The organism is Vibrio sp. 1CM23M (assembly GCF_023161755.1).
Classification (GTDB): Bacteria; Pseudomonadota; Gammaproteobacteria; order Enterobacterales; family Vibrionaceae; genus Vibrio; species Vibrio coralliirubri.
Map to the genome: position 1 here is coordinate 515432 of NZ_JALNTR010000002.1, position 57671 is coordinate 573102.

Consider the following 57671-nt stretch of genomic DNA (forward strand, 5'->3'; position numbering starts at 1 on the left):
GCGTTAGGCTATTACTCGGGTTAACGCTAGACGGGATAATGAACGGGAACATTGAGAAACCAGCCGTTAAGATGATGCAAGCGTTAGTCAGGCTTGAACTAATAAAAGCTATTACATCCCATTTCAACCTTGCGCCAATCAAAGCCAGTAATGGAATGGTCACGCTGCCGATTGGTGCAAACCACATCCAAGGGTACGTAACGAAGTTGGTTAACCAAGCGCCTACTTGTGTAACGACTTCTTTGTTCAAAGGATTCGAAGCCGAGCTATGATCCATCGCACTGACTATCAGATACCCGTCAATATGGTTTATCGCCATACAGCCAATCACCATAAGGAAAGCGACAAATACAGCACTCGCCTGCGTCACCGTTCTTGCCTTTTTGTACACTACGTCTGTGGTTTTCATCATCAACCACGCACCACCTTGTAACAGCGCCATCAATAACCCGACTAGACCACACAAAAGCGCGAATGGGTTGATCAAATCGATAAACGAACCATGGTACTCAACCATCAAGAAGCTATTGAGCGTAAAAGGTAAGCCTTGCATCAAATTGCCAAACGCCACCCCAAACAAGATTGGAGGGAAGAAGCCTGAGAACGAGATTGCCAAGTCACATACTTGTCGCCACTGATCGCTGTCGATCTTTGCTCGATACTCAAGCGCCAAAGGACGCAACCACAATGAAATAAGCACCAAATACATCGCCACATAAAGGCTTGAAAACGATGTCGCATAAACCAAAGGCCAAGCTGCAAACAACGCACCACCTGCGGTAATTAACCATACTTGGTTGCCGTCCCAATGAGGCGCGATGGAGTTGATCATGACTCGTCTCTCAGCGTTCGTTTTACCAATAAACGGTAACAACGCCCCCACTCCCATATCAAAACCATCGGTGATCATAAAACCAATCAGCAGTACACCAATCAGAACCCACCAAATTAAACGCAATGTGTCATATTCGAACATAAGTCAATCACCTTATTGTTGAACTTGTTGTGCCAATTTGGCTTCAAGTGAAGTTGTATTTTGTTCATAGTAATAGCGACCCGTTTTTAAACTGCTTGGGCCTTTTTTAGCAACGGTAATCATCAAGTAACTTTCAACAATGATGAATACGGTATACAGGCTGATAATGAGAGCAAGAGACGTAAGCAGGTTTTCAACGGTTTGAGAAGAAGCCGCGACCGTCACAGGAAGGATTTCACCTACTGCCCAAGGCTGACGGCCATATTCCGCAACAAACCAGCCAGCTTCAATGGCAATCCAAGGTAATGGAATTGACCATAGTGCCGCTTTCAGTAGCCAAGGCTTTTGAGTAATGTTTTTACGGTAGGTTTGCAGGAAGGCCGCACCAAAGACAAACAACATAATGAAGCCACAGCCCACCATGATTCGGAATGACCAGAAAAGTGGCCAGACAGTTGGGATTGAATCATCAGCCGCTTGTTGGATTTGCTGTTCAGTCGCATCGGTTACGGTATGGGTATAACGCTTGAGCAATAAGCCATAGCCGAGATCGTGCTTGGTTTGATCAAACGCTTGTTCCGTCTCATAAGAGGTATCACCTGCTCGTAAACGCTCCAGCAATTCATAAGCGATGATTCCGTTCCGAATGCGGACGAGGTGTTGGTCGCGTAGGTCATGAAGGCCCGTTACTTGCTCATCCAAAGATCGCGTCGCAATAATTCCCATCACATAAGGGATTTTTACCGCGAAGTCGGTTTTGCCTTCCTCTTGGTTTGGTAATCCGAACAAGGTAAATGCCGCAGGTGCGGGTTCTGTGTGCCATTCCGCTTCAATCGCCGCGAGTTTCACTTTTTGAACGTCACCCAGTTCATAGCCCGACTCATCACCTAATACGATCACCGAGATAATAGAAGCAATGCCGAACGAAGCTGCGACAGCAAAAGAACGTTTTGCAAAAGCAACGTCACGACCTTTAAGCAAATAGTAAGAACTCACGCCAAGGATAAACATCGAGCCACAGGTATACGCCGAGGCCACTGTATGCAGAAATTTAACTTGTGCGACAGGGTTAAGCACCACTTCTGCAAAACTGGTCATCTCCATACGCATGGTTTGGTAATTGAACTCTGAGCCGATTGGGTTTTGCATCCAACCATTGGCAACCAAAATCCACAGTGCAGAGAAGCTCGAACCCAGAGCCACCAGCCAAGTCACCACAAGGTGTTGGCGTTTCGATAGCCTTTCCCAACCAAAGAAGAACAATCCGACAAAAGTAGATTCTAGGAAGAACGCGACAAGCGCTTCGATGGCTAAAGGTGCACCGAAAATATCGCCGACATAGTGAGAATAATAAGACCAGTTGGTGCCAAACTGGAATTCCATGGTTAAACCGGTCGTGACACCCAAGGCAAAGTTAATGCCGAACAGTTTGCCCCAGAAGCGGGTCATGTCCTGATAGATTTTTTTACCGGTGAGTACATAGATCGACTCCATGATCGCCAGCAAGCACGACATACCGATAGTCAGAGGGACGAAAAGAAAGTGGAACATAGCGGTTAGCGCAAACTGTAAACGCGACAATTCAACTACATCAAACATTTAAGCTCCAAACATCATAATGATGGCTTTCATATTAAGAATTGGAGCGTATTTCAGCACAGTTTTTACGAACTAAACTAGAACAGATTGATTATTAAAAAACAGAACAGATTTACTTATTAGACGAACGACTGGTCAGAGTTTAACTGCAACTATTGGCTTGCAATTCCATTGTCTGAATCAAGCCGCCTAATGTTTGAATGGCTTCTGCTATTTTGTCGTCACAAGCGTACGAACAGTTAAGACGAATGTGATGAGAGAACTTTTTGTCACTGCTGAATATGATTCCCGGCGCGACAGAGATGTTTTGTTCAAGGGCTAGTTCATACAACTTCTCAACACAAACAGAGTGAGGCAGTTCAATCCAAATGAAGTAGCCACCTTGGCTTTTATGCACCATCGCACTTGAAGGTAAGCTAGATTCTAACAATGCAATATGTGCCTTCTTCCTTTCATTCAAAAGTTTACGAAGCTTTTTAAGATGGTTGTCATAGCTATAAAACGTAAGGTAGTGAGACAAACCGAGCTGAATAGGAATACTGCTGGAAAGTGTTGATAAGTGCTGTAACCGCTGAATCTTTAACGCTTGTTTACGTGCCACTACCCAACCGATTCGAAAGCCCGGTGACAATGATTTGGAAAACGAACCACAAAGCATGATCTGCTCGTCAGTGTCATACGCTTTAGCAGGCAATGAGCTTTGATTACCGAAGTGAAGCTCTCGATACACATCGTCTTCAATCATCGAGATCTTATGTTGGTTCACCAACTCGGCCAATCGCTGCTTGTTTCCATCACTCATCGAATAGCCTACTGGGTTTTGCGACTCTGTCATAAACCAGCACGCTTTGATGTCCATTGAAGCGAACACCGACTCCAACACATCTAAATCAATCCCTCTTCTCGGGTCTGTTGGAATCTCAACAGCAGTGAGGTTTAGCCTTTCTATGGTCTGTAACACACCGTAAAACGCTGGGTACTCTATCGCGACTAAGTCACCCGGTTCGGTACAGGATTGCAGGCATAAGTTAAGTGCCTCCATCGCCCCAGAAGTAATCACAATGTCGTCTGGCAGTACGTTTAAACCTTGAACTTGATAGCGTTGGGCAATTTGCCTGCGAAGTGTTTCACTGCCTGGAGGTAAATTGGTGAGCATGCTGTTGTCGGGCATTTGGCGGCTGGCATTAGCTAAGCTGCGTGACAGTGCTTGATGGGGAAACAAGGCGGGATCAGGGAATGCCGAGCTAAGTGGAATGATGCTAGGGTCTTTGGCTCGTTGAAGTACATCGTATAGCAGGTCACTGATTTTAACAGGATACGGCTTGATGGCTTTTTGTTGCGTGTGTTCTGAGGTGAATACATTTCTACGCGGTAACACGAAATAGCCAGACTTAGGCTTTGAGCGCACATAGCCTTGGTCTTCAAGTTGCTGATAGGCTTGTAATACCGTCTCGATACTGAGTTTATAGCGCTTACACGCATCTCTAATTGATGGGATCTTCTCACCACTCAACCAGATGTTTTGCTCTATCTGATTCTTGATTGTATTGGCGAGTATCTGTGATTTTTTCATCAAAAAGTCTTTTCTATCTAATGCGCAAAATATTACTAAACCGTGAATATTCGAAGTTCTCGGACATTCAGGTATAACAAAGCTCTACCCTAAACCCAATTACCTTCACGGTCGACTTGTTTATCTTTCCCATAAGAAAAGACACCACACTCGTCAAAAAGTGTGGTGCCTTGGTTATTCCTTTAAAGCTATTGAACTAACGATAGTTAAGATTAGTTGGCTGGACGCCAAACGCCCCATTTGTCATTTTCGTAGGTCGCTTTAGGGTTTGTACCACCTTGAACCCACCATTGTGCTTTCCATGACTGGTTCGAGTAAGTCACGACTTCGCCACCAAGGTAAGTCGCTGATGAGTCCCACGTGCCAATGTCTGGGTCAGGAGTCGGATCAGGATCCGGCGTTGGATCTGGGTCTGGTGTTACACCACCGTCATCGGCAATTACTTCGAACGTGAAGGTTTCAACACTGTCGCTTTCAATCGAGCTAGCCATAAACGATAGAGTTTCGTTTGCAGTGATGCCAGTGGTATCCACTACGATAGAAGCCGTGCCGTTATTTTGAATGCTTACAGAAGAACCTTGAGTTTGAGTTAGATTTGCCGCTTCGCTTGTTGCAATCACAACCTTATCGCCAGCATTCACTACATTGTCACTCTTCACTAGCTCGTAGATGTCACCTTTCAGTGGTTCGACACCACCGTCACCACCATCAATCAGCGTTAACTGACCAGAAGCACGGCTATCTTTTGAGTTGAAGAAGTTACGTGAAGGATCGTTTTGGAAGTACATGTAGTGCTGCATTTCAACGTGCCAGTCACCAATGAAGATCGCGCCATCTTTAAACTCTTCGTGCCAACCATTAATTTCTGAAGCCAACAAACGAGCCCAATCGTTAACGTTTGAAGCATCGATAACGATGTCGAAGCTGCGCGCTACTTCACCATACTTGTTGATGATGTCGTACTTAACTGTATCACCAATTTCTGGCGTTCCAAATTGGTCTGAAACAAACAGATCACCACGCACTAGATCGGGTTCTGGACCCGGCTCTGGTGGAGGAGTTGTGCCACCCGCAATAGTGATGTCTGAACAGTTGTAGAAGCCTTCGCCCGCAGCATCATCACGTTGCCAGCGAACGAATAGAATCGCATCGCCAGAACGGTCTGAAGGAATAGTGACATTAATGCGGTACTTGCCGCCATTAACCGGAACGTTACCCTCTTCTTGGATAAGATCTAAGTCTCCCCACGCTAGGCCTTTGCTTAGGTCCGCGTTTGGTTTCGTTAGGTAGAACTCCCAGAAAGAAGGGTTGTGTGGTGCTGTCGCATTGAATACATATTCAAACGTACCAGTATTTAGCTCGGTACGAGTCCAACCAGTATGAGGCGCACCCATACCGCGTTTTTGCGAATCGTTGGCATAACATAACGTGCCGTCAGGAATCGCCGCTTTTACAGCATTGATATTATTGAAATCTTGGACATTTTTAGCGTATTCGTTACGTTGAACAAATGGGTATGAACCCGAAATGTCTTTTGCTTGAGCACACGCAGCATTAGGTGGTGTACCCGACCAAATCCCGCCTTGCTCGTAACACGTGTTCTGACGCGCACTTGGAAATTCAGACCAACCATGAGCATTTGCCACCGAAGGCACACTCGATAGCATAGCCATACCTACTGCTAATTTTAGAATATTATTATTTATTGTTGTCACTTTCCCACTCTCTATTATTTTACCCTACACACAACATTAACTGGTCACTTACCAATCAAAATTGCACTTCGAGGGTTTATAGTTTTTGTTTGAAGAACAACGAAAAATATATACGTCAATTTTATCAATGACAGCGGGTTTTATATTGATAGGAATCAGAGTCACACAACTCAAAGAAATGCGTTGTCGATAGATGATGTTGCTTCGAATTATTGGATCTCAGTATTCCGTCTTGATTGACGTAACATTATTCAAAGTGAATAAAAAAGCGGCTCGATGATTAAGCCGCCTTTGCATCTGGAGATTTAATATACAGCTAAGTGAGTTCGATTAACTCGTAATTAATCTAACTTTTTCCATTGTTGCTCAACCCAATTTGGATCTGCTGCCACACCTGGAAGATACGCTTCATTGTTACATTCTGCTGCCCATGGGCCGTAACATTGATAAACACCTTCGCCTTCAAATAAAACGACGTCGCCATCAACATAGTTACCAAAGCCTTCTGGGTAGACATAATCATGTACAGGTGGTGGCGCATCGGCATCAACTAAATGGAAATCCATCATTTGTTGGCCTACCAATTTTCCTTCGCTGTTTTTGACACTCACTACCAACATATGATGACCAACCTCTGATTTAGACAAAGGTAATGCTACCGATTCTGACGAGTTATCTTCAACCTCCCCACTCCAGTATGCCAAAGATTCTCGAGCATGGTTATACACGGTGAGTTCAGCTTGGGCATCGCCCTCAGCTACCAATGATAGATCGAGTACGGTTGGCTCTTCTCCGATCACGTATTCTGGATCCAGACCTTCAACTGTAAGTGACGTATCGGGTTCTGGCACTTCAACATCGTAACCTATTTCCACACGCTGGATACCGCTGTCAGAATTCACATATATTGGGTTCACACCGTAAATAGGTGCAAAACCATTTTCACTCAACACGCCAGACTTAATGTTATTGCGATCTTCATTAACTTTGGTTGCTAATACCTTAGACCAGTTCTTTGGTTGGCCATCCTCACTATTCGCAATTTTGATACGAGTACTGAGCGCTGAGTTTTCACCAGATCCATCAAACACGCGTGTATATACCGCGTCGCCTTCTTTCAAATTGATCGTAGGAATTATCTGGCCTGCTTTTTCCCAACCCGGAAGTTGAGAATCATCGCCATCAAACACCACATCAATCGCGTTATAGAAAGCCTTGTCGGTGTCGCCCACATCCCACACAGCCAGAATCACGTGATAGCCTTCTCTCTCTGGCACGTTACAGGTGTGAGTCGCCGTGTTCTGTGTCATCTCTCCATGGGCATCAACTTCACAAAAGGGATTTAAGTCAAACTCTGAGCGAGCTAATGGTGAATTTTGGTCCCAACCTTCTTTCGTAATGTAATATTTAAAACCAGCTGCAATATGGTTGGCTCTAAATGTCCATTCAAACTCTTGAGAGCCCGCTTCGATTGGGCGTTTCTGCCAGCGCTCTGAAGTTTGTTCATCTAGGTTTCTTGCCATTAATATTTCAGCACTGGCAATGTAACCATCAGCAGGGCCATCTTCAGGGAAGCCGTCAAAGCCTTCCACACTTTGTGGCTCATACTGTATGTCGCCACAGTCCATGTTCTTCGCCTGACCTTCAGAATCTTCTAAGTGACACAAAGCGACACGACTTATGATGTTGCCATCATCGTTCAGCGATATAAATCCATGTGCCATAGCGCCACCACAAGCCGCAGACAAAGCGATGGCTAAAGCCGTTTTCTCTATTCCGATTCTCATAACATTTCCACTTAAAGACGTCATATTTCCCATTAACAAGACAAAATGATCTTCGCTTGTTTACCTATCCACTTGTTTGATTGAGTAAGCACCTCAATTTGCTATTAACCGTTACTTGGCTCGAACATTAATAAAGCAAATGCATATCAATCAATTTGAGCATGGTCGAGGAAGGTAGGATTATTTAGTCAATAAGGCTGATTGATATTCATCAAAGGTAATACGAAGGGGAAATTATCTTATACATCTGAAGACTATGAAGTTTATTCAATAAATAGAGCAAGGGAATAGGCTAAGAACCTGAGAGACTAGAGGTGAGAAACGTATGAACGGGCTGTTCAGGATATCGCATTGACGCGAAAGTAGAGGGTTTGTTGTCAAAATAACGGTTTTGACGAGTCACATTAGATAAAGGTGCTTTGATGCAAAGTTGATTTAAATAGAGGGAGCTTGGTAGAGCTTTAATAACGGCTATGCATGCCCATGCGATGTGACATGTCGTCGTCCATACGACCGCCCTTCCAACCGCCGCCACCCAATAGATTAAGTACATCTCGCGCTGTGTAGTCTTCTCCGCCGAAGAAGTCATTAGACACATCATTACGCAGCAACTGAATAGTTGGAGCTAATTCAACAGCAAGGTCTTGTGGATCCGCAAACAAGGCTAAAGCAATCTGTTGTTGGCGGTTACTCAACTCACGAGAACTTGTTTCAACCTGTCCAATCGAGAAGAAATCACGGCTTCCGTAGCTCTTCACCATCTTTGCAGACAATGACTTAATCACCTTTTTGATTCTTCTTCTTTGGATGTATCTAAACATATTTGCTTCCTTTACTAACTCGCCTTAAACCCAATGTTCAGCTTAACCAATTAGTCTTTTAACCAAACAAAAGATAGGATTGATTATCGACTGAGATACTTTTGACTTCAGTGTTGAACACGGACTCTAGCTGCTCAGGGGTAAGCACTTGATCAGCTGTGCCTGATGCTTGAAGTACACCTTTATCAAGCAGCAACACTTGGTCTGCATGTCTTAGGGTTCTGTTCAAATCATGGTTTGCCATGATCACGGCAATCCCCTTTTCTGCTACTCGTTCGATGAGCTTGTACAACAAGGCTTCTTGAGCAATATCCAGTGGAGCTGCAGGTTCGTCGAGGATCAGCAGCTTCGCGTATGGGTTAAGTGTCGGCCAAATTTGCAGACACATTCCCGCCAAACGAACACGTTGCCATTCACCACCAGAGAGTGTCTGAATGGAACGATGAAGTTTGTCTGCAATGTCTAGCATCTGGCTGATTTCTTCCAAAGCTGCGTTGATTTCAGCATCAAGGCCGTGTGAGGAGCTTGGCAATGACAACGCAAGGTACTGGAACACTTCCAAGTTGAAAGCCGGTCTCGCGCTTTGGCACAAGTAAGCACGATGCAATGATAAATCTTGTAAAGACAGTTCAGACAAATCCTGCCCGTCGATCTTTATATCGCCTTTGTAACCATCACCAATACCAGATATCGCTTCGAGTAAGGTACTTTTTCCGCTGCCATTAGGGCCGATAACGTGAGTCACCTGCCCTTGGTTGAGCTCGAATGAGAGTGGTAATAAACGAGCGCCGACGCTCAGGCTCTTAATTTGAATCATGATTTTTAATTAACATCCAAATGAAGATAGGCGCACCGATACTGGTGGTCATCACACCCAAAGGTAATTCTGCAGAATCGAGTAATGTACGCGCGCAAATATCAGCAAACACCAACAACGCAGCGCCAGCAACGGCAGACAAAGGAAGAAGGTATTTGTTATCAGTACCAATCGCTAAACGCAATAAGTGTGGCACAACCAAGCCAACAAAGCTGATCACGCCACCTAAAGCTACCGCGCAGCCGACTAAAATAGACACAGCGAAAATTAGACGCCAACGTAATCTAGGAACGTTCACACCCAGTTGCGCGGCATGCGTTTCGCCAATCATCAGTTTGTCTAGCTTGCTACCTTGTAGACACAGCCAAATAATCACGGGGATCATCACTAACGTAAGCGAGTGTTGATACCAAGTTACGCCACCTAAGCTGCCCATCAGCCAATACATCAATAAGCGTAGGCTCAGGTCATCACTAAAATAGAACGCCCATGTCACCATCGCACCAGAAAGAATACCTAACGCGACACCCACCAGCAGTAATTTAGCCGTGGTGAGTCGCATCGTTTTTACCATGCTCACTAGAATCACGGTAAAACAGAGTGAGCCTAAAACGGCGGCAATCATGAACAGTTCTGGTGTAGGAGCAAACGGTAAGAAGAACAGTACGATAACCATCGCCAAACTTGCGCCACCAGAAATGCCGAGCACACCTGGCTCTGCTAATACGTTACCCAATAAGACTTGTAAGCTTGCGCCAGATACGGCTAACCCTGCCCCGATCGCAATCGCTGCTAATAATCGAGGTAAGCGTAAATCAATCAGTAGTTTTTGTTCTAGCGTGGACAATGTGCCCAGAGGGGAAATGAAAAGATCGCCAACCATTAGGTAAATCGCACTCAGCGCGACAAGCAGTGCTGCCATCAGATAAATGGCTCGGGTCCATTTGCGCTGTTTTTGGTGAAGAAGTTGTTGGAAATCCATATCAAGCTACTTTGAAATTGTTCGCGTAACCTTACCTGTATCCCTAAATAAACTCAAGGCTCACACCGTAATGTGAACCTTGATATTTCAACCAGTTGAGCGGTTGTTTTGGTCGTTCTAGTTCGACTAGGTATTAATCGTACACAAGCTGACCGTGGTCGAATCGTGTTTCAACTTCGCACACCATTAAGGCCGCTCGTTGACCGATAGCCACGTTACGATTTGGGAATACCACCGCTTCGTTTTCATTCTTCGCCATCAATGGCTTATCACCATCATGACCAAACACTTCACCGTGCTTGAATGCCGTAAAGTTCTCAACGTCATCAGAGAACATGAAATCAAAGTCATCGTGCAAACGAACAATGGTTCGGCTTACGCGATACGTAATGGTTTTCTTCGGCAAATGCTCTGGTTCTATTTCAGCAATCAGATTACGTATTGCCAAATCGAAAGCCGTTAGCTTATCAAGTTGGTTCTCACCAATTCTTGCAACCTGCCCTAGCTCCATTGTCAGTGCTTGCGCTTCAAAGTTTTCAGCGCTGTACCAACTGAAGGTGCTGGTTGGTGCATTAGACAGCAACACAGCTTCAACGTGAGCACTGTTGATGAAATCGAAAAGCTCCTTATTGCGTACTTCGTGGCGAACCTTAGGGCTCACAGCGAACGAGTAATGCTTAGACAAACGGATCGCACAGTGCAGATCTAAGTGCCAACGAGTAGCAGGTACCGTTTCCTTGTAAAACTCAGTAACCAAGTACTTAAGGTTCTTCGCGATATCCACTTCTCGATTACTTTCGTGCTGTTTTTCATCAAACAGACGGTTCATATTCACATCAAGAAAACGAGTATGCGCGTTGGTTGCTTCCGGGTGAGCAATGATGAATAAACATCTTGCTGTCACTACTTGGAAGCCTGTTTCAATATCCTCAATGAGCTTATCAATCAGCTCCATTGGTGAAGTTTCATCGCCATGAACACCTGTTGAAAAGATGATGTTCTTGGTTTCAGAATTGTACTCTGCGGGAACCACTTCCAATACACCGCGTTGATGAAGCTTAATTTGAACACCGTTACTCAGTACGGTCTGTCCTGCAACCACTTCTTGCTCAAGATCTAGGCTGTCAAAAAGAAATGATTGGCGAAAGAGGGTCTTCGTCATGCGCTACTCCTTAATTGCACGGCCGTATGTTAATAAATTGTACATAGAAATTGTGTTGCTAGGATCGCACTTATCAATAGAAACTCCGTTATCACTCACAAATACTACCCATATATTTTTGTATTACCTGCTGATTTTACTAACCGACATCTGTTCCAAATAACTTTCTCTATTTAGAGCAGTTTTTGGTTGCCTCAGGTTATCTCAGCAAGATAAGAGCCACGTAAGCTAACACAGCTCTTACCTGCCATGAACAGATTGAGATCAATTAATCTTCCTGATCGAGCAATCTTTCAAATTCATCGATTTGAACTTTGACCATGTCGATGCTTTGTTGCCAAAAATCCGCTTGAGTAAGGTCCATTCCTAAGTGCTTTTGAACGACTTCTTCCGCCATCATGCTGCCCGTATCACGAAGCAACGAAACGTAATCGCCGTAGAATTGCTCACCTTTCGCATCGCGCTGAGCGTAAACACCTTTACTGAACAGGTAACCGAACAAGTATGGGTAGTTGTAGAAGCTTACTTGAGAGATGCTGAAGTGCAGTTTGCTCGCCCAGAAGTAAGGGTCGGCTTCTGTCATTGCATCGCCGTACCACTCTTTCCAAGTCGTTTCCATCAAGTCACACAGCTGCTGAGCCGTTAGCTCACCTTGTTCACGCTGCTCGTAGAAGGCTTTCTCAAACTCAAAACGGACAGGAATGTTCACCATTAATGCCAAAGAAGAAGAAAGCTCTTCCCACAGCATTTCAAGTTTCTCATTACGTGTTTGTGCTTGCTTCAATAGATGGTCACGAACGATGTTTTCAGCAAAGATCGAAGCGGTTTCTGCTAGCGTCATTGGGTAGCGTGTTTGACACAACGGCATGTCTTTCATCACCCAATTGTGGAACGCGTGGCCTAGCTCGTGCGCCAATGTCATTAAATCTGAGCGGCTACCACTCCATGTCATGAACACAAGCGGTGTGCGTGTCGCAGCAAATTTAGTGCAGTACGCACCTAGACGTTTATTGGCTGCTGGAGCGGCATCAATCCAACCGTTCTCAACCATTAATGCGACGAAATCAGCCATCTCTGGATTTACTTCAGCGAAGGCGGTTTTAATCACTTCGATCGCTTCATCAAATGGGTAAACCTTAGATTCGCTGTCACCCAACGGTGGCATTGCTGCTAAATGATTCCAAGGCTTCATTTCATCGAGACCGTGAACTCTTGCCATCAACAAACCCGCTTTCTGACCAACAGCTCGATTTGCTTTTGCTACCGACATCATGGTGTCTAGCGTTTCTGGCACAATGCGGCTGCCGTGTAGGCTTGGATCTAAGAAATGTACATCGCTAATCTTCGAGCGCTTTTTGTTTTCAGTCAGTCGCCAACCCGCCAATGCATTTAGGATCGAAGCAAAAGACTCTTGATGCGTTTCCATCGCACCTTGAACCGCGCGCCATGCCGGTTCTTGTTTGTCGAATTCGCTGCCGTACAACAGGCTCGCGGCTTGTGAAAAACCTAGAGCTTCATCTTCACCGTCCAGCTTTAGCGATAGTTTTAAAGAACCGGTTAGGTTGTCGTATAAACGACCCCATCCGTCACGGCCATCAACCTTCATCGCAGCTAACAACTGCTCTTCAGCAACACTGAGTCGGCTGCTTGATAACTTACGTGAGCTTTCAATCGCAAAGCGTTGCCCTGCTACATCTGCGCTCTCATGCTCTAATACTGCATCGATAAATTCTGGTTCTGCGTGAATTAGCGTGTCTTCATATGGGCTAAACGCTTGAGACATTTCAGAGTTCAGCTTCGCTACACGACCAAGCAGAGCTTTGGCTTCTGTGTGCGTCGCGTCTACCGATGCGTGGCAATTAGCGAAGGTGTTGATCGTGCTCAGTAACGTGCCTGCCGCTTCAGAAGTTTGAATGGCGTTTTGCATCGCTAGAATGATATGACGCTTTTCAACGTGTAGGTACAACAGCTCAATACATTGTTGAATGAGTTCAATGTCTTGTTCGATTTTCGCATCATTAAGATCGCGATAAGCAATGCTTAGATCCCAACTCGGTGTTGTCATGACTAAATTCCTTTCACGTAGGTAGTAATACCAATCTGGTATAGCGACTGTTCACGCCGCTTTATACTTCTAATTACTTTTAATACTTCTAATATTTTTAGTAGATTGTTAATTCTTAAACTGTGTTTTTTGAACATTCAGAGAACAGGTAGCCCTATCGATTTAACGCTGATAAAGCTCTGCGCAAACTGAGTGATTTGAATATGAGTTATCGACGCGTTTTCTATCGATAGCTTCGAGTACAAACTCGGATTTTTCCAATCAATATCAAGACAATGCGCTAACAGAATGCGAATCACACCACCATGGGTAACCAACAATATATTGTCACTTGGATCATTCAAAAGTTGCGACCAAGCTTGAGTTACTCTGTCGTGGAAGCTCTGTAAACTTTCTGCACCAGTTAATTGATGATTAGCAGGATCTTGCCAAAAGGTTTCTAACATTCCCCACTTGTCTTCAAGTTCATCAAATGGGACACCATCTACTTCACCGAAGTTCATTTCCTGAAAGTCTGGTGCAACTGATAAAGGCACTGACATACGCTCTGCAAACAAGCTCGCAAGATCACCACATCGTCTGAGTGGCGAGGAAACCACACTATCAAAGATAATGTCTTGTTTAGCGAGAGCTCCACAGATCTGATATTGAAGATTAGAGTTGACCAACACGTCTGACAATCCGTTAAGTGCTGCTTCGCCTTCGACCTTGCCATGTCTTAATAAATAGATGTTTTTAGTTGTTCCATTAACCATGTGTGCGACCTAGCCTTGAGTATCAAGCAAGTGATTAGATGGTTTTAAGTGCAGCGGCAATCCGGCAGCAACCAGCGTGACGCGCTCAACGACACGAGCTAGCGCTTGGTTCATTCGTCCTGCATTGTCCACAAACAAGCGCGACACTTTCCCCAAAGGCACTACACCTAAACCGACTTCATTAGAGACCATGATAATTTGCGCCGGACTTTGCTCGACGCTTTTAACCAAGACTTCAACCACGGCTTCAACCTGTTCATTGGTTACATCATCACCCAGTTCAAAGATGATGTTGTTCAACCACAATGTTAGGCAGTCAATCAGCACCACATCTTCTTTCGCAAAAGACTGCAGTTTTTCGGCTAACTCGACGGGTACTTCATGCTCAATCCACTGCTCACCACGACGTTGTTGATGGTGCGCGATTCGTTCTCGCATTTCGTCGTCCAAATAAGTGGCCGTTGCAATATAGTTAAGGCGTCCATTTGAACATGCTTCAAACGCACATAATGCTTGTTGCTCTGCAAAACTCGACTTGCCAGAACGAGCTCCACCCAATACCAGATGGCTGTTTCGCTGTCTTGCTTGATTAGTTTGATTGGTGTTCGTCATAGGGAACCGTTATAGAAAGCCATTGTAAAATGCAGTAATGAATACAAGGTAAGTCAGCAACTCCATCAACTGTTGAGCAGCCCCCAAGCAGTCGCCAGTAAAGCCACCAATTCGAGCCGTTAACCACTTTTTGAAACCTGTTCTGAACAGATAGGCGACGACAGATAAAACCAAAGCGAATTCAAGACCAAACCACAGGCTAGGCAGCACGCCTACCAGCAATAAGAAGACAAGTTCGCCTTTGGTTTGCTTGTTGGCCAATGGTTTACTTTTACTGGTATCTAAATCGCTGACATAAGGCATGTCGTAGATAAGTGACGCAGCAATCGCGCGGCTAAAGGCATAGCTGGTCACGATAACCATAAACAGAGCCGTCATGTTGACCAGCTCATTCAACAACACCCACTTGCCAAGCAGAGCCATAACCAGTGCAGACGCGCCATAAGTGCCAATTCGACTGTCTTTCATGATGGTCAAACGACGTTCTAGAGTCATGCCGCCACCAATGCCATCCGCCATATCAGTCAAACCATCTTCATGGAATGCACCTGTGAGCATCAGGCTAAAACTCATCATCAAGAAAATCGCTACTGCACTCGGCAGTACCGCATCAAGTAGCAAAAACACACCGCCACATAGAGCACCTAGCAACAAACCAACCGTTGAAAAGTAACGACCCGAACGATTCATTCGCTCTGATGAATAGGGCATATTCTTCGGCATTGGCAAGCGAGAAAAGAAGCCCATCGCCAGTGCAAACAACTCCCACTGATAAGTGACTCGATCTTTCAACGATCCTTCTGGTACATCACTCATTAAACCGTGACTCCAGCACTTTCGAAGCTCGCCATGTTGTTATAAAACTCGGCTGCCGCACGAATAATTGGCATAGCTAGCGCAGCACCTGTGCCCTCGCCTAATCTCAATCCAAGATCGAGCAGTGGCTCAGCGTCGAGCAGCTCTAACAGAATTTTGTGTCCTGACTCTTCAGAGCGATGTGCGAAGATCATATAGTCTCGGCAGTTTGGTTCAATTAAAGTCGCGACATACGCCGCAACCGATACGATAAAGCCATCGACCAACACTGGTGTTCTGTTTTGGTAAGCGCCAAGGAAGCCCCCCACCATTTGAACGATTTCATAGCCACCGACTTGTGCGAGTACCTGTTTAATATCTTTAACTTCATTCGCATCTAAACCTTTGCAACGCGCAACACCTTGCTCAACCACAACCACTTTACGTGCAAGCTGTTCATTGTTGATGCCAGTGCCTAGGCCAACACACTCCGCTGCAGCACGATTCGCTAATGCACTTAAGATCGCTGATGCGCTGCTGGTATTTCCGATACCCATTTCACCAAACATTATGATATTCGTGCCATTCGAAATGGTTCTAGATACAAGCTCTGTACCCAGTTCAATCCCGCGTTCCACCGTTTCTAAACTCATTGCCGCTTCATTGGCAAAGTTATTGGTTCGCGTACCCAAACGCTGAGAGATCAACATGTCACTGTCTGATTCCACAGGCAACAATATCCCCGTGTCGACTACCGTGATATCGATATTATTCACCGCACAGAAGCAATTGATCGCCGCGCCACCGCTTAAGAAGTTCAACACCATCTGTTGTGTTACCGCGCTTGGAGCAATACTCACGCCTTCGTCAGCAATGCCATGGTCGCCAGCAAAAATGATGATACTTGGCTTGTTCAATTCAATGTGTTCGACCGCAGCTTCTTTGCCTTGGCTCTGAATCAATGCCAGTTGATGTGCGACTTTTTCGAGTAAACCAAGGGCACCGAGTGGCTTGGTTTTTTGGTCAATTCGGTGTTGGATGTACTGCGAGTATTGGGTATCTAACATAGTTTTTAAAAACGCTTATTCTGGGTACGTTGATTTAGGGACTGCTACTTAAGGATTGTTACTTAGGGCGTGCGACAGAGAACACATTGGAAAGCGTCGCGTATTCACCGCCACCAAGTCGAGACAGTGGGTCCAAGGCCAACGCATCAACCTTAAGACGTTCACTCTCTTTGTCGATCACGTCTTCGGAAATGTACACGGTTTCGACTTGAGCAAAGATAAGGCTTTGTGGCACTTCTCCAACCTCTTTTACTTCGTACAAGGTGCATCCAAAAGCGACCGCGCACTCTTTCAATCTCGGTAAAGAGAAGCCTTCAAACTCAACCAGGTCAATGTTATTCGCGGTGACTTCCGAATCACCATGTTCAAGGGTAGCTGCTGTCGCCGTCATGGTTTCGGCAGAACTTGAAGAAGCAATGTGAATCACTAGCTTACCCGTTTCTAGGGCATTACGAGTGGTATCTTTGATTTCGCCGGACGGCTTCTTCCCAACCGATAACATCAGTAACGGCGGATTACTAGAAACAGGCGTGAAATAAGAGAAAGGCGCGAGGTTGTACTCTTGGTCAGAAGATTCCGTCAATGCCCACGCAATCGGGCGAGGAACAACGGTTTGTGTCATCAGGTGATAAATCTGAGTGGGAGCAAGAGTATCAAGCTTGAGGTTCATAGCACGTCCTTGGTCTATGTGAATTACGACTCAGTTTACGTGTTAAGCAAGGCTGTATCTATGGCTATGTGGCAGAAACCGCAGAGAGTGTTCTTAATTTAAACAGATCACACTGGTTTTTTCTCAAATTGACAGTCAAATTGACGAACCCTAAAACACAAATAATACTGATAATAGATTTATCAATAACTTACATTTTGGCATCGTTTATGCTTTATCTAAAGTACTTGTTAATCTCTCCATTGATAAGTACCCATACAGTGAATGCCCACAACACTAACGCTACACAAAGAAAGACAATCGATTGAAAGACAAAACAGAACAACGATTTAGGAGGTGTAATGATTCCAAACTCAAGTAAAAGAAAACCAAATAAATCAAGTAAGAAAACCAGCAAAAAGGTAAGGAAAATCCCACTATCCTTCACCTAGAAAGCAGTAAAGTAAGTAACAAAGCCCGTCGCCCAGCGGGCTTTGTTATTTTTAACGCCGTACTTATGCTTCAGACCGTACTTATGCGTCGAGCCAAACTAAATCATCTCTTTTTCCATTAACAGGCGACTCCCCACATACTACTGACCACTCGTTTAACAAACTTTTATTCGCTTAAAATTCAAACACTGTTTATATTAAACAAGCACTTGTGGAGTGAATAAGGGATTAAAATGAGCATTGCTGGAGACAAAACATCGGTTGTTGTGGCTGGTGCAACAGGGTTAATTGGTCATCATGTGATGAAGTTGCTCATCAATGAACCCGCCGTTGATCATATCTATGCCCTATCTCGCCGAGCGTTAGATTCACAGTTTGATTCCAACAAGCTCCACACACTCATTCACAGCGACCTGCAAGTTACCAGTTGGGATGACACGAATGCGACGCCTAAACTTGGCGTTATCTGCTTAGGTACGACTAAGAAAAAGGCAGGATCAAAAGAAGCGCTTCGCAAAATCGATGTGGAACTGGTTAGCCAAGTCGCACAGTCGATGAAGTTTCTTGGGGTTCAACGCGTAGCGGTCGTTTCTAGCTATGGCGCTTCACCAGATTCCTATTCGCACTACCTTCGCTGTAAAGGACAAATGGAACAAAATTTAAAACGTATTGGCTTCAAGCAGCTTTTCATCGCACGCCCTGGGCCTCTGGTGGGTGAGCGTGATGAACCTAGAGCTGATGAAAAACTCCTGCAAAGTGTCTTTCCTCTGCTGTCTCCATTTTTGCTTGGTAAGTTCAAAAACCTACGCCCTATTCAGTCGGAAGACGTAGCCAAAGCAATGTTGTTCCGGTTATTCGAAAATAATTTCCAAAATATCGAAATTTACTCGTCAAGTGACATGCTCAATTTATTGGCAAAATATCGCTAAAAAGCTCACCTATTCATCACAATGTTGAATATCCACCCATCCTATTGAGTGGATATTACTAATCGTTCTAATAAATTACTTTTCCTTATTTTACGTTTTGTTACAGGTCGCTACTGTAGCTAACAGTATTCGCGCCCATATATCTAAGCGCCCTATCGATTTAAAGAAATTCATAAGGAAAACAAATGTCATTTTCAGCTATCGCTGCCTTAGCGGTATTCACTGGTATCCTCTTTTTTCTCTACGGACAGCAGAAAAAAGAAAACACACTTTCTCGCCTCGTTTTACTCGGTTTAGTATTTGGTAGCGCATTTGGTCTTGGTCTACAGCTGTTATTTGGTGAAGGCAATCCGGTCATCAACGAAACACTTGATTGGGTAAACATTGTTGGCCGTGGCTATGTTGGCCTACTGAAAATGGTGATCATGCCATTAGTATTGGTTTCAATGATTGCTGCGGTAGTGAAGCTTGAAAAAGGCGGTTCACTAGGCAAGATTTCTGGCATCACCATTTCTGTACTGCTAGCAACAACCGCGATTTCTGCGATTGTTGGTATCGTTGTGACTCAAGCATTCGGCTTATCTGCTGAAGGTTTAACAGAAGGTGCTCGCGAAACAGCACGTATCGCAACACTTGAAAGCCGCATCGGCAGCGTTTCAGATCTAACAATTCCACAAATGCTGATTAGTTTTATTCCGACTAACCCATTTGCAGACCTAACGGGTGCTCGCTCTACCTCTATCATCGCAGTGGTTATCTTTGGCGTGCTAACGGGTATCGCTGCTCGTAAAGTGATGGCAGAGAAAGAAGAACTAGAATCTCCAATCCGTACGTTCGTTGAAGCGGCACAATCTATCGTTATGCGCTTAGTTAAGATGATCATGGCACTAACGCCATACGGCATCGCAGCGTTAATGGCGAAGGTAGTTGCAACATCAAGTGCTTCTGACATCCTGAGCTTATTGGGTTTCATCGTTGCATCTTACGTTGCGATTCTACTGATGTTCGTTGTACATGGTGTGTTGGTTTCTTTTGTTGGTGTAAACCCGAAAGAGTACTTCCAAAAGATCTGGCCTGTACTGACGTTCGCTTTCACGTCTCGTAGTTCTGCAGCAACGATTCCACTGAACGTTGAAGCTCAAATCACTAAGCTAAACGTGCCACCAGCGATTGCTAACCTGTCTGCCTCTTTCGGTGCGACGATTGGTCAAAACGGTTGTGCGGGTATCTACCCTGCAATGCTAGCGGTAATGGTTGCGCCTACGGTTGGCATCGACCCAATGGACATTAACTTCATTCTGTCTCTGATTGCTATTATCACAGTGAGCTCATTCGGTATTGCTGGCGTAGGTGGCGGTGCAACGTTCGCGGCACTTATCGTACTTCCAGCTATGGGTCTTCCTGTAACGATTGCAGCACTGCTTATCTCTATCGAGCCACTTATCGATATGGCACGTACGGCGCTCAACGTATCTGGTGCAATGACAGCCGGTACGATCACAAGCCGCCTATTGGGTAAAAAAGACAAGCAACAAGATCTGGAACAAGCGAACGCTTAATGGGTTCGATTGATTCAAGCACTTGAATCTCGTTAAACAAAAAAACCGATGCCCATGCATCGGTTTTTTATTATCTGTTACTTCTAATTTCAATTACTTCACAAGCAACGGCACTTAGAACACAAGTTGAATGACTTTTTCGGCAAGTGCTTCATCGTCATCTTCACTTAATCCGCTGATACCAATAGCGCCAATCATCTGCCCCTTTAATTCAATGGGAACACCGCCTTTAAAACCAGTGATCTTAGCGTCGGTCCAGTAACTTAAGTCTTTACCGGTTTCTCTCGCCCAAGCCCCTAAGTTACCACTTGGCTGTCTGTCTCTTGCAGACGTATAAGCTTTGTTCTGTGCTAACAATCCGGCTTGAACACTCACATTATCCATGCGAATAAACGCCAGTAATTCACCGTGCGTATCACACACGCTCACTGCGATTGCTTGTTGATTATGCTCAGCAATGTCGAGAGCGTTAGACACCAATTGTTGTGCGATCTTTTGATTCAACATACTCATTCCTTACGGCAGTGCTTGACCACGTGAGTACACGTATAGGTTGTACCACTCTTCACGCGACAGGTTTATCTGAGTCGCGATTGCCGAAGCTTTGATTCGCTCTAGATTTGTGGTGCCAATTACAGGTTGGATACGAGCAGGGTGACGAAGCAAAAATGCTAACACAATCGCTTCACTTTCTACGTCATATTGGTTCGCTAACTGAGCCACATAGTGCGCTGTCTTTTTCACGTTCTCGTGTTCTGAATACAAACCTTGCTCAGCAAATCGGCCTTGTGCCAAACAACCCCAAGCTTGCAGTTGGATGTTATTCATTTGGCAATGCTCTAGCGTGCCTGCGGCGAAGTCTGATTGATGGTGCCCTTGCGAGTTAATCATCACCCCATCGTTCAACCAATCCAGTTTGGCCAAGCTCATCTCAACTTGATTCGCGACGATAGGTTGCCCTAGCGCAGATTGCAGATACTGAATTTGATGGCTGTTCATGTTCGACACACCAAAGAAATCGACCTTACCTTGCGTTTTTATGTTCTCTAACGTTCTTGCTAGCTCATCGAGTTCCATCAAAGGGTCAGGGCGATGCAATAACAACACATCAAGCTTCTCAGTGTTCAAACGGTCGAGAATACCGTCTACCGATTGGCCTACCCAATCAGCCGAGAAATCATAACGACCAACATTGCCCTCGCCTTCAAAACGAATCCCACACTTAGATTGAATGAACATCTGCTCTCGCAGTTCAGGCGCTTGTTGTAATGCTTGACCAAAGGCTTGCTCAGCTTTGCTGAAGGTATAGATATCCGCATGGTCGAATAAGTTAATGCCCGATTCTAGTGCGGTGTCGATTACGCTTCGTGTTTGAGCAACATCCGCACTCGTCACTGGACTATCATTCCAGCCACCACCTAATCCCATGCAGCCATAGGCAACTTGCCCAACATTCGGCAGATAATTTGATAATGGAATACTCTTTTGGGCATTCGTTTTATTTGTAGATCCAATGCTGTTCGTCATATCGATTCTCACTTAGAAGATTTGCTGACCAGAAATATGCCTCTATCATATTGTTCTTTTTAAAAAACAGAATATGCTAGTTACGAAATGATTGTTTGATATGACGAACAATAGATTGGTAGGAATGCGCGAATGAACGAACACAAAAGAATAGAACGACTGATCCTGTTTGTAGAACTTGCTCAGCAACTCAACTTTACCAAGGCAGCCGAAAAGCTCGGTATCTCTAAGAGCTACCTTTCTGAGCAGATCAAACGTTTAGAGAACGATTTACAGTGCCCGCTTTTGGTCAGAACCACGCGCAGTGTTCGTTTAACCCAAGAAGGCGAACGTGCGTTACAACAAGGCTTAACGATTCGCTCTCAAGTCTTACAGCTTGAACGCAGCGTTTCAGAGCAACATGACATCGTAAAAGGTCTATTACGCCTCACCGCGCCAAAGATGTTTACTGAGGTATATCTATTCGATATCTGCCAACAGTTTAGGCAACACTATCCAGAAATCCGCTTCGAGATAAACAGTAGCTACACCAACTTTAATCTCAACCAAGATGATATCGATATTGCGTTTCGTGCCACTAATACGCCACCTGACAACATGGTGGCGAAACACTTGATTAGCTATCAGCATGATTTAGTCGCGACTCCCGGCTATCTTGATCAGTTTGGCCGCCCCAACAATGCCAACGACTTAAATGACCATCAATGCTTAGCAACGCTGCACCAAACCGAGTGGCCTTTAAAATCGGCAAATATTGATGTGTCCGGTTGGCTTTCAAGCAATGACAACCACTTGCTCAAACAACAAGCTATGGCAGGCAGTGGCATCATCCGTATTGCAAGTTATTACGTCGCAAAAGAGGTCGAGCTTGGAGAATTAGAGCGAGTGCTGCCTGATGAATGTCTGCAACAAGGCAACAGTATTTACCTTTTCTATCCGCAAGTTATTTATCCGGCAAAGAAACACCAAGTGTTCGTTAAATTTGTTCAAGCTTACTTTGATAATTTAAGAGGTTGAAAACTTAAGAGCTTGATCATTTAAGAGCTTGAAGATTTGTTAGTTTAAGAATATGAGAGCTGATCTAACGATTTGAAAAAATGAGAAGCCGAGGAACAGATAAACTAAATAACACGAAATAAGGTATATATACCGCTCTTGGCTTATAGACCTATATTTAGAATGGGATTATCGAACAATAATAAAGCTATTTTGCGAATGCTCTCATCGATGATTGTGTTTAATAGAAAGAAATCGTGCATTTGTTCAATAATACAATGAGTTACCTATGAATGATTAACATAACTGATATATGATGCACCGCTTCAGTATGTCACATCATCTTGGCACCAGTTCGATAACAGGATCCTCATGAGCTTTATTATATTATTACTTCTTCTGCTATTCGTAGGCTTTACACGTTTACTTCAGTGGCGAAAAACCTCTCTGTTTTTATCTCTTGTTCTTATATCGTCATTTGTGTTGATTGGTTCAGGCTTAATTCCTCGTTATTTACTGAACGACCTACAAGCCGATTACGAAAGTAAGCCTGACATCCAATGGTCTGACAATAACGCTATTGTTCTTCTGGGTGCGGGAACGCAGTTAATTAAAAGCACGCAAGAGTTCGAGCCAGCCTTTTTCTCTTTTGGCCGAATCAGTGAAACAGCCAGCCAATATAAAGATTGCGCCAAAGCCCAAACCACATGCAAAGTGATCATCAGTGGTGGCGATGCACAAAATAACGGTGTTACCGAAGCAGAAGTTTATCAACAACAATTGCTCAGACTTGGCGTTCCGATGGGTGACACCATTCAAGAGCCAAATAGCGTCAACACTTGGAAGAATGCACAGCTCACTAGTGACCTAATGAAGCATCATAAATTCGACAACATTGTGTTGGTTTCATCTGGCCTGCATATTCGTCGTAGTGAACTCTACTTCAACCACTTCGGCTTGAATGTTATTCCAGTAAGAGCCGACTATATGGCTGCTCAAATTTCATGGTTGCCATTGTGGTACAACTTTGCGGTCACAGATTTTGCTCTGCATGAGCAGATTGGCTTTGCTCGTTACAACATTTACAACTTTATGGGGTGGAACAGCAAACGCGAAAAGCCAGGTGATGCTTAATCTCTACCAATTAAGTTAACTCGAACAATTCAAAATGCAGCAGCAATCGAACGGTTGTTGGCTGCATTTTTTGATCTTGCTTATCACAACATCCCTCCTTATTTGGCTTACTCAGTACTTCCCCCTCCTTTAAGCAATAAACCTCTCTAGTCCATCTTGCTGGCCTAAATTTTCCAAGCCAACATACCAAATAGCGAGGATTCAAAAACAGAAACGTTCAACAATTAATCACTATAGATTGGATTGTTGAAACTAATTGAAGTCATCAAGATAAGTCTTTATCAAACAACAAGTTGATCAGTACAACCTCCTGATATCTATAAGTATTTATTTTCAATTCATTTCAGTATTTTTGGCATTGTTTTATATGACAAAGTACACACCGCTAGAGTCCCTCGGCTTTAAATCAATACCCATAAAACTAATAAATCGAATTAAATAAAATTTGCCAAATAATGGCACTTAGGAACTTATTCATGCTTAACGTCAGTAAAACTATTCTATTTAGCACTGCCCTATCGTTAATACCTTTGACGGCTCATTCAAAAATATACTCAGACCAAATTGTCTTAGACAAGCTTGGGGAAGATGTTTGCCGTTCCGACTATCGCCCACTTACACATACCGAAGCACAAGAGCACAACACAGCACTTATCTCTCGTATGAATGTGTGGGACATTGCTGGCCTTAAAAATGACTGGGTGATCATGGGGTCTGGCTACCATGGGCTCATCAAACAAGGACAACCCAGCGACAATACTTGGTGCTACCCCAATAACCCAGACGCCGGTCTCCCTTACTACGAACCGCAAGCCATCGAAACGAACAATAACCTTGATGTTCAACGCGCCTTAGTCAGCGACAACACAAACTTTATTAGACCACTGAGTTACTTGGCCCATAACCTGGGGTACGCTTGGGTTGGAGGCGATAACGCGCGTTATGTCGGCCAAGATATGGCAATAAAACCGCTAAACAATGGTTGGGAGATTAAGGGCAATAACGATGGAAGCTGTGCCGGTGATCGATGTAATGAGAAGACAATCATCACTGTTGATAACTTCGCTTACACGCTCAATAACACATCGTTTTTACACGGCTCTATAACAGAGACCGACCAAGAGCTGATTGAAACCGTCTCGGCTTATGCAATCAATGATAGCGCTCAACCTAAACAAATCGTCGTCGACCTTCATTTTGAGCAATCCACACAATGGAGTAAAACACAACACTTCGACCTTGCTGATTCAGTCGTCATTGATGAGACCTTTCACTGGCCACAAGTTGGAAAAACAGAGGTAAGAGTCGCGCTAGAAGAAGGCCAGCGCTTCTCTGATACCAATAATGGCTCTCGCTTTGAGCCGACTGACCTACAAGCCATCATCACAGTACCAGCGAACTCAGTACTTCCCTTTCAGGTTGAGTTCTTGCGCTCTACCATTTCATACCCATACCGTATCAAAACGAGCATGAGTTACGACGTGAACTTCACAGGTTTCCTCCGTTATAGTGGCAATGCGCTAAACTCACATCCAACAAACCGCCCGACTGTCTCACACACCTTTACTATGGGAACCACCAGCGAAGATCAAGCCAATATTCGTTACCAATGGGATCACCGCTATATTCCTGGAGAGATGAAATGGTGGGATTGGAGCTGGGCAATCAACACCAATGGACTGAGTAGCATGCAGTACGCCGCAGGTGCCAGTGTGCGTCCTTTCTACACCTATGTTTCAGGCCAATTTAGTGCGGAGTCACAATATTCAGGAATGATCGATATTGGTAGCGAGCACTCTATTGATTCATTTAACGCCATGACACCTTCAGGCGATTACACAATCTACTATGCGGGTGACATCAAGGTTCTGACTGACTTCGATCGTGCGGCTCTAGCAAAGCTGGGTTATAACAGCGCTCAGCTAACGATTACCCCAATACAGCAATAACGTCATAGAAAGTGTCATCTGTCATACCAAGCCCTTTGCGTCTGCTCTGGGCTTGATTCATCTTACATTCTCTCAGTCATTCATCTGCATTAGTCTCTAAGCATTCACTTTCTGAATCGTTTTTCATTGACTTAAAAATGAAATCATAACGACACACTAATTTGCGTAACTTAGGGTGCAAATAGGCAATCAGATTACAGTGCCTATCAGGAGGATGTATGAAACCAAATCGATCTACGGTACTCACTGGACATGTAAAACACTGCCCATGTTGTTCTACCGAACTGGTCATCAAAGACCACATTCACGTTTGCCCGCGCAATGAAATTGGCGACTGTTACTTCGATGGCTACGACCAACACGAACAGCGCGCGAATACCGATTTTATCGATCATGCAAGTGCCAATGACAGCCTTGTTTACGGCATGTCAGAACATTAGCTAGCGAACGAACGAACGTCAATCAGTCTCAATTCCTGTTCAAATGTAAACAAGCCCTGATGCTCTTTCTAGTTAAAAGCGCATCAGGGCTCTTCATTTATTACGCCCTTTTATTCTTCAATGAGCCCTTTTCCTCCCTATCAGAATGCCCATCCACTCTTGGCGCAAAGTGACCTATCTGTATTTTCAGTGGTTGCTATTATTCACAGTACGAATTACGGAGAGCAAATCAATAGGATTTGACCAAGCTTCGATACTTACTATTCGTTTAAGTTGATAGCGAATAGCTGAGACATCGCGAACGACCTTACGACAACGCTGGAGAATCCATCAGATGCTATTTCGATTTAGTTCACTCTTTACGACTCTGTTACCAGGTTTACTGCTTAGCTTTAGTGCTATGTCGTCAACCATGGTGATGTGGGAAGACCTGATTCCGCCGCCAACAAAAGAAGTCGCGCTACCCGCGTTGAATCAAGATCAAGTCTCTAACCTATTTGCCGTTTTGAACTATCAGAAAACAAGCCTTAAGCGCGAGATGAACTCTGAAGAGACAGAGCAATACGAAGCAAGCAAGCTCGCATTAAGTGAATCTGGTTATGACGCTGATGAATTACTGGTACTGAGAGAAGAAGCACTGGCGGTAGAACACATTCGTTTAACAACGGTCAACACCGACCTCGAACTGAACGATGTGACTATTCCGGGCTTTGTTGTTCCGCTTGAAATGGACGGCATGTTAACGACGAAGTTTCTTTTGGTACCCATAGCAGGCGCGTGTATCCATACCCCGCCTCCGCCGGCAAATCAGACCATTATTGTCGATATTGATGAAGGGTTCCCACTTCAGGATCTTTACAGAGTCGTTATGGTGTCGGGAGATATCGCCACCTTTGAACAAGATCTACCTATCTCATTCATTGATGGAACCGAAGTGATCAGTACGGGTTACTCAATGGCGGCGCATAAAGTCAATTACCCTTAGTAATTCGCCAACTTTCAATAACGTATTTATTTTCAATAGGAAAGCAGTCATGAAATCATCCATTCGCTCTGTTGCGTTACCCATAGTCTTAATTGCGTCAGCAGCTAATGTTTACGCAGAAAGCTACGACGTTGTCATTCAAGGTGGCCATGTTATCGACCCAGAGACAGGTTTGAGCGATGTACGAAATATTGGTATCAACAAAGGTACCATTGAAGCGATCACTAAAGATTCAATCACGGGTAAAACCATCATTGATGCGAACGATCACATTGTCTCTCCAGGTTTCATCGACCTCCATCACCATGGTCAAAACATTGCTGGCTATCGTATGCAGGCACAACAAGGTGTGACCACTGCCCTTGAATTAGAATCGGGGATTTTGCCTATCGGTGACTGGTACAAAGGACAGGCAGAAAAGAACCTGCCGATTAACTATGGTGCATCAGCAGCGTGGACATTTGCTCGTATCGCAACGTTCACCGACAGTGAGCCACAAGCCAATTTGCAGTACTTTCAAAGCATGCAAGGGCTCGATAACTGGAAGCAGAAAATCGCGACACCAGAGCAGCTAGAAAAGATCATGGCATACGTTGAACAAGGCTTAGACGAAGGTGCAATCGGGATTGGTATCAATGCGGGTTATGCGCCTGGCTATGGTCAAAAAGAGTATTATGCCCTTTCTAAACTTGCAGCAGAGCGCGACGTTGCGACTTACACGCACGTTCGTTACGCCAGCATGATGGAACCAGGAAGCAGCTTTGAGGCTATTCAAGAGCTGATTGCGAACTCTGCACTGACTGGCGCAAAGATGCACATCAACCACATCAACAGTACCTCACTGCGCGATATTGACGCCACATTAGAACTGTTCGATGAAGCAACAGAGAACGGTTTCCATGTTACAGCCGGCGCTTACCCATGGGGAGCAGCAAGTACGGTGGTTGGCGCGGCGATGTTTAGCGGGCCAGAATGGAAAGAACGTTTAGGCTATCAAGAAGAAAGTATCCAAATGGGTACCGAACGCCTAAATAACGAAGAGCTTCTCAAAGCACAGAAAGAACAACCGGGCTCAATCATTAACTGGCACTTCTTAGATGAAGCGGTACCAAGTGAGTTGTCTGCACTGGATAAGTCGATCATCCATCCCAATGTGTTGATTGAATCAGACTCTATGCCTTGGATGTTGATCGAAGATGGCAAGGTAAGCTATTACGATGGTGATGAGTGGCCAATTCCAAGCGAGGCATTTGCACACCCTAGATCGAGCGGTACGTTCACTAAGATCTTAGGTACGTACGTAAGAGAGCGTGGTTTGCTTTCTATGGAAGAAGCGATTCGCAAAATGAGTTACATGCCTGCAACTGTGCTTGATGGCTTCGTTCCTCAAATGGAGAAAAAAGGCCGTATCCAAGTGGGTATGGACGCAGACATCGTTATCTTTGACCCAAAAACAGTAGCGAACAAAGCGACATACCAAGTACCGGCTGCGATTTCTACAGGCATTGATACCGTGTTAGTTAACGGTCAGTTTGTGGTTCAAGATGGTGAACTTGTAACAAGTGCAGCCCCAGGACAAGCTATACGTCGCGACACTAAGAAGTAAGGTCAATCGAACGTTAGAGATTAGATAACAACTCAAAGTTAGATTAAGTCAAAAGTAGATTAAATCAAACTAAAGCCAGCCCCGTCCAAACTACATTTAGACCGGGCTGGCTTTTTGTTTATCCGTTAAAACATATCTAAACTAGCTGGTTTGCTTTTGATATTGCGCCGGCGTTTTTCCCAACCACCCTTTAAATGCTCGGTTAAAGTTAGATAAGTCGGTATAGCCACATCGCCATGCTGTCTCGAAAGGTGATGTGTTGGCTTTAAGCAACCGCTTCGCCACCTGACAACGAGCCTCATCTCGCAACCCCCTAAATGTACAACCATGATCAGTGAACTGCCTTTGTAGAGAACGCGACGAAGTTCCAATCAATGAGGCAAGCCATTGAATGTTAAACCACGGTAGAACCGCGTAGGTTTGTACCAGTGCATTAATTACCGTCAACCAATCACTGTCTATTAGTTTATCTACTGGGACAAAATCCGCTGACAACGGCACTTCAATGGCACCAAACGCATGATCGAAACGGAACGCTTCTAGATTCTCAGCATCGGTAACATCTCTCGCCAAGTGGTCAGGAAAACTCATAAACACCGAGTTAGGCTCCCAATGATTACCCAAGAACATGCGACACAGCGAAATATAAGCAAAGGTTCGAAACCATTCTGCTTGGTCATAGCCGGGTAACGAAGGATGGTATGAGCCTCGGTGACACAAGTACCACTTGCCATCAATTTTATCGACCCAAACCATCATGTAGTTGTTTAACGTCGGCATCATTTCAAGCAAATGATGAAGTGCATGTTCTAAGTTTTCACATCCCGAGAACTCAGAAACTAACTCAGGCGAGATTTGGTCAAGCGTGATTAACCGCCCCACGTCAAACCCAACATTCTTATTGGTTTGTTTGACCATTGCACCAAGAAAAGCCATCGCTTGATGAGAAGACAACCAATACTCTTGGTCTTCAATATCTTCAGGGAAGTCGTATTCAGCCGCAATTTTTCGCCACTCAATCCCCTTTTGTTCAAAGTAAGCTAAGAAGGGAGCAAGGTTGTTTGAATTACTGATATTAATAGGATTCTGCATTAAGCGATTAAAACCTTAGAGACTATCTATTAACGACTATAGCGTTAATTGTTTTTCGATGTGAACTGTTACCGAAACATTGAGGAGTACGCTGCGAAAAAGTACGCTGCGAAAATACACTGCAAGTGATAAGAGCCACGTAGACGTGCGGGCATAGATCTTTGATTGAATGGTTTTGGGTGAGTAGATGGAAGAAGCGTACAAGGGGTGATATTAAAACAGGTTGCGGAAAGTGAAGGAGTAAGATGAGAAACTGAAATTGAATGAAGCCTCCATGCTTCGGGATTTTTAATCGTTAAATAGGTGTAGGTTCTAGAAGTAAACCTTATAGAAAACCCACGCTACCGTGTCATCAATATCGATTTTTTTCGATGTAGATTTCATGCTGCCATTGGTGTTTTCAATCTTAAATTGCCCCCAACGAGTACCATCGCTCGACAAAGGCGTACCCGCAGTTATTGAGCTTTTCAGTAATGAGGTTTCAATGTCACCATCCATGTAGGTGTACTCAGGTGAAAGCATAAAGTACGTGCCATCAGCACCCGGCTTCCATGAGATATACGCCGCAGCCATACCACCGAGTATGTCGGTCTTTTTTTCACCCATCGAAGATGCAAAATCACTGTCATAATCGCCCGCTAGTACGCCCACTCGACCGAACAGAGTTAGGTTTTCTACGTCCGGTTTGATCATCACAACTCCGCCCAACGCTGCAGTCGTGAACTGAGTATTGTCGATGATATCAATCGAGCCCGCCGCTGACGGCATAACAGGGTTAGCGAAATTCATAACATGGAAATATTGCAGTCGGCTGTCTTTGTATTTTCCGTCTTGGTCCATGGTTCCTTCGATGGTACCCATCGCCATTTGACCGTTTTGTAAACCATAGCCAATAGAGCCCGACAGTTTCACGTCGCCTTGGTTACTAAAGCCTAAATAAGCGGATGTGTTAACAGCGGTCAGGTTCGAAGGATCAATCACTTCTTCATTAGAATCTTGTGCGTGAGCTAAAGTGATGCCAGCGCAAAACAGAGTGGTTGCGAAAGCAATTTTGGTGCGTTTTTTCATGTGTGTTCTCCCGTATTAAGGGGACGCACTATAGAGGTTTGCTTAGGTTTATTAAGGTCATTTTGCGCCAAAAAAAATGCAGCGCCAATCGAGTGATTGTTCGCTGCATTCTTAGATCCTGTAAACTTAGCTAGCCATTAGAATGGAGCTAGGTAAAACGGATTACCACATCAGATCATCTGGGATCACGAAGTCTTTGTACGGGTCATCTTCGTCTACTTCGTCTGTGCTACCTGCCTGCGTATCAACGATAGATTCTTCGTCGCGCATAGCAATCTTGTTCGCTACTGCTGTTGGAATAACAACATAGCTCTCGCCTTGACGAGCAATACTTAGAATGCCTTTACTTAGTTGCTTTTGAGTCAGCTCTTCTACGTAAAGATATTTAACTAGCGTACCGTCGGTGAAGTTGTATTTGATCTCACCGTTCTTCTGTTCGATCTTATTCATCTCAATCAGTTGCTTCACTTGAGCTTTAATTTCTTTGCTCAACTGCTGTTCTTTCAACTGTTGGTTTAGCTCTTTGTCTTTCGCTTGCTGCGCCAGTTTAGTTTCTTCAGCTGCCGCTTTTGCTTCACGAGACTGAACGCGAGACTTTTTAGAGCCTTTCTTCGCCTTCTTTAATTTTTTCTCATTTACCAAGCCAGCTTTAAGCATCTGCTCTTGGAGTGTTAACTTTGCCATGACTTTCCCAGTTCAGGATTAAAAACGGTACTATCATACCTGTTTTTAAGGTTTCTGTTTACTGAACAAGAGTAAATTACAGAACAATCGCAAAATTTGTGCTGATAGATCTAAGCTGTCGCCATAATCCCTTCTAGTTGCTCACAACCTCTGCTCTCCCCCAACAAACAGTTTTCGTTTAAGCACGCCAACATTGGCTGATCCACAGACTCGAAAGCATTAACTGACTCTATTATTCGCGCGCGTACCATTTATCATTCCAACAAGACAATATGTTAATTTTCAATGGTTAATCAATTTTATAAAACCTTGGCATATATCTCATATTTGAATAAATGCCATAGAGTTATAACTCCAATGTCATAACTCTTGACTACGTTATTCTAGACATCAATCAATAAGGATAACGTAAACGATGAAAACTCAATGGACTTGGTTAGCTGCACTTGTGGCATCCACATCAATCGCTTCAACCTCTGCCATAGCAGACACCGACGTGTATCTCACCAATAACACCAATCAAGTGATGACGATTCAAGCCAACCACACCGGTACCGACCTGCTTCAACTCGGTGATGAGTGGCAACAGCATGTTGAACAGATTGGCCCTTGGGAGACGAAGAAGCTGATCAGTTTCAATCGCTGGACTGGAGTAAAGTCTGGGGAGACCTATGAGTTTGACACTGTGATATCGAACGCTGTGGGCGAGAGTGTCACGCTCAACCAAACCATGAAGGGACATTGGTATAACTCGACACTGCAACATGGTTTGAGTGCCGCAGACGTCAACCTAACGTTGCATGACGATCGTAATATTCATCGCAGCACAACCGATGCCTTCGGGATCAACGCAGAGCTAGCCCTCAAAGCCGATTCTACAGCGCGCTACGATGATATTTATTACACCATCACCCCTCCAAAAGTGGATGAGCAACCAGAGCCGGATGCCAATACACTCAAGGTCATGACCTACAACATCTGGGCGTTGCCTGCCATCGCTTCACATATTGGTGACCGCTATGACCTGCTCCCTCAATACGTAAAGGGCTACGACGTGCTGGCGCTTCAAGAGGTGTTTGCCAACGGCCGAGATGAGTTCTTGCGTGAGCTTGCGAAAGAGTATCCTTATCAAACCAAAATGCTCGATAAAGATGGGATTAACATCTATGACGGCGGCGTAATCATTGTCAGCCGCTATCCTATCGTTAACGAAGCTCAGTATGTTTTCCCGGATTGCACGGGCACAGATTGCTTTGCTGATAAAGGCGTTAACTACGCCGAAGTGATCAAGAATGGTCAGGCTTACCATGTATTCGGCACCCACACGGCATCATTCGATACGGACACTGCACGTGACTACCGACAACGTCAATTCAAGCAGATGCGTGCACTGTCTCAATCTCTGAATATCCCGGCATCAGAGACTGTGATTTACAGCGGTGACTTCAACGTGAACAAGCTCAAGTTCCCAGACGACTACCAACAGATGTTCGCTAACCTGCAGGCTGATGAACCAACATACTCTGGTTACACCGCTTCTACCTTTGACCCACGCATCAACAACTTTGCGGGTGAACCTATGTCGGGTGGTGAGAACGTTGAGTATCTCGATTATGTGGTAGTGAGCTCGGAATATGCCGCTAAAGCGCATAACGACAATCGTGTGGATGTCCCAAGATCAACAAGCAGTGAGTTATGGAAGCACTACAACCTTTCAGACCACTTCCCTGTTAGCGCCGTCATTAAGTAACTCGGTGAACCAAGAATGCATCGAGTTATCTTAATCCTCATGCTCGTCTTAACGGCGAGCATTATTGGCTATTCGTGGTCATCAAAAACGAACGAAACAGCGCTATCTTCTGCTCAACACACAGAACCTAAGCCGCGTGTTTCTACGACAACTGCTGACGATAATTTCACACCAACTACAACCGCCAGTTCAGAAAATGCAGCATCACAGAGCAATCAATCCCAAGCTGAGTCATCGGGCGGGGAAACGAATGCTGAAAACTTGACTGAGCTTGAAGGCAAGGCTTTGCTCGATAAACTCGATGGGTTCTGGAAACTTTGCCAACAACGTGATGACTGTGCAGAGCAACTCGCGCGATTGAAATCGGAGTTGCCGAGTATATGGTTTGAGTTATTGAGCGACTATCCGCAGCTATCAGTCGACTGGCAATTAACCCAAAGCACTATCCCTCTTGAATCCATAGAGACACTTGAAGAGCGTGTTGCCCTATTCAAACAATCTGCACAGCAAGTATGGGGCGAGTTGGCCCACCAGCTATTCGCTGACCAGTTTGCTCATCTGGATTTTACGCTCGACGCAAACACCCTTGAAGAGAACGAAGCGAGCCAGTTTTTGGCCAACTATCAAGATTTGCTTAGTGAATGGCAAAACAATACGGGCACGTTAAACGCCGAAACACAGCTTCAAAAATATGAACTGGCAGTCTCTTTGATACCCAGCAGCTATAGCCCTACTGAAGTAGCATCAGTCAAAGCCGACCTCCAAGATGCCTACTTAGATGAAGCGCAGGCCAGCAACATTGCCGCGCGAGAACAACAAGTCGCACAACAGCAACAAACCGTGATGAGTTATCACGAGCAACTGGATCAGCTCATAGCGACCTTAGACTCTCAGCGCTCCTCAAGTTATGCCACTTGGACTCAACAAGATTGGGACAGTTACTATCAGCAGCAAGTCACCGATTTCAGGGAGCAGTTCTTTAGAAAGTAACGCCTTAACTTAAACCATCACGAAACTGCGCGGGCGTTTTATTGAGCCACCCTTTAAACGCCCTTCTGAAATTTGCAGGGTCGCTATAACCGAGCCTTTCACCGATGTCATCAATGCTCATGGTTGTGCCGAGTAACAGCTCTTTGGCCAGTTCCACTCGAACTTCGGTAAGCAATATTTGATAGCTGGATTCATGAGTAACCAGTTCTCGCCTGAGTGTACGAGAGCTACAACCAAACTCATCCGCGAGTTGTTCTATAGTCGGAAAGCTGCCTGCAGTTTGATAAAAGATCGTTTTGATCTGGTTAGTCAGTAGATGCTCAGAGTCCAACGTTTCGACTATCGACTGGCAAGACGCAAGATAGCGCTTCAGTGTCGCTGCATCATGAGTCAATAAGGTTTGCGACAAAACCGATACATCAAAACGCAGTTCACAATGGCTCTGCTCAAAAACTACAGGGCACTGGAAACGGTCGTCATAGAGCTTGGCGTAATTAGTGCGAGCATAAGGCAAACCCAAAGTGTGAATATCCAATTCATGACCATTCAGCTCTTTGAACAAAGAGACGATTGAACTTAAGAAATACTCACTGCAGAAAGGGAGCAGATTGCCCACTTCCAAGGTGTTCTCAATCTGAATCACTGCTTGCTCGGAATCTAGAAACAATTTAACCGAGAAGATAGGTCCATTCAGGCGTAAATACTTGAAGCCCGACTTGATGGCCTCCCCGACATTTTGGCTGGTTGATAGTGCATAACCCAACACACCAAAGTGGCTCAAGCTAGCGTGTTCTCCCAACCAAAGCCCCAAGCCATCGTGAGGAAAGCTCTGATTAGCCGCGCTAAACAACGAAAGCTTGTCAGCGTAAGTCAGTTTTCCATTCGGATCTCGCCAATCCATGTTTGGCAAACCCACATCATTGAGTAGCCTTTCAATCACAACGCCTCGCTGCTCTAGCGTATTCAACAGCAGCGCGATATCTAGTGTACCCAACTGATGCCGATGCTCGGTTGGCTTATACTCCGCGATAATCTCCAATCGTCTCTCCTTATATCGAGCCCATTCCCATCAACATGACTACTCACCTTCAACAGCACATGCTGACAAAATCGTGATTGGTAAAGTGCTCTTGTCCGAATATGACCTCCCAATTCTACGCTACTCATTGCACAATGGCTTTAGTTGTTAAATTTATGTGAACTATCGCAATGATAAAAACGAATCTTGCTCCACACAGTTTGATTGATTCTAATGGTCAGCCGATCATTGGACATTTCGATGGCATCCCAAAGCACCTGAACATCGAGAACTTTGACTACCGAAACTCGATGGATGCAAAAGCAAACCTTTGGCAGAAGCACTTCCACTACAAGCAATTTCAATTTGTCAGCATCGTCACCGACACGCACATTATCGGCGTGGCAATCGCGGATATTCGCTACTTAGGCTCGGCATTTTGTTATCTGTACGATATTGAAAACAACCATCTAGAAGAGTCATCTTGGTTGAGGCCATTAGGGTTTGATAAACAAGTTACCGCTTCGCCATTTGACGGCACGACAAACATTGCAGGCCAAAGCATCATCTTTAATATTGAAGGCGGGCAATGGCAAGTTCGATTGAATACCAAACTCATCAAGGCCGATATCGCTTTAGAGCCTGAAACCGACAGCTTGCCCATGGCGATGTGCAGCCCAACGGGGTATTCAGGTTGGACTTACACCCAAAAGCACAATGCTTTGCGCATCAGCGGCGACATCCAAATCAAAGGAAAATCACTCGATCTCACTCAAGCTAGTGCCGGTTATGACTTTTCTGCGGGTTACATGAGGCGCGAGACCAGTTGGCGCTGGGCAAGTATAAACACGCAATCCAATGGCAGTGATATTGGCTTGAACCTCGCAGCAGGCGTCAATGAAACGGGAGGCTGCGAGAACGTATTATGGATCAATGGAACTCGGCACTTACTTAACCCGGTACAATTTGCGTTTAGTCGCCAAAACACGAATTTACCTTGGCACATAACATCACAAGATGGACGTATAAACCTGACCTTTACGCCCTTAAATAATCGCAGCGAAAAGCTCAATTTATGGCTGTTAAAAAGTAACTTTCGCCAGTTCGTTGGTTACTTTTCTGGCTCGGTTGAAGACAATAATGGAGTGACACATCAACTCGATGGTGTTCTTGGCCTAACTGAAGATCACTTTGCTCGCTGGTAGCGAAATTTTGCTGACTGAATCTCAGGCGACCAAATCTAAGTAAACTTGATACTAAGAACGCGCATGGCGTCACAACAAGGATAAAACATGAATATCGACGCATTAATCAATCACCCAGAATGGCTACTGCTGGTATTAGCGCCCTTGTTCGTGGTGTGCATGTTGGCTGAGTATTTTATCGGTCAGAAGCAAGGTCGATTGCCAGATAATTCCAGCTATAAACTTTCAGAAGTGATGTGCAATTTCACCCTGGCAGGAATGCATCAACTCTCCGATTTGCTCACCGGGTTATTGGTCGTGCAGCTGTATCTTTGGATGTTTGGTTGGCGCTTAATGGACATTGAAATGGGCGTGCTGAGCTTTGTTGTATTGATGGTGTTACAAGACTTTTTCTATTATTGGTTCCATAGAGCAAGTCATCGTGTTCGCTGGATGTGGGCAGCACACGTCGCGCACCATAGTTCAGAAAGCATGAACTTCAGTACGGCTTTCCGTCAAAGCTTAATGTACCCATTCGCAGGCATGTGGCTATTTTGGGTACCGCTCGTCATCATAGGCTTTGAACCTAAGTGGGTCATCTTTGTGGTGCTTCTCAATCTAGGTTTGCAGTTCTTCGTCCATACACAATGGATACGAAGCTTGGGGCCACTTGAATACATCTTTAATACCCCTTCGCATCATCGAGTACATCACGGCAAAAACCCGCAATACATCGATAAGAACTACGCCGGCGTTTTGATCATTTGGGATAAATTGTTTGGTACGTTCGAGCCTGAAATTGAAACCGTGCGTTACGGCGTCACCAAGCCTGTAAACAGTTTTAACCCGATAGTGGTCACCTTTCAAGAATGGAAGGCCATATTCAAAGATTTGAAGAACCGAGAGCTAACCATGAAGCAGAAAGTCCAGTTGATACTCTCACCTCCCTCGGATTAAACAGGAGGGAGTACCAGCTAACGAATCAAAAATATAACAATACCTTAAACACTTTGAATCGAACGTAGGTAACAAGGTCAAACATAATAGTCTCATTGCCTACGAAACATTGTAGCGAGTTAAACGTGGCTAAAAAGCAAACGAAACACCGAATTGCACTACGTTTTCTTCAAAATGGTCTGAGTCAAACGCCTTATTATTATGACGATATTCAACGTATGGTTGAAGATCAGTATCGGTATAAGTTAGTCGAGCCTCGTAATGAAGATTCGTATCATTGTCTTGAACTAAGCTCGATTCCAACTGTTTTTGAACAACATAATTATACGAAAATACGGCAACATGCCCTAACTCATAATTAAAGCCAGCATCTAATCGGGCAACTTGGCTATTTGCAGACGAGTGGTCGTATTCATGGTGATGGTCATTGTACATATAACCATCATGTCCAGAGATTGAAGTTTTACTGTTGCCGTAATCGTATCCAATACGACCATTCAATGTTAGCTCATGGTTGACTTGATAATCCGCACCGAAACGAGCACGAATCTCATTGCTGTCGTTGTAACCACCTTGAGCGTATGCACCGTATGCAAACAACCCTAATTCGTCAGTAGGCTTAAAATAATGACCAGCACCTATTTGGTAGAAATCATGAGCACCTGTTTCACCTTCCGCATAGAGAAATAAACCGGTTTCATCCATCCATACCGCTTCAATACCGTAAGATTGTTCTGTGTCTGAGCTACCATGACCATGATGCTCTTCATTAGCGACATACACATCAATCTGCGCTCCATTTGATATATCGACGTTGCCGTGAGCATGCACAGTAATCGGCGTAATCAGAGATGCAGCTAAAATAGCTAATGAGATTTTTGGTAGCCCATGTCTAACGATTGCAGTTTTCGAAGGGATGATTGTTTGATTGTTTCTATGGCTTAATACAGACATTGCATAACTCTTTTGTATGGGTAATGTGCGTATTATAGGGTTACTGTACTTATGAAAAAGAGCGTCAACTTAAGTTAAAACCTCAGTTTCATTTATGTATTAGCTCATTAATTCTATTTGCAGAGTCAGAATAGATAAGGAAATACTGTAGTTTAATTCGCGTGTGCTCAACCGAAGCTAACAGCAAAGATCAATACACCTTATGAAAATCGATGAGGTTGAATGTGAGGTCGCTTACCCAGAAATCTCCGTCCAAGTCGGCACCTTGCACGTATCGCTTGTCTCCCATTTCTAAAGTCACAATGTATTTGCCCGCTATCAACCCCTCTACCATGTAAAAGCCATCGCTCTCAATCTCGCTCGAATACTCGGTGCCTTTCTGGATATGTTTAAAGTGCAGATAAGCACTGTTTTCTAGGTCACCTTCTACCGTGCCATCGACGCCAAATGACACCACCATTTCGATATGAGCATGAGTTAGCCCGACTTGCTTAGTATTTACAAACACAGGGTTTTGAATCGGTGTCAGGTTAAGGTCGAGCGCCCCTTCATCAATATAGATAGGTAGATTATCTCGAGCTGGAACACTTGAGAATTCAAATCGGCCTTTTGCATCACTGACCGCTCGTTGGTCCAAGATTTGAAGGCTTACACCTGGTATGGGCTGTTTGTGGTGATCGTAAACAATGCCCGTCAGCTTAGAATGGTTGTATCGATTCCACTCAACAAACTCACCAATGCTTTCATCAAAGTAAGTCTTCGCGCCGAATTCGGTTGTCATCTCAACACCGTATCGGTCTTCGGTTCCTTCAAACTTAAAGAGTAAGTAAGGGTTCACACGAGCTTCTAAGGAAGCCGTAAACGAAACCTCTTGTTTTTGATAGCGAGCCGATACGTTGGTCGTGAGCTCTTGAAAAACCTCCAGAGGATCGAGCAGGCACTCTTTACACGCATTCCTTAAAGACAATTCCGTTCGTTCATGATGACCCGAGCCATCAACGGTTCCTGAGATATTCCACGACGTATCCGAAAAACCGCTTTTGGCCAAGCCAATAGTGTGTAGATAATCATCTTGGTGGGAAGCTTTGGTGTATCGATAATCACCGGCGTATGAGACAAACAGATTACGAGCCACTTTCGAGTTGAGCTTGGGTTCAACGCTCAATTCGTCGTCATAATCTCTTACCGTTAAAAAGGCCGTTAGATTGGCAAGCGACAAGTTATATTTGAAAACGTCGTACTCCATCGACTCTAAGTCCAATTCATCGGTTTTATTAAGCTCTATCGATGCCGACTGATCGCCGTCGATCAAAATATCAAACTCCATTGGAAAGCGATTGAACTCTGGTAACCAACCGATATGGCCCGCAAACCAGTGCGCTGGTAAGTATCGTCCTTGAAAACCAATCAGGTCTTTGCCATGTTGCCTCATAAAGGCGCTACCCACGGTGAAGTAATCGGCAAGCCCATACTCAAGCGACACTGCGCCCGCTCGGTCTGCGCCTTCATTACCGACCACTTGCACACCCCACTCGTTGCTTGGCAGAAATGCATCTTCGAGACCTGCAACGGTGATCTCTTCTTCCTGCCAGACACCTTTCGACAAGTAGTAGCGAAACTTAATGGTGTCACCGGGGGAAATATTGTCTTCTTCAACAACGAAGCGTCCAAACTCATCAGAGCGATAAGTGGTTTGATAGATGCCATTAACCAAAACATCGATGCTGATGTTAGGTTGAGTGGTTCGTTCGAGTTGAAGGTTGCCGAACTCTGTCTGTCGCTTTCGATTGGTGTAATAGAGCCCGTCTTCGAGGGTTTGATTCACAGTAAAGACGCTGCCATCTAATAACACATGGCCGACTTCCAAAGAGCCTTCACCTTCATGAGCTTCAACCGCAATGTTGTAATAAACGATGGGGTTATCTTCTCGTGAATCAATCGACAAGCGAGACAAGGAGTGTTCAGTGCTTAATATGGTGTCTGAGATTGCGTAAACATCACCGCCAGTTTCACTGTCGTGATAAACAGAAGCCGCTAACCGAGTCGCCAAACCCACAGCGGCAACAGGTTCGAAAGCTGGCGTGTTTTCAGCTCGCTTGAGATCCTCGGCCTTCTTACGTGATTCATTTTTCATCTTAGAAATAGCCGCTTCCAACTCAGTCAATGAGCTAAATTCTGGAGAAACGGTGAGCCGGTAATCATCAATATCCCAACGCACTTTAGCCGGGATACAAGCTTGTAAGCTGTACCAATGAATGAAAGTTTCTGAGTCGATGACTTGATATTTGATCGACTGGATATTGTTGTCATCGCGGTAGCAGATGGCTTGTTCAGTATCAACAATATACGGCGGAGATTCTCTGCCCGCATCTTGTGGCAAGTACAATTCGCAATATCCGCTTTCATCACACTGACCATTCATTTCGAGCAGATAAAAAGCGGCATTGGATATCGAAATGAAGGGTTCTTCGTAGTCATCCATCATGACACGATAAAAGCTATCCCCGACTTTCCCGACTCGAACTTCAACATGGGCTGGATAGAGCTCGCTCGCCTCACTTTCTTCTTCAGATTGTGAATACGCAGCAAAAGGAAACAATGAGGCGAGCAAAAAGAATCGCCAAAGCATGTAATTGAACACTAGCCTTTAAAGAGTCTGCGACAATGAAACGAGCACTACAGAACACATTCGTACAGAGGCTGTTCGTTCTGAACCAGTGAGATCTTCGACCCTTTTGGGAAAGGTTTAGTGAGTTCAGCATTACGAAGTAGCACCACTTTTTCACTATGCTCGTCGACATTCAATTTTGCAGTAAATTGAAAGTTACCGTCGTTACGAATCTTGATGCTTTGATTGTCACACGCAAACTTAACATCTTGTACCTGCTCACCTTTCTGAACATAAACAGGAACATAACTGTTGATGTGAAAGTTCAGTTGAAAAGCTGAACCATCACTGTTGGTTTTGCTTGAAGACAACGCAATGTCTGATAACTCGGCGGCTTTTGCTATTGGGGAAAACCACAAGTAAGCACGATATTCACCATCAGCCATGTCAGCAGGCAGAGCATTCATGCGTAAGCGAACCGTGCGTCTTTGATTGGGTTTAAGTTCACGAATTATTGGTGGTGACACTTTAATCCAACTCGCGATGTCTTCCGATTCAGCAATATTAGCGTCAGTTCTAACCAAGCCACTCGCCTTTACAGGGCGATAAATCGGTTTTATCTCCAAGCGAATCGGTTGATCTGAATTGTTTTCGACGACGATTTTTTCAGTCACCGAAGTGCCGGCATCCAAAACAAAACGAGTCGGTGCGATGAGTAACTGAGCATAGGCTTGTGTTGTGAAGATTAAGCCGAGAACACATGAGATAAACAACTTCATTTATAATTAACCTCAAAAGGGATTGTACTGGTGTAAAGGCCTGCTGGGTGGTTAGCGCCGATTTTCACTTTGGCACCAATACACAATAATTTGCTTCTTCCATTCCCTTTGATTTTGGCTCTACCACGCTTTGATAAGCCACAACCAAAATAAAACTTTCTAATACGCAGACGCTTGGATTTACGAGAATGATTTAGGTATTGCTTGGAAGGGAGAGAAACCACGATTTTTTTACCCGGCTCACCTTCAACATAAAAACGAACTACATAAACCTGACTATTGGCTGGGTTTGAATCCGCATTCTGACCCGATCCAGAGATATACATGCCTGGAAATTTCACTTCCATATTCTCAGGAATAATTTCTAGCGCATGAAAAGGGCTAGAATAAAAAATAAGACTGATATAAACCGTGTATTTTAATAGAACACTCATAATAAAGACGGCTGCTTTGCAACAGCCGTAATATTATACTGGTTTCATTTAATTATTGGTAAGTGACATCTACTGCAACGTTAGCAGTATATGTACCAGCAACTAATGTCGCACTTGAAGTACGTGCAGTGCCGCCAATATTAAGATCCGCAGTACCACCCGTAAGGGTAATAGCATTATTAAAGTCAAATTCAGCTGCAATCGTATTTACGCCATTCACCAAGTTAGTATCAGAAATACTGACTGTTACTGCATCACCAGACTCTCCAGAAAGAGTAAATGCCGCCGCTCCTGCATCGCCTTGAGCGATGACAACGTCCGTTGTGTTGTCTGAAGTGATGATACCGAAGTCAAGATCACTTGTTTTTGTCATTGTAATTGCTTGTTTTACTTCTAGTGTTGCATCAAAAGTGTCACTCACAGCGAAAACGTTCGCTGAAGAGATAGAAAGTGCAGATACAGCAACAACCTTAAAGACTTTGTTCATTTCTTTAATCCTTTATATAAAATCGGCTTTATTATTAGGGTTACCTAATAGTCAATCAAAGTTAACAATTAAGTAACAACAATCCTATTTAGAAAATATATATATTGACACTTATTTATAAAGAAATGAGGCGCAGTGAGAATAAGATCACGCAAATTGATATAAATAACACTAACGAAAATAATGGTATTAGAGTATTACTACCAATTAGATATAAAACTGGTTTTACATCTAATTCCTTTGTTTCTGTGTGTTATTTATATTTATAAAAACACCTCAACTTAAATAGTCCAAAAATAAGATAGAACATTCCCCCACTATTCTATTCAGATTCATCACTATATAGATCGACGTGTTGCAATATAGTCTCAAAAGTGAAACAAACTGATATCTACACAGTATTGCAATAAAAATGAAATATTAGAGTTTTCTTTATATCCAATTCAAACACGGATTATATAAAGTATTAAAAGTGAGACAGGTACAACTATCCAGTCAAATTAACCCCAACAATCATAAATACCGAAAATCAAGTCAAATCTAAGGAGATTGTATTATGAAAAACACCATCTTTGGACAGAGCCTAGACAGGTAAATGAAGCGGTTTAAACATCTGTGCTACGGATTAGACATTTGCGCTGCGGTTTAGACACAAGCACAGCGGATTAGCCTCAGGTACTGGTACTGGTACTGGTACCAGTACAGCAGATTAACCACCAGTCAAAAAACAACGAGATGTTTCTAAAAACACAGCTTTAGAGTAAAAGACAAACAAACTCATTCGCAGTCAACCTGAAACCCGACTCATCACCTTACAAAGGCTAAGGTAAGAAAAGAGGTAACTAGGCAGAATCGCGACTATGAAAAGCCACAATTGGTTTCAAAACCTTCCCCACTGACTCGATTGAATAGTAAAGCACCGTTTTCCGGCAATTTATTTGTGATCTGGGTTGCACGCGTACCGCATACTATCAGATACTGAACAAAACTAACCTTCAGCCACAGTAAACGTTCCGCGCTTGCTGTTCAGGAAATTCAATGAGTTCAGATAATCAGCCAACCTACTTCTTTTTCGATTACGAAACTTGGGGCGTTAGCCCAGCAAAAGACCGTCCGAGTCAGTTTGCAGGTGTTCGTACCGACCAAGATTTCAATGTTATTGGAGAGCCTCTGGTTATCTATTGCCAACCTCCTGCTGATTACCTCCCTGCACCTGAAGCTGCATTGATTACCCGTATCACGCCACAGAAAGCGGCTTCACAAGGTCTTCCTGAACCTGAGTTTATCGCTAAGATCCATGCTGAGTTAGCGAAACCTAACACCACAAGCCTTGGCTATAACAGTATTCGATTCGATGATGAAGTAACGCGTTACACCTGTTACCGAAACTTCATCGACCCATATGCATGGAGCTGGCAGAATGGCAACTCTCGTTGGGATTTATTAGATGTAATGCGCGCTGTTCACGCACTGCGCCCTGAAGGCATTGTTTGGCCAGAGAACGAAGAAGGTTACCCAAGCTTCAAACTGGAACACCTATCTGTGGCAAACGGCATTGAACACGAAAACGCGCACGATGCGATGGCCGATGTTATTGCGACCATCGAGTTAGCGAAGAAGCTGAAAGCTGCACAACCTAAGATGTTTGATTACCTTTACAACATGCGTCATAAGCGTAAGCTGAATGACCTGGTTGATATCGTAAACATGACACCATTGATGCACGTTTCTGGCATGTTTGGCCGTGACTGCAACTACACAAGTTGGATTGTGCCTATGGCTTGGCACCCAACCAATCAAAATGCCGTTATCGTGGTTGATTTAGCCAAAGATCCAAGCCCACTGTTAGAACTGGACGCTGGTGAACTCAGAGACAGACTCTACACCAAACGCAGTGAACTGGGTGAAGACGAGCTACCAGTACCAATCAAATTGGTTCAACTGAACAAGTGCCCTATTCTTGCTCCAGCCAAAACGCTGACGGCTGAAAATGCCGAAACCATCGGTATTGATCGCCAACAATGCTTGAAGAACTTGGCACTGCTGCGCGAACATCCAGAGATCCGCGAAAAACTGATCGGCCTGTACTCACAAGAACGCGAGTACGAAAAGAGTGATGATGTTGATACGCACCTTTACGACGGTTTCTTTTCACCTGCTGATAAAACAGCGATGAACATCATTCGCGAAACTGACCCGAACAACTTGGCAGCTTTAGATATCACCTTCAGTGACGAACGAATTAAACCGTTACTGTTCCGTTACCGTGCACGTAACTTCCCATGGACGCTCGACGAAGCTGAGCAATTGAAATGGGCGAACCATTGTCGTGAGTTTTATGAGTGCCGTTTAGAAGAGTACATGCTCAACCTTGAAAACCTCGCGCACGAACATGAAAGCGACGAAAAGAAAATGGCTATCTTGAAGGCGGTTTATCAGTACGTAGAAAAGTTAGCTAGTTAATTCCATTATCAAGAGACGTAACACTTTGAAAGAAAGATTGATCCAACTGGTTTACTGCTTAATCTCCTTCACCTTAATCATAGGTGCACTTACAGCAGGTAACGCGTTACAGCACTTTTTGGATACCTCAATCCCAGGCAGTATTTTTGGCATGTTGATTCTGTTTGCCGCCATGGTGATTGGTATTGTTCCTTCGCACTGGGTACAACCCGGTGCAAGCTTGATTATCCGCCTAATGATCTTACTGTTTGTTCCAATCAGTGTTGGGTTGATGGATCATTTCGACATGCTCATCGCGAACGCATTGCCAATTATGGCGAGCGCCGTTGGTGGTACATTACTGGTGTTGGTGTCCTTATCATGGTTCTTAGACCGCTTGCTTTCGAGAGGTAACTGATCATGTGGATTCTACTCACCATCGTGGTATTCCTATTTGCTCGCTGGGTAAGTCAAAAAGTAAACTCGCCGCTGTGTAACCCCCTGCTTATCAGCATTGGTATCATCATTCCGATTCTCACGTTCTTTAGAGTACCGTTTGAGACTTACTATGCTGACAACACTTGGATTACCTACATGCTACAGCCTGCGGTTGTTGCACTTGCTTACCCGCTTTATGAACAGCTACCTCAAATCAGAGCGAATTGGCGCATCATTACCTTTGCTTGCACGCTAGGCAGTGTGATGTCGATGACAACAACAGCATTAATAGCAGTGGCTTTTAAAGCGGACCTAACTTTGATTGCGAGTTTATTAGGTAAATCAGTCACCACACCAATTGCGATGGAAGTATCGAGCCATTTAGGTGGTGAAGCTGCGATTGCGGCAATACTGGTATTGATTGTTGGTTTGTTTGGGGCAATTTTTGCTTATCCAATCTACAATCTCATTGGTATTAAGAGCCCGATCGCCCGTGGTTTAACCATGGGTACCGTGTCTCACGCTTTAGGCACCGCGACTTGTGCGGAAAAGAATCAGGAAGATGCAGCATTCAGTTCTTTGGCTCTTGTGCTTTGTGGCGTCATTACCTCAATCATCGCACCGAGTATATTTTCGCTCGTGGTTTGGTTCTATTCTTAACCTAAACGATCACTACGCGATCCAGCCCAACCAGAATGCTGTTTATTACAGTGTCTGTTTGGGCTTTTTATTCGCATTTATTTAGCAATAGCAGTCAAGTCACGGTCTTTTACGAGCACTAAGTGCGATATCAGCGGATAAATGGCTCTTGTAATCGATTTCAAGTGTGACCTCACTCTAATTATGCAAACCAATGTAACAACAACAATTCAATAGTGATCTTTATCACAGAAAATTCCTGAGCAATGCATAAACTTAAAGCCTAAGGTCAATTAAGGATTCAACATGAACAGTCGTATTACCCTGGCGCTGGAAAGTGCTCCATCATCAATGAAAGCGCTTTTGAGTGACATCGTATTAGCAGACAACTTTGACGCGACATTGTCTCCAGAACAATTTGCTAGCCTACTGCAAGCAAGTGGTCTAGCGGATGACGAACTACGTATTGCGCTACTTCCTTTTGCCGCAGCGTATTCTTACGCTCCGTTATCTGACTTTTATGTTGGTGCAATCGTGCGTGGTTTGTCTGGTACTCTGTATTTTGGTGCAAACCTTGAAATCGCTGGTGCTCAACTTGGTCAAACCGTTCACGCTGAGCAATCTGCAATCAGTCACGCTTGGATGAAAGGCGAACTAGGTATCTCAGATATCACCATCAACTTCAGTCCTTGTGGTCACTGTCGTCAATTCATGAACGAACTGACAACAGCAAAAGAACTTAAAGTTCAGCTGCCACAACGTGATGAAATGTCTCTGCAAGAGTACCTACCAGACTCGTTCGGCCCTGCTGATTTAGGTGTGACAACTGGCCTAATGACAAAACTTGATCATAAGTACACGACCGAAGAAACAACGCCTATTGTTGTAGAAGCGCTAGCAGCACTAAACCGCAGTCATGCTCCTTACACCAAAAACCTAAGTGGTGTTTCATTACAACTCACGTCAGGTGAGATTTTCACGGGTGCTTACGCAGAAAATGCAGCGTTCAACCCGAGCCTACCTCCTCTGCAAGTCGCGTTAATTCAACTTAAACTGGCTGGCTTCGATTTCGAACAAATTGAAAGTGCTGCTTTGGTTGAAATCGCCGAAGGTAACATCAGTCACCTAGCGGATACGCAATCTACATTAGAAGCGATTAATCCCGACATTCCAGTGACTTACTTAGCAATCTAAGTACATCTGATTAACAAAAATTTAAATAAGCAGCCCTATTTAACAGGGCTGCTTTTTTTATGCCTGTAATTAACGCAACAACTTGCGCAAACGTTTGCTTTTATCATTGAAATAAGTATGATCACCCCGTTTTCAATCAATCGTTCAAAAGATCGGAAGGAATTTCTATGTTTGGTACTGCTACTCGTGAAAATGCTACTCGTGTACTTCTATTAGGTTCAGGTGAACTCGGCAAAGAAGTTGCTATCGAGTGCCAACGTTTAGGTTTAGAAGTTATTGCTTGTGACCGTTATGCAGACGCACCAGCGATGCAAGTTGCGCATCGTAGCCATGTATTAGACATGTTAGACGGCGATGCACTTCAAGCGATCATTGAACTAGAAAAGCCAGATTATGTGGTTCCTGAAATTGAAGCTATTGCCACCAGCAAACTGGTAGAGCTAGAAGCGCAAGGCTTAAATGTCGTTCCAACTGCGAATGCGACCAAGCTAACGATGAACCGCGAAGGTATCCGTCGTCTAGCTGCAGAAGAGTTGAAACTGAGCACTTCTCCTTACCGCTTTGCAGACACCTTTGAAGATTTCTCAGCCGCTGTTGAATTCGTGGGCATGCCTTGCGTTGTTAAGCCAGTAATGAGCTCTTCAGGTAAAGGTCAAAGCGTTATCAAAACAGAAGAAGACATTCAGAAGTCTTGGGACTACGCACAAGAAGGCGGTCGTACTGGCGCGGGCCGTGTAATCGTTGAAGGCTTCATCGACTTTGATTACGAAATTACGCTACTTACCGTTCGCGCAGTCGACGGTGTTCACTTCTGTGCGCCTATCGGTCACCGCCAAGAAGACGGTGATTACCGTGAATCATGGCAGCCACAAGTGATGTCAGACAACGCACTTAAAGCCGCGCAATACACGGCTGAACAAGTGGTTAACGCACTAGGTGGTCACGGCATCTTTGGTGTCGAGCTGTTTGTTAAAGGCGATCACGTTATCTTCAATGAAGTATCCCCTCGCCCACACGATACTGGCTTAGTGACATTGATGTCTCAAGACTCATCTGAATTCGCACTGCACGTACGAGCCTTTACTGGTATGCCGATCAAATCCATCACGCAATACGGCCCTTGTGCATCAGCGGTTATCCTTGGCCAAGGCACTTCAACCAACATTCGTTTTGAAGGTCTTACAGAGGCGCTAGACGCACCACAAACACAAGTTCGCCTGTTTGGTAAGCCTGATATCGATGGCCGCCGTCGTCTAGGTGTGGCGCTTACTCGTCGCAACAGCACTGAGACAGCGATTGAAGATGCAATTGAGAGCGCGTCAAAAGTAAAAGTGATTTACTAACCTGCTATTCAATTCTGAACAATCACGATTTCAAATCTGAACAATAAAAAAGACGGGCTATCGAGCCCGTCTTTTTGTTGGTGTTATCTGTTAGCTTAACTAAGCAGACTGAACTTAAGCGTCTGACTCAATCAAATACACTTCTTCACTGAATCGAGACAAGCCTTTCTTAGCAATCTTCGGATGTTCATCGTCCGCAATATCTTGACTCAACAACGTGATTTTGTATCCTGCGAACAACTGATCGATCTCTAGTTTAGGCACGCTAAACGGAGGCCCCGCCATCTCGCTTTGGTCATAATCTAGAGTCACCAGAAGGATCTTACCACCCGGTTTCAGCAGTTGTTTCAAACGCTCTACATACTGCACTCGCATCTCTTCAGGCAATGCGACTAAAGACGCGCGATCATAAATGGTATCGACAGGCTGGATTGGCGCTGTGAAGTAATCGCCTGTGTAGATGTTCAGTTCATCGAATTGGTAGAGCTCGTGCTGACCGCTAATTTGAGTCACAGTCGGCGTATAAAGGTGCTCTGCAAAAAATGCGCGAACCGCAATCTGGCTTAACTCGACACCTTGAACATCTTCATGCTTTGAAGCTAGCCAAATCAGATCTTCACTTTTGCCACAAAGTGGAACAAACACACTCTTCTCGTAGCTAGGCTCAGTCTTTTCCCAAAATTTAATCAGAAGTGGGTTTACATCTTCGAGGTGGAAACCAATTTGGTTGGCTGCCCATTTATTGTGCCAAAATTCAGGATTATTCATCTTTCGTTCATGTTAAACAGTCATAATGCAAGGGTACAGTATAGAGAGGTAAGAGCAACCTTAGCTTGGTTTAAAGTACCAAATTGGTTTCGATAAAATCAGAAGCTGGCTAAGTTCAAAGTTCTGATAATTGCGGAACTAACGCTTGGATTATTTGTCTATATCTTCACATTTTAAAGCAATATTAAACGTTAGAGTTGGTTTCTGTCTTAGCTAGCCCCATTTAATATGTAGTGAGTTTAGTTAAGCTGTTTTTACTCTTGTGCGTTACTGGTTACCCCTTTTGACTACCCGTTTTTTGTAACCTTGTATTTTGGAGTTTGAATGAGTGTATTTCTCCGTACGACGGCCCTAATGCTTCTAGTATTGAGCCGAGCGCCTGCATTCGCAGCAGCACCTGTTTCAACAAGTTCAACTGATCAAACGCGCACTCCTGCGCAAAACCAAGTATCTTCAAACGTATTCCGTCATAGTTTGAGCGGCCTTTACGGCATCAAAGCCTTCGACTCACGCCCGACTCAGCCTTACACCGACTTCGATATTCTGTACAGCAAAGCGCATCAAGGCCAAGCTGAACTAGAAACTATCTGTAAAAGTACTGCTCTACTCACCAATTCTGAAGCACTATTTGCTGGCGTTAAATCTCAAGCTCGTGCAGAAGAAAAAATCGCCCTTGAGCTTGATGGTGATGTGACAAAAATTACCGACTTAGCCCGTGCAACTATCATCGCGAACGATGTCGAGAGCTTGGTTGAAGTTTACGAAGCGTTAAGCCGTGAAGCAGACGTTGTTAAGCTGAAAAACAAGTTTAAATCACCAGCTGACTCTGGCTACCGTGACCTTAACTTGTTGGTTCGTTTACCTAAAACCAACATCATTGCAGAGGTTCAACTCCACTTAAAAGCGATTGCTGATGTGAAAAGTGGCCCTGAGCACGAGCTGTACGAAATTATCCAAGGTATTGAGCGTCACGCAATTGCAGAACATCGCCCAATCAACGATATCGAAGCGGCACAAATTAATAGCCTAAGACGCCAATCTTTAGAGCTTTATCAACAAGCATGGCAACCATACATCACAACGCACATTAAAGCGGCTTAATCACTGATTAAGCAATTATCATAAACAAGAACGACAAAGGGCTGCATAATCGCAGCCCTTTCTTTTATCCATCGTTTTACTTATCGTTATCTACTGTTTTGCCCACCGAACCTCGTAGAGACCAACTTAGCCAGTACCCAGAGAAAGCGCACCTACTGGTGATAATACTCTTTAGTGCGATTGTATAAGTCCAATGGCTTCAACGTACCATAGAATGCGGCTACGTCTTGTAGGTCTTCATCTGAAAGGTGTTTGACCACCGACTGCATGTACAGATCTTGGCGTTCATCACTTTTAAAATCACGCAGCTGTTTAAGAATGTACCCAGCTTTCTGACCTTTGATATTCGGATAAGATTGTACGAAGGGAATAATTTTGTCGCCATGACACTGGCTACATAGATTTTGAACCAACTTCTCACCTGACACTAAGCTAGGTATGTAATCTTTGGTGATTACCTTGCTATCGACAAGCGTTTCAACCTCAGATTTAGCTTCCACTTCAAGCTTCGGCGCTGGTTTCGATTCTATTCCTAATGATTCGACTCGCGAGGCAACTTTATCTTCAGTGCTCGGCTGTTCATCAGTACACGCCGACAGCGACAAAACTATTGCTGCAGCGGCTATCGCAATAGCTCTATTTGCAACAGCTCTATTAAAAACAATTCCATTCACAAGAGCGGTCCGTTTTAATCGATTGATGATCATTGGCTCTCTCCCGGCATAGGTGGCATCAAAGCGCTATCAATAGGCTTACGACGATATTTGTTCATATCGATGCCTTTGTCTTGATAGTAGGTACTGAGGTAATCCAATACCGGATCCCAAGTATCAGACAGATCCCACAGCCCTTGAGTGTCGACCATCCACTGAATGGTTTCACGCCATTGCTCTCGATTACCGCTATTCTGAGCAACGATTAAGCTGGTATGGCAGGCGTTACATTGCCCTTTCACGGTCTCCCAACCGGGTGCCATAATCAGCCCCGACGCTTTATCTACGCCATAGTAGTCTTTTGGGTTCTCTGGAATGTCTTCAGCATGAACAAGCATCGACGTTAATAAGCTGCTCACCAATGCCGCTCTCATTATGCCTTTACGGTAACTGCGTTTGCTGACAGGAGTTGAGTCTGTATGAAATGAACGGCCATCAATAGGCTTATTGGAAATAGACAGCATCACGACACTCTTACTGCGATACGGTGGCAACCATTAAACAGATAACCTTTAGGATTCCATTGCGGTTGCACGACTGGCTGGCTATCGCCTTCGCTATCGGTCGCCTTCGCCCAGATCTCATAATAACCTGTCATAGGTAGGTCTAGATCGGCTTCCCATTGTTGCCACGCGCCCTTGTTTACCGGCTTATTCAGCTTTGCATCATGCCAAGTGGTGCCGTAGTCATAACTCACTTGCAGCTTCTCAACCGTTCTTAACCCAGCCCAAGCATGACCACTGACTTTAACCTTCTTACCGAGGGCAAACTCTATCCCACTTTTTGGAGAAGTAATCAGCGACTTCACAATCATCTCTTCAATGATTCGGAAATCTTTGTTATCCACCTTCTCACCCGGAGCGATTGGGTTCTTAGGCACTTGATAAGCAGGAGCCGCCATCTTGTGTCCATCATGAATCTTGTTTCGAATACTGATGCCTGTTGTGCATTTCTGAGAAACAGAAGCCGGTCGACCGCCAAATACCGTTCGTAGCGGATAACCATGGAGATAAGGAATTGGCTCGCCATTCATTTCCCATGCAATCAAGGCGTTATCGTTCATCGCCGCTGCAATAGGAACGCCACGTGAAATTGCCTCACCTTTACCACTCAAGTGCTTATCAAAGCCATGGTTACCGACGTAAACCGCATCATCTTTAATGCCACAGTCTTTAAGCACATCACTCAACAACACACCTGTCCACTGTGAACAATAGACACCAGCATTGTTCCATTGATTGCCTTTAGTGCTCGGATAAAAATTGTTACGGCTGTTACCGCCACACTCCAATACTAGGCTTTGCGTGTGATGTTTAAACTTAGATTTGAGCTCAGCTATCGTGTAGGTTTTACTCTGTTTTACCGATTCACCTTTCACTTCAAAGATCCAAGTATCTGGGTCCATCTCCGTAAAATCTGGCATCAAACCATTCCAACGAACAAAGGGAACATCTGCAGGAGTCACAGCAGGCGCAAGCATACTTTCTGGCGGATACGCATTCAAAGGATTGGTATTTAAAACGGTGTAGTAATCCGGTAGATCTTCTGCTTTTGCCCACGTTAATGCATTGATGTCCAGTGCAGCTAAACCTTCAGGGCGATTCGCAGCAAATACCCACGACACCGGCAATGCAGATACTGCGGTTGCTGAAAGCGCGGCTTTAAGGAACTGTCTTCTATCTAAACTCATTGTGGTGACCCTGTGTTGTTCAGTTGGTAAAAGTAATTAGCTAACTTCTTGATGTCTTCTTCTGACAATAGTTGCGCGACTTTAGACATCGTTTTGTCCTCACGCTTGCCACTTTTAAAGTCAGTCAGTTGCTCAGTAAGGTAGACTTGGTTTTGCCACTTAAGGTTAGGGATAGAGGGAAACGAGGTGTCGCTGTTACTGCCATGACAAGCAATGCACATATTGGCGAGTTGCTGGTACTCAGCTGCCGAAGCGACAGTCGATAAAAAGAGTAACATCAAAGCTAAAGCGGACTTACGCAAAGCTTCTCCTTAGATTTAGATCAACAAAATAGATTAACTGGCTGTTTATTGAGCGCATTACAGCAAATCACTCGGTCGATTTAAATTCAATTAGATTTAACCTCTGTTCAATTTCACTGAACGGATTTAAAAAACCAATAAGATAGACTTAATTCATACTCTCTAGCTGTCCATTTTAAATGTATGGGTAATAACTAAAGTGAGGCGTCGATGTATGGAAATACGTACGATATAGAATGCGCGAGATGCGAGATGCGAGATGCGAGATGCGAGATGCGAGATGCGAGATGCGAGATGCGAGATGCGAGATGCGAGATGATAAAAGACTGAAAGAGAGAAACAACAATAATTGCCAGACTAAAAACAAAAAGACCACGCTAGGCGTGGTCTATTGCTTGGCTACTTCTCGATTTTAATATTTTCAACTCGGGCCTTTAGTTTTTGTCCCGGTCTGAAAGTAACAACACGTCGAGCAGAAATTGGAATGTCTTCACCAGTTTTCGGGTTACGACCAGGTCGCTCGTTTTTCTCGCGAAGATCAAAATTACCAAAACCAGACAGTTTTACCTGTTCGCCATTTTCGAGTGCTTTACGAACTTCTTCGAAAAACACTTCAACCGTTTCCTTGGCATCCCGCTTGCTGTATCCGAGTGTCTCAAACAGGTTCTCAGCCAAATCGGCCTTAGTGAGTGCCATAAAACTTTCCTCAAAGCTATGTTAAACATTGCTACTATCGTGAGTAGCGCCAAAGCATTTACCCTATTCAATCAATGAGATAAGGTCATTTACAAGGAAAGTGTATGCCAAGCTTCTGATTTTCGCCAACTTTTTTATCTTAACTATTTAATTATTCTTTCAAATCAGAAAGATAACTCGCTTCAAAATTCACATATATAGCTAAAAACCATCTATTCAACAGCTACCAAATGGAGTTATATCCCATGCAAATAACATTTAGTAGAATTTAAAACTTTAGCGATCTAAATAATAATTTTTGAGACTTTTCTCCGATACCCAATAAAATCAGCCACTTGATTTGATATGGGACTCAACAGAGGTTACTAAATAAGCGTTATTAAATATGAGATTTGTATCATTTCAGAATTTAATTCGAATTCACTTATAACAACCCACTCTCTTTTGGGGTTTTAATCAGTAATCCAATCATTATAAGAAAGCTTCTTTGGCACAACATGCAAAATGATGGGCAATAAACGGCTATTATTCATCTACAAAGTAAGCCTGAAAAGAGAGATCCCACCTAAGAGGTTGTTTAAGTAAAAGTTCGTTTCTTATAGTCAGTTGTTATGTTATAACATATCTACATTATCACTAATTTTGTGGATTGAATGAGAGACATCGAAGCGATCATCGAGCACGTAAAACAAGGCTGTAAAACAAACGGAAAACAGTTTACCGCTAAAAGACTGTTGATACTGCGTGCACTGGTTCATGCCGACAAAGCGCTGTCTGCGTATGAAATCGTTGAATATTGTAAGGAACACTTTGATCAACACGTTCAAGCGATGTCGGTTTATCGAGTGTTGGAGTTTCTTGAAGAGCAGCACTTAGCGCACAAACTGCAAGTCTCTAATAAGTACATACTTTGCGACCATATCCTTTGCGATCATGAGCACGGCATCCCGCAGTTTTTGATTTGCTCTAAGTGCAACAAAATCAGCGAGCAAACCATCGCCCCTTCCATCATTCGCGATCTTCAATCTCACGCAAAGCAAGAAGGCTTTACTGTAACAAGCCCCCAGTTAGAGGTTAGCTGCGTATGTGATGAATGCGTCGATACATAAGCTCTAAGAAGCATAGCCGTAACGCTACTTTATTAAACACTCCCCCAGCATTAGCACTAATCAAAAAGGAAGAATGAACCGCTATGTCTGCAACACTCATCAAGAATGCCCGCTTGGTCAATGAAGGCATCATTGCCGAATCGGATCTATTGATCATTAACCAGCGAATAGAAAGAATTGCCAACAACATTGAACCAAAACCAGACGATGAGATTATTGACGCTCAAGGGTGCTATCTCCTTCCAGGGATGATTGACGACCAAGTCCATTTTCGCGAACCCGGCCTCACTCACAAAGGCTCAATCGCCACCGAATCACGAGCTGCAGTTGCTGGCGGCATTACGAGTTATATGGAAATGCCGAACGTAAACCCGGCGACCACCACCATTGAAGCATTAGAACGAAAGTTTGATATTGCAGCACAAAGCTCACTGGCAAATTATTCATTTTACCTTGGTGCGACCGAAGACAACCTTGAACAAATCAAACAACTCGACCCTAAGAATCATTGTGGGGTGAAGGTGTTTATGGGCGCTTCCACTGGCAACCTATTGGTCGAAGATCCTCAAGCGCTAGATGCTATATTCCGCGACTCTCCCGTCCTTATCGTTACCCATTGTGAAAGCGGCCCTGTCATTGCCCAAAACCAAGAGAAACTGAGACAAGAGAAAGCCGAATTCACGATTGAAGACCACCCTACTCTGCGAGACGCCAATGCTTGCTACACCTCTTCGTCATACGCAGTAGAGCTAGCCAAAAAGCACAACAGTCAACTTCATGTACTGCACATCACGACTGAGAAAGAACTCGCACTGTTCGAAGCAGGCCCAATTCAAAACAAGCACATTACGGCTGAAGCTTGTGTCCACCACCTTTGGTTTAGCAACCAAGACTACACAACGTTGGGCAATCAGATTAAGTGTAACCCTGCCATCAAATACCCGAGTGATCGTAACGCGCTATTAGCGGCTTTGAATTCGGGAAAAATCGACATTATTGCGACGGATCACGCACCTCATACATGGGAAGAAAAACAGGTTCCCTATGAACAAGCACCCGCCGGTTTACCTTTAGTCCAGCATGCCTTATTGACCCTGTTTGACCATGTGAAATCAGGAAGAATGACAATGACTCAGGTTGTAGAGAAAACGTCTCACAACCCAGCACTGCGCTATGCAATTCGTGACCGAGGCTTTATTCGCGAAGGTTACTACGCCGATTTAGTTTTGGTTGACTCGCAAGCACCAACCTTAGTCAGCGATGAAAACAGCTTATACCAATGTGTATGGTCACCATTTTCAGGGCATGAGTTCTCCGCTCAGATAAAGTACACATGGGTAAATGGAGCCCGAGTGTATAGCCATCCTGAGGCACTCGCAGATCAAAAGACTCAAGACAACGACAAACAAAGCACTCAGCCAACTCCGGCAATGAGGCTCTCTTTTGAACGTTAGAGCCTCGACTAAGAAACAGACCACCATCTAAACAACGGAATAAATCGCTGCCCACTTGTAAAGGTAGGCCTAGCGGCACTAAAAAAATAAAAGAGCTCAATATGTTAAGAAGAAACCCTAGCGGCCATATGCCGAACGTGTCGGAAACCGCCTTCATTGACCCGACCGCTATCATCTGTGGGAAAGTCATCATTGAAGATAACGTGTTTATCGGCCCCTACGCCGTCATTCGTGCCGACGAGGTTAACGAACAAGGTGACATGGAAGCAATCGTGATTAAGCGCGATACCAATATTCAAGATGGTGTCGTCATACACTCAAAAGCAGGAGCAGCGGTTACCATTGGAGAACGCTCTTCTATCGCTCACCGCTCTATCATTCATGGGCCATGTGAAGTTTGTGACGATGTCTTTATTGGCTTCAACTCGGTGGTATTCAATGCTGTGATTGGCAAAGGTTGCGTCATTCGCCACAACTGTGTGGTAGATGGCCTCGATTTACCGCAAAACTTCCATGTTCCACCAATGACCAATATAGGCTCAGGGTTTGACTTAAATAGCATCTCCAAAGTACCGCCTGAATACTCCGCATTTTCAGAGTCTGTGGTATCAGCCAACCACACCCTAGTTCAAGGCTATAGGAGAATTGCCAATGAGCTCTGATAAGTCACCGATGTTAGGCATTCCAACCAACATTATTACTGGGTTCCTTGGAGTGGGAAAAACCTCTGCGATTCTCAACCTGATGAAGAACAAACCAGAAAATGAACGCTGGGCTGTGCTAGTGAATGAGTTTGGAGAAATCGGCGTTGATGGTAGCTTAATT

General features: G+C 44.4%; 54 protein-coding genes (2 of these 54 running past the window's edge). 22 read left to right on the top strand and 32 right to left on the bottom strand.

Going from position 1 to position 57671, the window contains the following annotated elements; genetic code table 11:
• The 15 genes from cydB to MSG35_RS07750 all read right to left on the bottom strand — a co-directional run.
• Positions 1-976 carry the 5' portion of a cytochrome d ubiquinol oxidase subunit II gene (gene cydB / locus MSG35_RS07680; protein ID WP_193835675.1) on the bottom strand. It extends 161 nt beyond the left edge of the window, so only the first 976 of its 1137 coding nucleotides appear in the window; it begins with the start codon at positions 974-976; its stop codon lies beyond the left edge, outside the window.
• A 12-nt stretch (positions 977-988) separates the two neighbouring features.
• Positions 989-2575, bottom strand: coding sequence for a cytochrome ubiquinol oxidase subunit I (locus MSG35_RS07685; RefSeq protein WP_193841415.1), 1587 nt, complete (start codon positions 2573-2575; stop codon positions 989-991).
• A gap of 142 nt (positions 2576-2717) precedes the next feature.
• Positions 2718-4148: a PLP-dependent aminotransferase family protein gene (locus MSG35_RS07690; protein WP_248383586.1), complete on the bottom strand. Its 1431-nt coding sequence runs from the start codon at positions 4146-4148 to the stop codon at positions 2718-2720.
• Positions 4149-4360: 212 nt separating this feature from the next.
• Entirely contained in the window at positions 4361-5815 is a 1455-nt protein-coding gene (locus tag MSG35_RS07695) for a lytic polysaccharide monooxygenase (RefSeq protein WP_248383908.1), read from the bottom strand.
• 389 nt (positions 5816-6204) lie between these two features.
• Positions 6205-7650, bottom strand: coding sequence for an N-acetylglucosamine-binding protein GbpA (gene gbpA, locus MSG35_RS07700; RefSeq protein ID WP_248383587.1), 1446 nt, complete (start codon positions 7648-7650; stop codon positions 6205-6207).
• Between the two features lie 461 nt (positions 7651-8111).
• Positions 8112-8471: a DUF6559 family protein gene (locus MSG35_RS07705; RefSeq protein WP_050653948.1), complete on the bottom strand. Its 360-nt coding sequence runs from the start codon at positions 8469-8471 to the stop codon at positions 8112-8114.
• Positions 8472-8529: 58 nt separating this feature from the next.
• Complete coding sequence (gene btuD / locus MSG35_RS07710; RefSeq protein WP_248383588.1) at positions 8530-9288, bottom strand: vitamin B12 ABC transporter ATP-binding protein BtuD; 759 nt, start codon at positions 9286-9288, stop codon at positions 8530-8532.
• Positions 9275-10270 carry a vitamin B12 ABC transporter permease BtuC gene (gene btuC, locus MSG35_RS07715; RefSeq protein ID WP_017096955.1) on the bottom strand — a complete coding sequence of 332 codons (996 nt, stop codon included), beginning with the start codon at positions 10268-10270 and terminating at the stop codon, positions 9275-9277. Before btuC ends, btuD begins: the two co-directional genes overlap by 14 nt.
• A gap of 133 nt (positions 10271-10403) precedes the next feature.
• On the bottom strand, positions 10404-11432 hold the full coding sequence (locus tag MSG35_RS07720; protein ID WP_248383589.1) for a succinylglutamate desuccinylase: 1029 nt from the start codon (positions 11430-11432) through the stop codon (positions 10404-10406).
• Positions 11433-11700: 268 nt separating this feature from the next.
• Positions 11701-13497 carry a M3 family oligoendopeptidase gene (locus MSG35_RS07725; protein ID WP_248383590.1) on the bottom strand — a complete coding sequence of 599 codons (1797 nt, stop codon included), beginning with the start codon at positions 13495-13497 and terminating at the stop codon, positions 11701-11703.
• 137 nt (positions 13498-13634) lie between these two features.
• Complete coding sequence (gene cobC / locus MSG35_RS07730; protein WP_017090916.1) at positions 13635-14252, bottom strand: alpha-ribazole phosphatase family protein; 618 nt, start codon at positions 14250-14252, stop codon at positions 13635-13637.
• 9 nt (positions 14253-14261) lie between these two features.
• Positions 14262-14864: a bifunctional adenosylcobinamide kinase/adenosylcobinamide-phosphate guanylyltransferase gene (gene cobU, locus MSG35_RS07735; protein ID WP_248383591.1), complete on the bottom strand. Its 603-nt coding sequence runs from the start codon at positions 14862-14864 to the stop codon at positions 14262-14264.
• A gap of 9 nt (positions 14865-14873) precedes the next feature.
• On the bottom strand, positions 14874-15680 hold the full coding sequence (locus tag MSG35_RS07740; protein ID WP_248383592.1) for an adenosylcobinamide-GDP ribazoletransferase: 807 nt from the start codon (positions 15678-15680) through the stop codon (positions 14874-14876).
• On the bottom strand, positions 15680-16726 hold the full coding sequence (gene cobT / locus MSG35_RS07745; RefSeq protein ID WP_248383593.1) for a nicotinate-nucleotide--dimethylbenzimidazole phosphoribosyltransferase: 1047 nt from the start codon (positions 16724-16726) through the stop codon (positions 15680-15682). Before cobT ends, MSG35_RS07740 begins: the two co-directional genes overlap by 1 nt.
• 58 nt (positions 16727-16784) lie before the next feature.
• Entirely contained in the window at positions 16785-17396 is a 612-nt protein-coding gene (locus tag MSG35_RS07750; RefSeq protein ID WP_052878273.1) for a flavin reductase family protein, read from the bottom strand.
• A gap of 664 nt (positions 17397-18060) precedes the next feature.
• Here MSG35_RS07750 and MSG35_RS07755 point away from each other — a divergent pair.
• Both MSG35_RS07755 and MSG35_RS07760 read left to right on the top strand, forming a co-directional pair.
• Positions 18061-18756: an NAD-dependent epimerase/dehydratase family protein gene (locus MSG35_RS07755; protein WP_248383594.1), complete on the top strand. Its 696-nt coding sequence runs from the start codon at positions 18061-18063 to the stop codon at positions 18754-18756.
• A gap of 185 nt (positions 18757-18941) precedes the next feature.
• A complete protein-coding gene (locus MSG35_RS07760) occupies positions 18942-20315 on the top strand; it encodes an L-cystine transporter (RefSeq protein ID WP_048611859.1) in 1374 nt (457 codons plus the stop codon).
• 114 nt (positions 20316-20429) lie between these two features.
• Here MSG35_RS07760 and MSG35_RS07765 read toward each other — a convergent pair whose 3' ends face one another.
• Complete coding sequence (locus MSG35_RS07765; RefSeq protein WP_248383595.1) at positions 20430-20822, bottom strand: heme-binding protein; 393 nt, start codon at positions 20820-20822, stop codon at positions 20430-20432.
• 9 nt (positions 20823-20831) lie between these two features.
• Positions 20832-21842 (bottom strand): aldo/keto reductase, encoded by a 1011-nt coding sequence (locus MSG35_RS07770; RefSeq protein ID WP_248383596.1) that lies wholly within the window; start codon positions 21840-21842, stop codon positions 20832-20834.
• A 132-nt stretch (positions 21843-21974) separates the two neighbouring features.
• Between MSG35_RS07770 and MSG35_RS07775 the strand changes: the two genes are divergently transcribed.
• The 6 genes from MSG35_RS07775 to MSG35_RS07800 all read left to right on the top strand — a co-directional run bounded on the left by MSG35_RS07775 (position 21975) and on the right by MSG35_RS07800 (position 28952).
• A complete protein-coding gene (locus MSG35_RS07775) occupies positions 21975-22859 on the top strand; it encodes a LysR family transcriptional regulator (RefSeq protein WP_248383597.1) in 885 nt (294 codons plus the stop codon).
• Positions 22860-23210: 351 nt separating this feature from the next.
• A complete protein-coding gene (locus tag MSG35_RS07780; protein WP_248383598.1) occupies positions 23211-23972 on the top strand; it encodes a YdcF family protein in 762 nt (253 codons plus the stop codon).
• A gap of 476 nt (positions 23973-24448) precedes the next feature.
• Complete coding sequence (locus MSG35_RS07785; protein WP_248383599.1) at positions 24449-25921, top strand: aerolysin family beta-barrel pore-forming toxin; 1473 nt, start codon at positions 24449-24451, stop codon at positions 25919-25921.
• 218 nt (positions 25922-26139) lie between these two features.
• Entirely contained in the window at positions 26140-26361 is a 222-nt protein-coding gene (locus MSG35_RS07790; protein WP_017059142.1) for a hypothetical protein, read from the top strand.
• 334 nt (positions 26362-26695) lie between these two features.
• Positions 26696-27346 (top strand): DUF3299 domain-containing protein, encoded by a 651-nt coding sequence (locus tag MSG35_RS07795; RefSeq protein WP_248383600.1) that lies wholly within the window; start codon positions 26696-26698, stop codon positions 27344-27346.
• A 49-nt stretch (positions 27347-27395) separates the two neighbouring features.
• Positions 27396-28952 carry an amidohydrolase family protein gene (locus MSG35_RS07800; RefSeq protein ID WP_248383601.1) on the top strand — a complete coding sequence of 519 codons (1557 nt, stop codon included), beginning with the start codon at positions 27396-27398 and terminating at the stop codon, positions 28950-28952.
• A gap of 141 nt (positions 28953-29093) precedes the next feature.
• On the opposite strand, the gene MSG35_RS07805 is transcribed toward MSG35_RS07800, so the two are convergent.
• From MSG35_RS07805 to MSG35_RS07815, 3 genes are all read right to left on the bottom strand, one after another.
• Complete coding sequence (locus MSG35_RS07805; protein ID WP_248383602.1) at positions 29094-30044, bottom strand: AraC family transcriptional regulator; 951 nt, start codon at positions 30042-30044, stop codon at positions 29094-29096.
• Positions 30045-30356: 312 nt separating this feature from the next.
• Positions 30357-31112: a hypothetical protein gene (locus MSG35_RS07810; RefSeq protein ID WP_081228617.1), complete on the bottom strand. Its 756-nt coding sequence runs from the start codon at positions 31110-31112 to the stop codon at positions 30357-30359.
• A gap of 162 nt (positions 31113-31274) precedes the next feature.
• Positions 31275-31796: a DUF2058 domain-containing protein gene (locus MSG35_RS07815; protein ID WP_010441213.1), complete on the bottom strand. Its 522-nt coding sequence runs from the start codon at positions 31794-31796 to the stop codon at positions 31275-31277.
• A gap of 415 nt (positions 31797-32211) precedes the next feature.
• Between MSG35_RS07815 and MSG35_RS07820 the strand changes: the two genes are divergently transcribed.
• Positions 32212-33546 (top strand): sphingomyelin phosphodiesterase, encoded by a 1335-nt coding sequence (locus MSG35_RS07820; protein ID WP_248383603.1) that lies wholly within the window; start codon positions 32212-32214, stop codon positions 33544-33546.
• A gap of 39 nt (positions 33547-33585) precedes the next feature.
• On the top strand, positions 33586-34536 hold the full coding sequence (locus tag MSG35_RS07825; protein ID WP_248383909.1) for a chromosome partitioning protein ParA: 951 nt from the start codon (positions 33586-33588) through the stop codon (positions 34534-34536).
• A gap of 4 nt (positions 34537-34540) precedes the next feature.
• Here the strand turns inward: MSG35_RS07825 and MSG35_RS07830 are convergent, their stop codons facing one another.
• A complete protein-coding gene (locus tag MSG35_RS07830; protein WP_248383604.1) occupies positions 34541-35575 on the bottom strand; it encodes an AraC family transcriptional regulator in 1035 nt (344 codons plus the stop codon).
• 170 nt (positions 35576-35745) lie between these two features.
• Here MSG35_RS07830 and MSG35_RS07835 point away from each other — a divergent pair, with 170 nt between their 5' ends.
• Both MSG35_RS07835 and MSG35_RS07840 read left to right on the top strand, forming a co-directional pair.
• Positions 35746-36759 carry a DUF2804 domain-containing protein gene (locus tag MSG35_RS07835; RefSeq protein WP_248383605.1) on the top strand — a complete coding sequence of 338 codons (1014 nt, stop codon included), beginning with the start codon at positions 35746-35748 and terminating at the stop codon, positions 36757-36759.
• An 87-nt stretch (positions 36760-36846) separates the two neighbouring features.
• Positions 36847-37695 carry a sterol desaturase family protein gene (locus MSG35_RS07840; RefSeq protein WP_248383606.1) on the top strand — a complete coding sequence of 283 codons (849 nt, stop codon included), beginning with the start codon at positions 36847-36849 and terminating at the stop codon, positions 37693-37695.
• 129 nt (positions 37696-37824) lie between these two features.
• Here MSG35_RS07840 and MSG35_RS07845 read toward each other — a convergent pair whose 3' ends face one another.
• From MSG35_RS07845 to MSG35_RS07865, 5 genes are all read right to left on the bottom strand, one after another.
• Complete coding sequence (locus MSG35_RS07845) at positions 37825-38649, bottom strand: hypothetical protein (protein ID WP_248383607.1); 825 nt, start codon at positions 38647-38649, stop codon at positions 37825-37827.
• Between the two features lie 190 nt (positions 38650-38839).
• Positions 38840-41278, bottom strand: a complete 2439-nt coding sequence (locus MSG35_RS07850) for a carboxypeptidase-like regulatory domain-containing protein (RefSeq protein ID WP_248383608.1) — start codon at positions 41276-41278, stop codon at positions 38840-38842.
• Between the two features lie 47 nt (positions 41279-41325).
• Positions 41326-42036 carry a molecular chaperone gene (locus MSG35_RS07855; RefSeq protein ID WP_248383609.1) on the bottom strand — a complete coding sequence of 237 codons (711 nt, stop codon included), beginning with the start codon at positions 42034-42036 and terminating at the stop codon, positions 41326-41328.
• Entirely contained in the window at positions 42033-42470 is a 438-nt protein-coding gene (locus MSG35_RS07860) for a DUF4402 domain-containing protein (RefSeq protein ID WP_248383610.1), read from the bottom strand. Before MSG35_RS07860 ends, MSG35_RS07855 begins: the two co-directional genes overlap by 4 nt.
• Before the next feature lie 52 nt (positions 42471-42522).
• Positions 42523-42957, bottom strand: a complete 435-nt coding sequence (locus tag MSG35_RS07865; RefSeq protein ID WP_048611824.1) for a DUF4402 domain-containing protein — start codon at positions 42955-42957, stop codon at positions 42523-42525.
• Positions 42958-43995: 1038 nt separating this feature from the next.
• Here MSG35_RS07865 and sbcB point away from each other — a divergent pair.
• The 5 genes from sbcB to purT all read left to right on the top strand — a co-directional run bounded on the left by sbcB (position 43996) and on the right by purT (position 49013).
• Entirely contained in the window at positions 43996-45420 is a 1425-nt protein-coding gene (gene sbcB, locus MSG35_RS07870; RefSeq protein WP_248383611.1) for an exodeoxyribonuclease I, read from the top strand.
• A gap of 25 nt (positions 45421-45445) precedes the next feature.
• Entirely contained in the window at positions 45446-45817 is a 372-nt protein-coding gene (locus MSG35_RS07875; protein WP_004734867.1) for a CidA/LrgA family protein, read from the top strand.
• Positions 45818-45819: 2 nt separating this feature from the next.
• Positions 45820-46497 carry an LrgB family protein gene (locus MSG35_RS07880; protein WP_017090893.1) on the top strand — a complete coding sequence of 226 codons (678 nt, stop codon included), beginning with the start codon at positions 45820-45822 and terminating at the stop codon, positions 46495-46497.
• 285 nt (positions 46498-46782) lie between these two features.
• Entirely contained in the window at positions 46783-47670 is an 888-nt protein-coding gene (gene cdd / locus MSG35_RS07885; protein ID WP_248383612.1) for a cytidine deaminase, read from the top strand.
• A gap of 167 nt (positions 47671-47837) precedes the next feature.
• Positions 47838-49013 (top strand): formate-dependent phosphoribosylglycinamide formyltransferase, encoded by a 1176-nt coding sequence (gene purT, locus MSG35_RS07890; RefSeq protein WP_017059132.1) that lies wholly within the window; start codon positions 47838-47840, stop codon positions 49011-49013.
• Between the two features lie 114 nt (positions 49014-49127).
• On the opposite strand, the gene MSG35_RS07895 is transcribed toward purT, so the two are convergent.
• A complete protein-coding gene (locus MSG35_RS07895; protein ID WP_248383613.1) occupies positions 49128-49781 on the bottom strand; it encodes a thiopurine S-methyltransferase in 654 nt (217 codons plus the stop codon).
• Positions 49782-50105: 324 nt separating this feature from the next.
• Here MSG35_RS07895 and MSG35_RS07900 point away from each other — a divergent pair, with 324 nt between their 5' ends.
• A complete protein-coding gene (locus tag MSG35_RS07900) occupies positions 50106-50882 on the top strand; it encodes a RelA/SpoT domain-containing protein (RefSeq protein WP_017059130.1) in 777 nt (258 codons plus the stop codon).
• Between the two features lie 152 nt (positions 50883-51034).
• Here the strand turns inward: MSG35_RS07900 and MSG35_RS07905 are convergent, their stop codons facing one another.
• The 5 genes from MSG35_RS07905 to ihfA form a co-directional block, all read right to left on the bottom strand.
• A complete protein-coding gene (locus tag MSG35_RS07905) occupies positions 51035-51589 on the bottom strand; it encodes a cytochrome c (RefSeq protein WP_248383614.1) in 555 nt (184 codons plus the stop codon).
• On the bottom strand, positions 51586-52059 hold the full coding sequence (locus MSG35_RS07910; protein ID WP_248383615.1) for a cytochrome C: 474 nt from the start codon (positions 52057-52059) through the stop codon (positions 51586-51588). Before MSG35_RS07910 ends, MSG35_RS07905 begins: the two co-directional genes overlap by 4 nt.
• Entirely contained in the window at positions 52059-53285 is a 1227-nt protein-coding gene (locus MSG35_RS07915; RefSeq protein WP_050621503.1) for a molybdopterin-dependent oxidoreductase, read from the bottom strand. Before MSG35_RS07915 ends, MSG35_RS07910 begins: the two co-directional genes overlap by 1 nt.
• Positions 53282-53587, bottom strand: coding sequence for a c-type cytochrome (locus MSG35_RS07920; RefSeq protein ID WP_248383616.1), 306 nt, complete (start codon positions 53585-53587; stop codon positions 53282-53284). Before MSG35_RS07920 ends, MSG35_RS07915 begins: the two co-directional genes overlap by 4 nt.
• A 399-nt stretch (positions 53588-53986) precedes the next feature.
• Positions 53987-54283, bottom strand: a complete 297-nt coding sequence (gene ihfA, locus MSG35_RS07925; protein WP_004734853.1) for an integration host factor subunit alpha — start codon at positions 54281-54283, stop codon at positions 53987-53989.
• A gap of 653 nt (positions 54284-54936) precedes the next feature.
• Between ihfA and MSG35_RS07930 the strand changes: the two genes are divergently transcribed.
• The 4 genes from MSG35_RS07930 to MSG35_RS07945 form a co-directional block, all read left to right on the top strand.
• On the top strand, positions 54937-55392 hold the full coding sequence (locus tag MSG35_RS07930; RefSeq protein WP_248383617.1) for a transcriptional repressor: 456 nt from the start codon (positions 54937-54939) through the stop codon (positions 55390-55392).
• Between the two features lie 83 nt (positions 55393-55475).
• Positions 55476-56846 (top strand): dihydroorotase, encoded by a 1371-nt coding sequence (locus MSG35_RS07935; protein ID WP_248383618.1) that lies wholly within the window; start codon positions 55476-55478, stop codon positions 56844-56846.
• Positions 56847-56947: 101 nt separating this feature from the next.
• Positions 56948-57508, top strand: coding sequence for a carbonate dehydratase (locus tag MSG35_RS07940; RefSeq protein WP_248383619.1), 561 nt, complete (start codon positions 56948-56950; stop codon positions 57506-57508).
• Positions 57498-57671, top strand: partial view of a GTP-binding protein gene (locus MSG35_RS07945; protein ID WP_248383620.1) — the beginning only. 828 nt of this gene lie beyond the right edge of the window; only the first 174 of its 1002 coding nucleotides appear in the window; it begins with the start codon at positions 57498-57500; its stop codon lies off the right edge, out of view. Before MSG35_RS07940 ends, MSG35_RS07945 begins: the two co-directional genes overlap by 11 nt.

Coding starts and splice junctions, on each gene's coding strand:
- MSG35_RS07930 (WP_248383617.1), top strand. CDS start 54,937: ATGAGAGACATCGAAGCGATCATCGAGCACGTAAAACAAGGCTGTAAA.
- MSG35_RS07785 (WP_248383599.1), top strand. CDS start 24,449: ATGCTTAACGTCAGTAAAACTATTCTATTTAGCACTGCCCTATCGTTA.
- MSG35_RS07850 (WP_248383608.1), bottom strand. CDS start 41,278: ATGCTTTGGCGATTCTTTTTGCTCGCCTCATTGTTTCCTTTTGCTGCG.
- ihfA (WP_004734853.1), bottom strand. CDS start 54,283: ATGGCACTCACTAAGGCCGATTTGGCTGAGAACCTGTTTGAGACACTC.
- cobT (WP_248383593.1), bottom strand. CDS start 16,726: ATGTTAGATACCCAATACTCGCAGTACATCCAACACCGAATTGACCAA.
- MSG35_RS07805 (WP_248383602.1), bottom strand. CDS start 30,044: ATGCAGAATCCTATTAATATCAGTAATTCAAACAACCTTGCTCCCTTC.
- MSG35_RS07695 (WP_248383908.1), bottom strand. CDS start 5,815: ATGCTATCGAGTGTGCCTTCGGTGGCAAATGCTCATGGTTGGTCTGAA.
- MSG35_RS07760 (WP_048611859.1), top strand. CDS start 18,942: ATGTCATTTTCAGCTATCGCTGCCTTAGCGGTATTCACTGGTATCCTC.
- cobC (WP_017090916.1), bottom strand. CDS start 14,252: ATGGTTAATGGAACAACTAAAAACATCTATTTATTAAGACATGGCAAG.
- MSG35_RS07790 (WP_017059142.1), top strand. CDS start 26,140: ATGAAACCAAATCGATCTACGGTACTCACTGGACATGTAAAACACTGC.
- MSG35_RS07815 (WP_010441213.1), bottom strand. CDS start 31,796: ATGGCAAAGTTAACACTCCAAGAGCAGATGCTTAAAGCTGGCTTGGTA.
- sbcB (WP_248383611.1), top strand. CDS start 43,996: ATGAGTTCAGATAATCAGCCAACCTACTTCTTTTTCGATTACGAAACT.
- btuC (WP_017096955.1), bottom strand. CDS start 10,270: ATGGATTTCCAACAACTTCTTCACCAAAAACAGCGCAAATGGACCCGA.
- MSG35_RS07795 (WP_248383600.1), top strand. CDS start 26,696: ATGCTATTTCGATTTAGTTCACTCTTTACGACTCTGTTACCAGGTTTA.
- MSG35_RS07835 (WP_248383605.1), top strand. CDS start 35,746: ATGATAAAAACGAATCTTGCTCCACACAGTTTGATTGATTCTAATGGT.
- MSG35_RS07900 (WP_017059130.1), top strand. CDS start 50,106: ATGAGTGTATTTCTCCGTACGACGGCCCTAATGCTTCTAGTATTGAGC.
- MSG35_RS07910 (WP_248383615.1), bottom strand. CDS start 52,059: ATGCTGTCTATTTCCAATAAGCCTATTGATGGCCGTTCATTTCATACA.
- purT (WP_017059132.1), top strand. CDS start 47,838: ATGTTTGGTACTGCTACTCGTGAAAATGCTACTCGTGTACTTCTATTA.
- gbpA (WP_248383587.1), bottom strand. CDS start 7,650: ATGAGAATCGGAATAGAGAAAACGGCTTTAGCCATCGCTTTGTCTGCG.
- MSG35_RS07750 (WP_052878273.1), bottom strand. CDS start 17,396: ATGAACCTCAAGCTTGATACTCTTGCTCCCACTCAGATTTATCACCTG.
- MSG35_RS07905 (WP_248383614.1), bottom strand. CDS start 51,589: ATGATCATCAATCGATTAAAACGGACCGCTCTTGTGAATGGAATTGTT.
- MSG35_RS07820 (WP_248383603.1), top strand. CDS start 32,212: ATGAAAACTCAATGGACTTGGTTAGCTGCACTTGTGGCATCCACATCA.
- cdd (WP_248383612.1), top strand. CDS start 46,783: ATGAACAGTCGTATTACCCTGGCGCTGGAAAGTGCTCCATCATCAATG.
- MSG35_RS07725 (WP_248383590.1), bottom strand. CDS start 13,497: ATGACAACACCGAGTTGGGATCTAAGCATTGCTTATCGCGATCTTAAT.
- MSG35_RS07855 (WP_248383609.1), bottom strand. CDS start 42,036: ATGAAGTTGTTTATCTCATGTGTTCTCGGCTTAATCTTCACAACACAA.
- MSG35_RS07705 (WP_050653948.1), bottom strand. CDS start 8,471: ATGTTTAGATACATCCAAAGAAGAAGAATCAAAAAGGTGATTAAGTCA.
- MSG35_RS07895 (WP_248383613.1), bottom strand. CDS start 49,781: ATGAATAATCCTGAATTTTGGCACAATAAATGGGCAGCCAACCAAATT.
- MSG35_RS07935 (WP_248383618.1), top strand. CDS start 55,476: ATGTCTGCAACACTCATCAAGAATGCCCGCTTGGTCAATGAAGGCATC.
- cobU (WP_248383591.1), bottom strand. CDS start 14,864: ATGACGAACACCAATCAAACTAATCAAGCAAGACAGCGAAACAGCCAT.
- MSG35_RS07880 (WP_017090893.1), top strand. CDS start 45,820: ATGTGGATTCTACTCACCATCGTGGTATTCCTATTTGCTCGCTGGGTA.
- MSG35_RS07740 (WP_248383592.1), bottom strand. CDS start 15,680: ATGAGTGATGTACCAGAAGGATCGTTGAAAGATCGAGTCACTTATCAG.
- MSG35_RS07755 (WP_248383594.1), top strand. CDS start 18,061: ATGAGCATTGCTGGAGACAAAACATCGGTTGTTGTGGCTGGTGCAACA.
- MSG35_RS07690 (WP_248383586.1), bottom strand. CDS start 4,148: ATGAAAAAATCACAGATACTCGCCAATACAATCAAGAATCAGATAGAG.
- MSG35_RS07780 (WP_248383598.1), top strand. CDS start 23,211: ATGAGCTTTATTATATTATTACTTCTTCTGCTATTCGTAGGCTTTACA.
- MSG35_RS07825 (WP_248383909.1), top strand. CDS start 33,586: ATGCTCGTCTTAACGGCGAGCATTATTGGCTATTCGTGGTCATCAAAA.
- MSG35_RS07810 (WP_081228617.1), bottom strand. CDS start 31,112: ATGAAAAAACGCACCAAAATTGCTTTCGCAACCACTCTGTTTTGCGCT.
- MSG35_RS07865 (WP_048611824.1), bottom strand. CDS start 42,957: ATGAACAAAGTCTTTAAGGTTGTTGCTGTATCTGCACTTTCTATCTCT.
- MSG35_RS07775 (WP_248383597.1), top strand. CDS start 21,975: ATGAACGAACACAAAAGAATAGAACGACTGATCCTGTTTGTAGAACTT.
- MSG35_RS07800 (WP_248383601.1), top strand. CDS start 27,396: ATGAAATCATCCATTCGCTCTGTTGCGTTACCCATAGTCTTAATTGCG.
- MSG35_RS07685 (WP_193841415.1), bottom strand. CDS start 2,575: ATGTTTGATGTAGTTGAATTGTCGCGTTTACAGTTTGCGCTAACCGCT.
- MSG35_RS07915 (WP_050621503.1), bottom strand. CDS start 53,285: ATGAGTTTAGATAGAAGACAGTTCCTTAAAGCCGCGCTTTCAGCAACC.
- MSG35_RS07720 (WP_248383589.1), bottom strand. CDS start 11,432: ATGACGAAGACCCTCTTTCGCCAATCATTTCTTTTTGACAGCCTAGAT.
- MSG35_RS07840 (WP_248383606.1), top strand. CDS start 36,847: ATGAATATCGACGCATTAATCAATCACCCAGAATGGCTACTGCTGGTA.
- MSG35_RS07860 (WP_248383610.1), bottom strand. CDS start 42,470: ATGAGTGTTCTATTAAAATACACGGTTTATATCAGTCTTATTTTTTAT.
- MSG35_RS07765 (WP_248383595.1), bottom strand. CDS start 20,822: ATGTTGAATCAAAAGATCGCACAACAATTGGTGTCTAACGCTCTCGAC.
- btuD (WP_248383588.1), bottom strand. CDS start 9,288: ATGATTCAAATTAAGAGCCTGAGCGTCGGCGCTCGTTTATTACCACTC.
- MSG35_RS07845 (WP_248383607.1), bottom strand. CDS start 38,649: ATGTCTGTATTAAGCCATAGAAACAATCAAACAATCATCCCTTCGAAA.
- MSG35_RS07770 (WP_248383596.1), bottom strand. CDS start 21,842: ATGACGAACAGCATTGGATCTACAAATAAAACGAATGCCCAAAAGAGT.
- MSG35_RS07940 (WP_248383619.1), top strand. CDS start 56,948: ATGTTAAGAAGAAACCCTAGCGGCCATATGCCGAACGTGTCGGAAACC.